This is a genomic window from Tamlana sedimenti, from assembly GCF_038148895.1.
Taxonomy (GTDB): Bacteria; Bacteroidota; Bacteroidia; order Flavobacteriales; family Flavobacteriaceae; genus Tamlana.
The window spans coordinates 13796-59700 of sequence record NZ_JBBVGQ010000008.1 but is presented as its reverse complement, the minus strand read 5'-3'; the positions used below and the strand labels follow the sequence as shown (position 1 = coordinate 59700).

General features: G+C 36.1%; 48 protein-coding genes. 34 read left to right on the top strand and 14 right to left on the bottom strand.

Features of this window, described 5'->3' with window-relative positions; translation table 11 throughout:
* Nucleotides 1-1048, top strand: a 1048-nt coding sequence (locus WJN01_RS15245) for an immunoglobulin-like domain-containing protein (protein ID WP_445198020.1), incomplete at its 5' end; no start/stop codon positions are given.
* A gap of 73 nt (nucleotides 1049-1121) precedes the next feature.
* Here the strand turns inward: WJN01_RS15245 and hisS are convergent.
* The 5 genes from hisS to rpsF all read right to left on the bottom strand — a co-directional run bounded on the left by hisS (nucleotide 1122) and on the right by rpsF (nucleotide 4279).
* Nucleotides 1122-2498: a histidine--tRNA ligase gene (gene hisS, locus WJN01_RS15240; RefSeq protein WP_445198019.1), complete on the bottom strand. Its 1377-nt coding sequence runs from the start codon at nucleotides 2496-2498 to the stop codon at nucleotides 1122-1124.
* A 135-nt stretch (nucleotides 2499-2633) separates the two neighbouring features.
* Nucleotides 2634-3104 (bottom strand): DUF6495 family protein, encoded by a 471-nt coding sequence (locus WJN01_RS15235; protein WP_445198018.1) that lies wholly within the window; start codon nucleotides 3102-3104, stop codon nucleotides 2634-2636.
* A gap of 62 nt (nucleotides 3105-3166) precedes the next feature.
* Nucleotides 3167-3628: a 50S ribosomal protein L9 gene (gene rplI / locus WJN01_RS15230; protein ID WP_445198017.1), complete on the bottom strand. Its 462-nt coding sequence runs from the start codon at nucleotides 3626-3628 to the stop codon at nucleotides 3167-3169.
* A gap of 13 nt (nucleotides 3629-3641) precedes the next feature.
* Complete coding sequence (rpsR, locus tag WJN01_RS15225) at nucleotides 3642-3938, bottom strand: 30S ribosomal protein S18 (protein WP_139695332.1); 297 nt, start codon at nucleotides 3936-3938, stop codon at nucleotides 3642-3644.
* Between the two features lie 2 nt (nucleotides 3939-3940).
* A complete protein-coding gene (rpsF, locus tag WJN01_RS15220; RefSeq protein WP_370480204.1) occupies nucleotides 3941-4279 on the bottom strand; it encodes a 30S ribosomal protein S6 in 339 nt (112 codons plus the stop codon).
* A 209-nt stretch (nucleotides 4280-4488) separates the two neighbouring features.
* Between rpsF and WJN01_RS15215 the strand changes: the two genes are divergently transcribed.
* On the top strand, nucleotides 4489-5184 hold the full coding sequence (locus tag WJN01_RS15215; RefSeq protein ID WP_370480205.1) for a LytR/AlgR family response regulator transcription factor: 696 nt from the start codon (nucleotides 4489-4491) through the stop codon (nucleotides 5182-5184).
* A gap of 17 nt (nucleotides 5185-5201) precedes the next feature.
* Here WJN01_RS15215 and priA read toward each other — a convergent pair whose 3' ends face one another.
* From priA to nadC, 3 genes are all read right to left on the bottom strand, one after another.
* Nucleotides 5202-7655 (bottom strand): replication restart helicase PriA, encoded by a 2454-nt coding sequence (priA, locus tag WJN01_RS15210; protein ID WP_445198016.1) that lies wholly within the window; start codon nucleotides 7653-7655, stop codon nucleotides 5202-5204.
* Between the two features lie 3 nt (nucleotides 7656-7658).
* Complete coding sequence (locus tag WJN01_RS15205; RefSeq protein ID WP_445198015.1) at nucleotides 7659-8600, bottom strand: YihY/virulence factor BrkB family protein; 942 nt, start codon at nucleotides 8598-8600, stop codon at nucleotides 7659-7661.
* Between the two features lie 103 nt (nucleotides 8601-8703).
* Entirely contained in the window at nucleotides 8704-9564 is an 861-nt protein-coding gene (gene nadC, locus WJN01_RS15200) for a carboxylating nicotinate-nucleotide diphosphorylase (RefSeq protein ID WP_445198014.1), read from the bottom strand.
* A 128-nt stretch (nucleotides 9565-9692) separates the two neighbouring features.
* On the opposite strand from nadC, the gene rlmH reads away from it, so the two are divergent.
* Nucleotides 9693-10166 (top strand): 23S rRNA (pseudouridine(1915)-N(3))-methyltransferase RlmH, encoded by a 474-nt coding sequence (gene rlmH, locus WJN01_RS15195; RefSeq protein ID WP_445198013.1) that lies wholly within the window; start codon nucleotides 9693-9695, stop codon nucleotides 10164-10166.
* On the opposite strand, the gene hpf is transcribed toward rlmH, so the two are convergent.
* Complete coding sequence (gene hpf, locus WJN01_RS15190) at nucleotides 10163-10462, bottom strand: ribosome hibernation-promoting factor, HPF/YfiA family (protein ID WP_445198012.1); 300 nt, start codon at nucleotides 10460-10462, stop codon at nucleotides 10163-10165. The genes rlmH and hpf overlap by 4 nt on opposite strands.
* A gap of 175 nt (nucleotides 10463-10637) precedes the next feature.
* Here hpf and WJN01_RS15185 point away from each other — a divergent pair, with 175 nt between their 5' ends.
* The 4 genes from WJN01_RS15185 to WJN01_RS15170 all read left to right on the top strand — a co-directional run bounded on the left by WJN01_RS15185 (nucleotide 10638) and on the right by WJN01_RS15170 (nucleotide 15289).
* Nucleotides 10638-11219 (top strand): non-canonical purine NTP diphosphatase, encoded by a 582-nt coding sequence (locus WJN01_RS15185; protein WP_445198011.1) that lies wholly within the window; start codon nucleotides 10638-10640, stop codon nucleotides 11217-11219.
* A 67-nt stretch (nucleotides 11220-11286) separates the two neighbouring features.
* Nucleotides 11287-13512 carry a RelA/SpoT family protein gene (locus WJN01_RS15180; protein WP_445198025.1) on the top strand — a complete coding sequence of 742 codons (2226 nt, stop codon included), beginning with the start codon at nucleotides 11287-11289 and terminating at the stop codon, nucleotides 13510-13512.
* A 26-nt stretch (nucleotides 13513-13538) separates the two neighbouring features.
* Nucleotides 13539-13997: a Fur family transcriptional regulator gene (locus WJN01_RS15175; RefSeq protein WP_445198010.1), complete on the top strand. Its 459-nt coding sequence runs from the start codon at nucleotides 13539-13541 to the stop codon at nucleotides 13995-13997.
* A gap of 8 nt (nucleotides 13998-14005) precedes the next feature.
* Nucleotides 14006-15289 (top strand): adenylosuccinate synthase, encoded by a 1284-nt coding sequence (locus tag WJN01_RS15170; RefSeq protein ID WP_445198009.1) that lies wholly within the window; start codon nucleotides 14006-14008, stop codon nucleotides 15287-15289.
* Nucleotides 15290-15364: 75 nt separating this feature from the next.
* On the opposite strand, the gene WJN01_RS15165 is transcribed toward WJN01_RS15170, so the two are convergent.
* Together WJN01_RS15165 and WJN01_RS15160 are read right to left on the bottom strand one after the other, a co-directional pair.
* Nucleotides 15365-15973 (bottom strand): thioredoxin family protein, encoded by a 609-nt coding sequence (locus WJN01_RS15165; RefSeq protein WP_445198008.1) that lies wholly within the window; start codon nucleotides 15971-15973, stop codon nucleotides 15365-15367.
* Entirely contained in the window at nucleotides 15970-16530 is a 561-nt protein-coding gene (locus tag WJN01_RS15160; RefSeq protein ID WP_445198007.1) for a TlpA disulfide reductase family protein, read from the bottom strand. The genes WJN01_RS15165 and WJN01_RS15160 overlap by 4 nt, the downstream gene beginning before the upstream one ends.
* Before the next feature lie 131 nt (nucleotides 16531-16661).
* Here WJN01_RS15160 and WJN01_RS15155 point away from each other — a divergent pair, with 131 nt between their 5' ends.
* The 11 genes from WJN01_RS15155 (at nucleotide 16662) to WJN01_RS15105 (ending at nucleotide 24767) form a co-directional block, all read left to right on the top strand.
* Nucleotides 16662-17123: a MarR family winged helix-turn-helix transcriptional regulator gene (locus WJN01_RS15155; RefSeq protein WP_445198006.1), complete on the top strand. Its 462-nt coding sequence runs from the start codon at nucleotides 16662-16664 to the stop codon at nucleotides 17121-17123.
* A 298-nt stretch (nucleotides 17124-17421) separates the two neighbouring features.
* Nucleotides 17422-18828 (top strand): anthranilate synthase component I family protein, encoded by a 1407-nt coding sequence (locus WJN01_RS15150; RefSeq protein ID WP_445198005.1) that lies wholly within the window; start codon nucleotides 17422-17424, stop codon nucleotides 18826-18828.
* A gap of 1 nt (nucleotide 18829) precedes the next feature.
* On the top strand, nucleotides 18830-19396 hold the full coding sequence (locus WJN01_RS15145; RefSeq protein ID WP_445198004.1) for an anthranilate synthase component II: 567 nt from the start codon (nucleotides 18830-18832) through the stop codon (nucleotides 19394-19396).
* A gap of 10 nt (nucleotides 19397-19406) precedes the next feature.
* Nucleotides 19407-20399 (top strand): anthranilate phosphoribosyltransferase, encoded by a 993-nt coding sequence (trpD, locus tag WJN01_RS15140; RefSeq protein ID WP_445198003.1) that lies wholly within the window; start codon nucleotides 19407-19409, stop codon nucleotides 20397-20399.
* The gene (gene trpC, locus WJN01_RS15135) at nucleotides 20399-21184 is read left to right on the top strand and encodes an indole-3-glycerol phosphate synthase TrpC (RefSeq protein WP_445198002.1); all 786 of its coding nucleotides are present in this window, start codon (nucleotides 20399-20401) and stop codon (nucleotides 21182-21184) included. The genes trpD and trpC overlap by 1 nt, the downstream gene beginning before the upstream one ends.
* Complete coding sequence (locus WJN01_RS15130; protein ID WP_445198001.1) at nucleotides 21181-21804, top strand: phosphoribosylanthranilate isomerase; 624 nt, start codon at nucleotides 21181-21183, stop codon at nucleotides 21802-21804. Before trpC ends, WJN01_RS15130 begins: the two co-directional genes overlap by 4 nt.
* A gap of 2 nt (nucleotides 21805-21806) precedes the next feature.
* The gene (gene trpB, locus WJN01_RS15125) at nucleotides 21807-22988 is read left to right on the top strand and encodes a tryptophan synthase subunit beta (protein WP_445198000.1); all 1182 of its coding nucleotides are present in this window, start codon (nucleotides 21807-21809) and stop codon (nucleotides 22986-22988) included.
* A 35-nt stretch (nucleotides 22989-23023) separates the two neighbouring features.
* Entirely contained in the window at nucleotides 23024-23302 is a 279-nt protein-coding gene (locus WJN01_RS15120; protein ID WP_445197999.1) for a GIY-YIG nuclease family protein, read from the top strand.
* 39 nt (nucleotides 23303-23341) lie between these two features.
* Nucleotides 23342-24106 carry a tryptophan synthase subunit alpha gene (gene trpA, locus WJN01_RS15115; protein ID WP_445197998.1) on the top strand — a complete coding sequence of 255 codons (765 nt, stop codon included), beginning with the start codon at nucleotides 23342-23344 and terminating at the stop codon, nucleotides 24104-24106.
* Complete coding sequence (locus WJN01_RS15110) at nucleotides 24103-24318, top strand: hypothetical protein (RefSeq protein ID WP_445197997.1); 216 nt, start codon at nucleotides 24103-24105, stop codon at nucleotides 24316-24318. The genes trpA and WJN01_RS15110 overlap by 4 nt, the downstream gene beginning before the upstream one ends.
* Complete coding sequence (locus WJN01_RS15105; protein ID WP_445197996.1) at nucleotides 24318-24767, top strand: tRNA (cytidine(34)-2'-O)-methyltransferase; 450 nt, start codon at nucleotides 24318-24320, stop codon at nucleotides 24765-24767. Before WJN01_RS15110 ends, WJN01_RS15105 begins: the two co-directional genes overlap by 1 nt.
* A gap of 11 nt (nucleotides 24768-24778) precedes the next feature.
* On the opposite strand, the gene WJN01_RS15100 is transcribed toward WJN01_RS15105, so the two are convergent.
* Nucleotides 24779-25474, bottom strand: a complete 696-nt coding sequence (locus tag WJN01_RS15100) for a uracil-DNA glycosylase family protein (protein WP_445197995.1) — start codon at nucleotides 25472-25474, stop codon at nucleotides 24779-24781.
* A 102-nt stretch (nucleotides 25475-25576) separates the two neighbouring features.
* On the opposite strand from WJN01_RS15100, the gene WJN01_RS15095 reads away from it, so the two are divergent.
* Complete coding sequence (locus tag WJN01_RS15095; RefSeq protein ID WP_445197994.1) at nucleotides 25577-25711, top strand: 30S ribosomal protein THX; 135 nt, start codon at nucleotides 25577-25579, stop codon at nucleotides 25709-25711.
* A 2-nt stretch (nucleotides 25712-25713) separates the two neighbouring features.
* Here WJN01_RS15095 and yaaA read toward each other — a convergent pair whose 3' ends face one another.
* Complete coding sequence (gene yaaA / locus WJN01_RS15090) at nucleotides 25714-26472, bottom strand: peroxide stress protein YaaA (RefSeq protein WP_445197993.1); 759 nt, start codon at nucleotides 26470-26472, stop codon at nucleotides 25714-25716.
* A 151-nt stretch (nucleotides 26473-26623) separates the two neighbouring features.
* Between yaaA and trmD the strand changes: the two genes are divergently transcribed.
* The 10 genes from trmD (at nucleotide 26624) to WJN01_RS15040 (ending at nucleotide 39601) form a co-directional block, all read left to right on the top strand.
* Nucleotides 26624-27301 (top strand): tRNA (guanosine(37)-N1)-methyltransferase TrmD, encoded by a 678-nt coding sequence (gene trmD, locus WJN01_RS15085; protein WP_445197992.1) that lies wholly within the window; start codon nucleotides 26624-26626, stop codon nucleotides 27299-27301.
* A gap of 369 nt (nucleotides 27302-27670) precedes the next feature.
* Nucleotides 27671-28021, top strand: a complete 351-nt coding sequence (gene rplS, locus WJN01_RS15080) for a 50S ribosomal protein L19 (RefSeq protein WP_370480249.1) — start codon at nucleotides 27671-27673, stop codon at nucleotides 28019-28021.
* A gap of 861 nt (nucleotides 28022-28882) precedes the next feature.
* Nucleotides 28883-31093, top strand: a complete 2211-nt coding sequence (locus WJN01_RS15075; RefSeq protein WP_445197991.1) for an NADP-dependent isocitrate dehydrogenase — start codon at nucleotides 28883-28885, stop codon at nucleotides 31091-31093.
* Nucleotides 31094-31166: 73 nt separating this feature from the next.
* Nucleotides 31167-33539, top strand: coding sequence for a TonB-dependent receptor (locus WJN01_RS15070; RefSeq protein ID WP_445197990.1), 2373 nt, complete (start codon nucleotides 31167-31169; stop codon nucleotides 33537-33539).
* A 4-nt stretch (nucleotides 33540-33543) separates the two neighbouring features.
* Nucleotides 33544-34362 (top strand): DUF4249 domain-containing protein, encoded by an 819-nt coding sequence (locus WJN01_RS15065; RefSeq protein WP_445197989.1) that lies wholly within the window; start codon nucleotides 33544-33546, stop codon nucleotides 34360-34362.
* Between the two features lie 105 nt (nucleotides 34363-34467).
* Complete coding sequence (locus WJN01_RS15060; RefSeq protein ID WP_445197988.1) at nucleotides 34468-35712, top strand: efflux RND transporter periplasmic adaptor subunit; 1245 nt, start codon at nucleotides 34468-34470, stop codon at nucleotides 35710-35712.
* Between the two features lies 1 nt (nucleotide 35713).
* Nucleotides 35714-37066 carry an ABC transporter permease gene (locus WJN01_RS15055; RefSeq protein WP_445197987.1) on the top strand — a complete coding sequence of 451 codons (1353 nt, stop codon included), beginning with the start codon at nucleotides 35714-35716 and terminating at the stop codon, nucleotides 37064-37066.
* A gap of 6 nt (nucleotides 37067-37072) precedes the next feature.
* On the top strand, nucleotides 37073-38533 hold the full coding sequence (locus WJN01_RS15050) for a TolC family protein (RefSeq protein ID WP_445197986.1): 1461 nt from the start codon (nucleotides 37073-37075) through the stop codon (nucleotides 38531-38533).
* A 29-nt stretch (nucleotides 38534-38562) separates the two neighbouring features.
* Nucleotides 38563-39381, top strand: a complete 819-nt coding sequence (gene murQ, locus WJN01_RS15045) for an N-acetylmuramic acid 6-phosphate etherase (protein WP_445197985.1) — start codon at nucleotides 38563-38565, stop codon at nucleotides 39379-39381.
* Nucleotides 39371-39601, top strand: a complete 231-nt coding sequence (locus tag WJN01_RS15040; protein WP_445197984.1) for a DUF6095 family protein — start codon at nucleotides 39371-39373, stop codon at nucleotides 39599-39601. Before murQ ends, WJN01_RS15040 begins: the two co-directional genes overlap by 11 nt.
* 3 nt (nucleotides 39602-39604) lie before the next feature.
* On the opposite strand, the gene WJN01_RS15035 is transcribed toward WJN01_RS15040, so the two are convergent.
* On the bottom strand, nucleotides 39605-40105 hold the full coding sequence (locus tag WJN01_RS15035) for a hypothetical protein (protein WP_445197983.1): 501 nt from the start codon (nucleotides 40103-40105) through the stop codon (nucleotides 39605-39607).
* A gap of 294 nt (nucleotides 40106-40399) precedes the next feature.
* Between WJN01_RS15035 and WJN01_RS15030 the strand changes: the two genes are divergently transcribed.
* The 5 genes from WJN01_RS15030 to WJN01_RS15010 form a co-directional block, all read left to right on the top strand.
* Nucleotides 40400-41587, top strand: a complete 1188-nt coding sequence (locus tag WJN01_RS15030) for a hypothetical protein (protein ID WP_445197982.1) — start codon at nucleotides 40400-40402, stop codon at nucleotides 41585-41587.
* 2 nt (nucleotides 41588-41589) lie between these two features.
* Entirely contained in the window at nucleotides 41590-42474 is an 885-nt protein-coding gene (locus WJN01_RS15025) for a hypothetical protein (RefSeq protein WP_445197981.1), read from the top strand.
* Between the two features lie 6 nt (nucleotides 42475-42480).
* Nucleotides 42481-43401 carry a DUF4412 domain-containing protein gene (locus WJN01_RS15020; protein WP_445197980.1) on the top strand — a complete coding sequence of 307 codons (921 nt, stop codon included), beginning with the start codon at nucleotides 42481-42483 and terminating at the stop codon, nucleotides 43399-43401.
* Between the two features lie 44 nt (nucleotides 43402-43445).
* Complete coding sequence (locus WJN01_RS15015) at nucleotides 43446-44180, top strand: hypothetical protein (protein WP_445197979.1); 735 nt, start codon at nucleotides 43446-43448, stop codon at nucleotides 44178-44180.
* A gap of 109 nt (nucleotides 44181-44289) precedes the next feature.
* Nucleotides 44290-45905: hypothetical protein (locus WJN01_RS15010; RefSeq protein WP_445197978.1), on the top strand; the 1616-nt coding region annotated here is incomplete at its 3' end.

Genomic DNA, 45905 nt, shown 5'->3' with positions numbered 1-45905 from the left:
CGTGCAGGTGACCAGAACCGTCAACGTGATTCCCGACACCACTGCACCCGTTATTACTTTGGTTGGAAATGCAACCATTAACCTGAATGTGGGCGATACTTACAACGAACAGGGCGCTACCGCTACCGACAATATCGATGGCGACATTTCGGGCAACATCGTAATCGGCGGGGATGCCGTGAACCCTGCCGTTGCGGGAACCTATGTCGTGACCTATGACGTGAGCGACGCTGCTGGAAATCCGGCCGTGCAAGCAATAAGAATAGTTATAATAACTAGCCTACCAACAGATGTTATTCTTCATGAAGGATATTTTGAAACAGGATGGGATAATTGGGAAGATGGAGGAAGTGATTGCGCAAGAACAGCTACTTCAAATTCTTACGAAGGTAGCTTCTCAATAAGAATAAGAGACAATTCTGGGGTTTCATCATCAATGACCTTGTCCAATATTGATGTTTCTCCTTATGAGCAAGTTGAAATAGATTTTTATTTCTATGCCTTTAACATGAACAACAATGAAGATTTCTGGGTGCGCTTCTTTGATGGTTCCAATTGGAATACCGTTGCCACCTATGTAAGAGGTATAGACTTTAACAACGACACTTTTTATAATGCAACGGTTACTATAACGTCAACGCAATATAATTTTGCCGTAAATTCAGGTTTCAGATTCCAATGTGACGCTTCTGGAAACAATGATCAAGTTTTTATAGACCAAGTCATTATTACAGGAATAGGAATTGGTTCACCTGCTGTTTATCGAGCTCCAACCGAAAAAACAGATACGACTTTAGATATCACAGAAAACTTTGTTGAAAGAAATGAACTTAAAGTATATCCTAATCCAGTAAAGGGTGATATTTTGAACATTAAAACTTTGAGAAACACCAACATGTCTTATAAAATAGTCAATATGCTTGGGCAAGTTGTAAAAACTGGCGATACAGACCAAGAAATTATTGTTGACTATTTGGAAGCCGGTATGTATTACATTGAAGTAAATGATGGCTCTGACAAAATGATGAAAAGATTTATAAAAGAATAGATTTTTAACTGAGTGACTAACTCTTAAAAAGAAAGCCCAGAGACAATCTCTGGGCTTTTAAATTTTAATAGAATTACTTCAATTTTGAAATCAGTTCTTCCAACGACACCTTAAACTGTTCACCAGAAGTTGACAGCATATTTTTAAGGGTATAGGTGTTTGAAGCCATTTCCTCTTCACCCACCAAAACCACAAACGGAATATTACGTTTATTGGCGTGGTTCATTTGTTTTTTCATTTTGGCTGCGTCAGGATATAATTCGGCATTAATACCGCGCAAGCGCAATTGTTTAATGGCTTTTAAGCTAAATAAGGCTTCCTCATCACCAAAGTTAGTAAACAGTACCTCCACATTTTTAGTAATGGTTTCTGGGAACAAGCCTAATTCTTCAAGAACCAAATAAATTCTATCCAAACCAAAGCTAATGCCCACACCACTCATGTTGGGCATACCAAAAATGCCCGTTAAATCGTCGTAACGGCCACCTCCACCAATGGAACCCATTTGTACGGTTTTGGGCGCAGCCACTTCAAAAATAGCACCTGTGTAATAGTTTAGTCCGCGTGCCAAGGTAACATCCAATTGCAATTTGGCCGTGGTTAAACCCAATTCAGTAATGGCGTTATTGATAAAAGCCAGTTCATCAATACCTTTTCTTCCTTCTTCCGAAGTATCCAAAATGCTTTTTAAACTTTCGATTTGTGATTCAAACGAACCAGATAAGGTGAATAGCGGTTGCAATTTTGAAATCCCATCTTCTGAAATACCTTTGCTCAACATTTCTTCTTTTACCTTCTCTTCACCTATTTTGTCAAGTTTGTCCAAAGCTACCGTAAAATCAATCAATTTATCGGAAGCACCAATAACCTCAGCAATACCAGACAATATTTTACGGTTGTTTATTTTTATGGTAACACCATCCAGTTTTAAATCTGAAAAAACAGTGTCGTACAGTTGAATAAACTCCACTTCTTGCCAAAGTGAATCGCTACCTACCACATCGGCATCACATTGATAAAACTCTCTAAAACGACCCTTTTGTGGCCTATCGGCCCGCCAAACAGGTTGTATTTGATAACGCTTAAACGGAAACTCTATTTCGTTTTGGTGCTGTACCACGTAACGCGCAAAGGGCACGGTTAAATCGTAGCGGAGCGCCTTTTCGGAAATTGAAGCGGTCAGTTTATTTGAATCCTTTCCATTATAAGCGCTTTCATCTGCTTTCGACAAATAATCCCCAGAATTCAAAATCTTAAAAATCAAACGATCCCCTTCATCCCCATATTTCCCCATTAAGGTTTCTGAGTTTTCAAAACTTGGAGTTTCAATAGGTTGGAACCCGAAGGTTTCAAAAGCCCCACGAATGGTATTGAAAATATAGTTTCGTTTAGCTACTTGATCCGGATTGAAATCTCGAGTACCTTTTGGGATGCTGGGTTTTTGGGCCATTTGGTGGTGATTGTTTTTAGGTTTTATCCATCGCACTTCGACTTGAGTTTATCTTGAGCGCAGTCGAAAGGCTCAGTTTGACAAAAATAAAAGATTAATTTGAAAAAGATTCCGGCTTGGGCAGGAATGACAAATCTAATTTATCAAGTTATCAAAATACACATACAATTCACCTTTGGTAATAACGGCACCTTGCTCAATCATTTTGAATTTATCTAGGTTTTCGTCCTCGGTATATTCTTTATCTGCCTGCAAAAACTCAACTTGTTCATCCATCAAATTTTCACGCAGCCAATTGTAACCTTCCTTTGTCGTAATATCAACTGCTTCATTTTTCACATTAATGACAATGGCATGCATGCTTTTTTCGTCAAGATGAAACAAATACATATGCTGCGGTGCAAAATGCTCCAAATATTCGGCCTGGTTCAAAACACCTTCCCAAATTAAATCACTGAACACGTCCAACTCGGTTTCGGCCAATTCTGGCTTATTGGCTTTTAGGTTGGTCCACTCGTCGTGCGTGATGGATTGGGTGGCCAAAAAATTAATGAATTCTTGGTGCAGTTCTTCAAACTGTTCTTTTGTGAGTCTTCTGTACTTCATTTTACAAATGTCATAAAAAAAGCCTCAACATTGTTGAGGCTTATTATTTTGTTTAAGCGTTATTAAGCTTGTGCTATAACCTCAAAAGGAAAATCGAAAACCACTTCACGATGTAAACGCACAACAGCATTGTACTGCCCCAAACGTTTGATGTTTCCACCTGTAATGGTAACAAATTTTTTGTCTACGATGTGACCTTCCTTTTCAAAAGCCTCAACCAAATCAGCTTTGGTTACCGAGCCAAATAATTTATCGCCAGCTGAAGCTCCTTCTGTAGCTTTAGCAGTAATTTTAACTTCCAACGCTTTAATAGCCTCTGCTGTTTTATTAGCGTCCTCTATTAATTTCTTGTCTTTAAAAGCTCTTTGTTTCAAGTTTTCTGCCAATACCTTTTTAGCAGAAGGCGTTGCCAATATAGCATGCCCTTGAGGAATTAAAAAGTTTCTACCATAACCGCTCTTAACTGTTACAACATCGTCTTTAAACCCTAAATTCTCAACGTCTTGTTTTAATATAAGTTCCATTGTTATGATTGTTTTATTTTAATAAATCTGCTACATAAGGCATCAAGGCCAAGTGACGCGCTCTTTTTACAGCTACAGACACTTTTCTTTGATACTTTAAAGATGTTCCTGTTAAACGACGTGGTAAAATTTTACCTTGCTCGTTTACAAACTTTAATAAGAAATCTGGATCTTTATAATCAACATATTTAATTCCAGATTTTTTGAAACGACAATATTTCTTTTGCTTATTAGTTTCAATGTTAAGCGGAGTTAAATACCTGATTTCTCCGTCTTTTTTTCCTTTTGATTGTTGTTCTATTGATGACATAATTAAGCTTTTACTTTAAGTTTTTCTCTTCTTCTTTCTGCCCAAGCAATGGCGTGCTTATCAAGAGCTACGGTTAAATAGCGCATAAAACGCTCGTCACGTCTAAACTCCAATTCAAGAGCGTTAATTACATCACCTGCAACGGTGTACTCAAATAAATGGTAAAAACCACTTTTCTTGTTCTGGATTGGATAAGCTAATTTTTTAAGCCCCCAATCTTCTTTCGATACCATCTTAGCGCCGTTAGAAACAAGAAAATCTTCGTATTTCTTTACTGTTTCCTTTATCTGTTCTTCAGATAAAACGGGATTTAAGATGAAAACAGTTTCATAATGATTCATAAAAATCGTTTTAATTGTTAAAAATTGGCTGCAAAAATAAATAAATTCTATATATTACACAACTAAAACACACCCTATTTCAAAGGTAAAAAACATCAAGTTTAAAATGTTAAAATTATGTTAAATTGCGCATTTTAACGATGTTTTTTGGTTTTTAACCGAATTATTCGTACTATTGTCGATATCTTAACCGAAATAATACAAATGTTATGACTTTAAACTGTGTAGTAGTAGACGATTCAGCAATACAACGTCTCTCTATTGTTAAGTTAGTTGAAAATCACCCAAATCTTAACTTAATAGCAGAGTACAGTAGTGCTTTAGAAACTAAAAATGGTTTAAATACGCATCAAGTTGATTTAATCTTTCTAGACATTGAAATGCCAGTGCTAAATGGATTTGAACTTTTAGACGTATTGAACAACAAACCCCAAATTATTTTTGTAACCGGTAAAACCGAATATGCTTTTAAAGCATTCAATTACGACGCTACCGATTATTTGCACAAACCTATTACAAAAGAACGTTTTAACACCTCTGTAGAAAAAGCCCTTGAGCAACACAGGTTGACCCAAGACTTTAACGAAGAAGAAGGTGAACACATTTTTGTAAAGAGTAACCTGAAAAAACGTAAAGTTTATATTAAGGATATTAAGTGGATTGAAGCCTTGGGTGATTATGTAAAGTTAGTTACAGAGGAAAACAGCTTGGTAGTTTTATCTACCATGAAATCTTTTGAAGCTGAACTACCAGAAGGCAAATTTTTAAGAATCCATAAATCGTACATTGTTAATCTGGATAAAATTGACAGATTTAACAGTAAAAATGTTGAAGTCGGTGCCTACGAAATCCCTTTAAGTAGAAACAAAAAAACCCAATTGGTTGACGCTTTAAATAATATTTAAACCACTAACCATCTAAATTAAAAGTTATCGACATTTAGAATTACCCTAACCGACCGAAAATCTTTTATACTCTGGAAGCTATTATTAATTTTAATGATAGCTTCCTTTGTTTTTGACAATGATTGCTGCTTTGGTATTTTCACCAATATGTTTTTATGAAACTGGTTACGGATTCTGGCGATGGGTGGAGATTCTGGTCCTAAAACAAAATCGCCAAATACTTGCCTTAAGGATTTTGCAAACCATATAGCGGCAGTTTCAGTTTTATTATAATCTTTATGTTTTAATATGATTTTAATCTGCTTGTAAACCGGTGGGTACTTAAAATTATAGCGATCGTTCATTTGCTCATTGAACATGTCGATATAATTGTTGGTAGATACCTGCTGCAATATATTATGATGTGGATTGTAAGTTTGTATCAAAACCTTTCCTCGTTCTTCAGTTCTACCGGCCCTACCCGCTACCTGCAGCATGAGCTGAAAACTGCGCTCGTGGGCTCTAAAATCTGGAAAGTTCAACATATTATCAGCATTCATAATACCAACAAGTTTCACATTCCGAAAATCAAGCCCTTTGGTTAGCATTTGCGTACCTACCAAAATATCAATTTCTTGTTGTTCAAGAGCAGTTATTATTTTTTCATAGCCGTATTTGCCACGCGTTGTATCCAAATCCATTCGGCCAACATTATGATTGGGAAAAAGTATCTTGACCTCCTCCTCTATTTGCTCTGTACCAAAACCCTTGGCATCCAAATCTTGACTTCCACAGGCCATACAATCTTGCAGCATAGCCATATTATATCCGCAATAATGGCAGCGCAATTGGTTTCTATATTGATGATAGGTTAAACTCACATCGCAATTTGGGCATTGTGGGGAATGCCCACATGTGTTGCATTCCACAATAGGCGAAAAGCCACGCCTATTTTGAAATAAAATAATTTGATGTTCTTCCTTTAAAGCATCGGTCATTTCTTCAATCAATCTGTCGCTAAAATGGCCTTTCATACGCTTCCTTTTCAGTTTATCTTTTATATCAACCAATTCAATGTCTGGCATCAACACATCATTATATCTATGCTTCAATTCAACAAAGCCGTACTTTTTCTGTTTCGCATTAAAATAGCTTTCCAAACTTGGAGTTGCGGATCCCAACAATACTTTTGCCAGACACAGGTTTGCCAAAACAACCGCAGTATCTCGGGCATGGTAACGTGGCGCTGGGTCAAATTGTTTAAATGATTGCTCGTGCTCCTCGTCAACAATAATTAACCCCAAATCATTAAATGGTAAAAAGATAGACGAACGTGCACCCAAAACTATTTGTGCTTTAGGGGAATTGTTAAGAACATTATTCCAAACCTCAACTCGCTCATTGGAGGAATATTTTGAATGGAATACGGCAACTTTTTCTCCAAAATAATTTTGAAGCCTCGTGATTAATTGCGCCGTTAATGCAATTTCTGGAAGTAAATATAGCACCTGTTTGCCCTGTGCAATAACTTCCTCAATAAGCTTCACATAAACCTCGGTTTTCCCAGAAGAGGTAACTCCATGTAACAGAGTTACATTTTGGTCCTGGAACGAAGATTTAATTTCAGCCAAAGCCGTTTTTTGATAAGTATTCAGTTTTTTTGAATCTTCTGTTTCTTCACCAGAATATTGTACGCGGTCAGTTTGGATATAATACTCCTCTAAAACACCTTTATCAATTAACGACTTAATAATAGCCGAGGATGCACCACTTTCCTCTGCTAATTTGGCAACCTTTACCGGTTTTTTTGTTTTTGCTGAAATGGAAAACAAACTTAGTACCACATCACTTTGTTTTGGAGCTCTGCTTAAATCTTCCAGTAAATTTTGAAGTGACTTTTCTGAAGAAAAATTGGAATGTAATTTTACGTACCGTACCAATTTGGGTTTATACTTTTCGTAAACTTCTTCTTCAACAGAAATGGCTTCCTTTTCAATTAGCCTTTTTATAACGGGCAAAACATTCTTCTTGTCTAAAATGTTTGAAATATCATGGATTTTCAATGAAGATTGGTGGTGAAGTGCCTCATAAACCAAAAATTCATCATCTTTTAAAATTGACTCGTCAATGGTTTTCGTCATATTTCTAACCACCACGGTTTCATTCTCTAAAATAAAAGGATTTGGCAGTGCGGCTCGCATAACATCACCGAGCGTGCACATGTAATAACTAGCTATCCATTCCCAAAGCAGTAACTGGTTTTGGTTGACCATTGGCTCTTCATCCAAAATTTGCTGAATCTCTTTAGCTTCATAGGTCGTTGGTGCATTATTATGGATTTTAAACACAATGCCCGTATAAATTTTAGATTTTCCAAAAGGCACAGCAACCCGCATTCCTGGTTTTAAAAACTCCGATTCTGAAGCGGTAACACTATAAGTGAACAACTTTTGGAGCGGCACAGGAATGATGACATCTATGAAATAAGCCATAAACTAATTCCTTTTTCTTAGTTTATTTAAAGATGCATTCAGCTCATAACCTAACAATAAAATATTTGAATTGAGCCATAGGTAAAATAGCAAAATCAACAATGCTCCAATGGAACCATAAAGCTTGTTATACTGACTGAAATTTTCAATATAAACACCAAACAAATAAGATGTTAACATAATAAGCAAGGTCGTGAAAAGTGCCCCAACGGAAAAGAATTTTGAATGCCTACCTTCTTGCGTGCCAAAATAATATAAGATTGATGTGGCCAAATAAACCATAAGAACAAAGAATATATATTTGGCGACATCTGCCCAAAACACATTTTGAACATCTATTTCATATCCCCTATTTTCCAAAGCATTAAGCAACTCCTGTACTACGTAAAGCTGAAAATATCCTAATACAGCAATGGTCAAAATAAGTAAGAACGCCAATATTAATGCAATGCCCAAGGCGTAGAAGTACTGCCTAAAAATGTTACGGGTAAGTTGTTCGTGGTACGAGGTTTCGAAGCCCGAAAAAACCGCATTAACTCCATTGGCCATCAACAATAATGAAAGCACAAATACTGAAGACAACAAACCTCCGCGTTGCGATTGGTCTATGTTTTCAAAAATATTTTCAAAAAAGAAATCTGAGGTGTTTGGGGGTAAAAATGATTCCAAAAATTGTAAAAATTCAATTTTAAAATCATCAATAGGCACATAAGGGATAATGAATAAAACAAACAACAAAAACGGAAAAATAGCTGTAAAAAAGCTAAACGCAATGGCACTTGCCCTAGTGGTTAAAGCGCCCCTTACAATGCCTGTAATATAGAGTTCCAATAAATCATAAAAGGATAAACCTTCAAGACCGGGTAGTTTTATTTTCTTAAAAAACCGCACCAAGACATTAACTACAGGTATTCTGTCAAGTCTGTCCTCCAAGGGTTTTGTCATTAATAATCTGCTTTTGTAGTTAAAGCAAAGTTATTAAAATTAAGATTGTATTTTACTGTTTGACGAAGCGAATTTAGCGAATAAACTATCCTTTATTAGAAGACTATTTTATGGCCTTTAAACTCAAGTCCATATTATGTACAGAATGGGTCAACGCACCACATGAAATATAATTTACACCACATTCAGCATAATGCCTAATTGTATCTTCGTTAATGTTACCTGAAGATTCTGTTAAACATTTGTCACCAATCAATTTAACGGCTTTTCTGGTGTCTTCGTAATCAAAATTATCCAAAAGGATTCTGTAAACACCGTCATTCCGCAAAATTTCCTCGACTTCAATGAGGTTACGTGCTTCAACCATAATCAATAAATCCTTGCCCGTTTCATCCAAATACTGCTTGGTCATTTCAATAGCTTGTGTAATGCCTCCGGCAAAATCGATATGGTTGTCTTTAAGCATTATCATATCATAAAGCGCAAACCTGTGATTTTCTCCACCACCAATTTTCACGGCCCATTTCTCTAAAACACGGATACCTGGCGTCGTTTTTCTAGTATCTAAAATTTTAGTTTTAGTACCTTTTACCAAATTAACAAACATTCTGGTTTTGGTAGCAATAGCACTCATACGTTGCATGGCGTTAAGCACTGTTCGTTCTGCCATTAAGATAGATCTGGAAGGACCTTCCACATACATAACCACATCACCATAAGTTACTTCGGTACCATCTTCAATGCGAACGTCAATTTTTAGGTTTTTATCCACATAAGCAAAAACCTTTTTTGCAAAATTAACCCCGCCTATAACACCTTTATCCTTTACTAAAAGTTTTGCCCTACCTCTAGCATTTTCTGGAATACAAGCTAGGGAACTGTGGTCGCCATCACCTACATCTTCTCGAATAGCATTTGCAATTATTCCTTTAACCTCGCTATCAAACTGCTCTTGTGTAATCATTACTTGTTAGTTAGTTTTGGGCAAAAATAAGAAATTGATTTACTATATTAAATTTTCCTTTTACGAATTTTTAGGTATTTTGATTTTTTTTTACATAATTCGCAAATAGTAAGCAATAATTTTAACTTATGACTATTAAGCTTATTGCCATTGGCAAAACTGATAACAAGCTACTTACATCATTAATTGAGGATTACCAAAAGCGTTTGGGTTTTTATGTTAAGTTTGATTTTGAAATAATTCCTGATATAAAAAACGCAAAGAATTTAAGTGAGGAGCAACAAAAACAAAAAGAAGGCGACCTCATCTTGTCTAAAATTAATACGACCGACTCCTTAGTACTTTTGGATGAACGAGGAAAACAGTTTGATTCTGTTTCATTTTCAAACTACCTTCAAAAACACATGAACTCTGGAATCAAACAATTGGTTTTTGTTATTGGTGGACCTTATGGTTTTTCGGATGAAGTTTATAAAAAAGCTGATGGGAAACTATCACTTTCTAAAATGACATTTTCCCATCAAATGATTCGTTTATTTTTTATTGAGCAGTTATACAGGGGCTTTACCATTTTAAGGAACGAACCCTACCACCACCGTTAATAGGTTTTAAAAACTTGCTTACGCTTTTTAAGCTGTCGTTCAAGATCGCTAATGGTTTCCCGAACGGCCACTTCAAAGTTATGTTCTTCTGAGGTTGCAAATATTCTTGGGCCTGGCAAACTCAGTTCCATATTGCAGATCTTACCTTTATCATGATGCTTTTCATCCTTCTTAAAATATACTGTTGCACCTATTAAAAACTCATATCTATTAAACAATTTCTCTAATTTTTCCCTTGTAAAAGCTGAAAGCGTTTCGCTAATATCAACATCTACGTATTGAATGTTTACTGTCATAATCGTTCTCTTTTAAAGTTTAATTTCAGTTGTAATATACAAGTTTTTATACAAATCAAAGTAACAAAAATCATAAATTGAATATAAATTTTTCCAATCTTTAATATTTTCAGTTAAGCCATTAAATAGTACTTTTGAATTCTTTGAATTTCAATAAAATCAACTGAATAAACCTATGAAAATCGTTTTTGCCACAAACAACAAAAATAAAATCAGTGAAGTTCAATCAATGATTCCCAAAAACATAAAGTTACTCAGCTTGGAAGACATTGGCTGTTTTGAAGACATCCCCGAAACCCAGAACACCATAGAAGGCAACGCTAAACAAAAAGCAAATTATATTAAGGAACGCTTTGGCTTTGACTGTTTTGCGGACGATACGGGTTTGGAAGTTGATGCCCTTGATGGAGCACCTGGAGTGTACTCAGCTAGATATGCTGGAGAGCAAAAAAACGCAACAGACAATATGGATAAATTGCTTCTGGAATTAAAAGATAAAACCAACAAAAACGCCCAGTTTAAAACCGTTATTGCTTTGAATTTTATTAGCGAACTAAAAACTTTTACTGGAATCTGCAAAGGAGAAATTACCACAGAAAAAAAAGGTAAAAAAGGCTTTGGGTATGACCCTATTTTTAAACCGTTGGGACATGAGCAAACATTTGCCGAAATGGACTTAAGTTTAAAAAATGAAATCGGGCACCGTGGCATGGCCATTGCAAAATTAGTTGCCTTTTTAAATGGTTTTGTACACTAAATTAGCAGACAAAAAAACAAAATTTGATGTTGCCTGTTAATATTCTTTATGTTACTTTTAATTTATGATGACAGAGGAATACATTGAAAAAGAAAATGCTGCCATAACAAAAGCCTACAAAGAGTTATTAAAGGTCAGTTACACGACACTTACCGATGACGATAAAAAACTCATTCGAAAAGCTTTTGAAGTGGCTATGGATGGCCATAAAAACCAGCGTAGAAAATCTGGTGAAGCTTATATTTTCCATCCAATTGCTGTTGCAAAAATTGTTGCCCAAGAAATAGGTTTGGATGGCACTTCAATTGCTGCCGCGCTACTCCATGATGTGGTTGAAGACAGCCCTGACTATGAAATTGATGACATTGAAAAAGAGTTTGGACCAGTAGTGGCAACCATTGTTGATGGGCTAACGAAAATATCTTCATTAAGTAAGGAAAAAGATATGGATGTTTCACTCCAAGCAGAAAACTTCCGTAAAATGTTGCTGACACTGAATGATGACGTTAGGGTAATCATTATTAAAATAGCCGACAGGTTGCACAATATGCAAACCATGGATGCCATGCGAGTTGACAAGCAAATAAAAATCGCTTCAGAAACTCTTTATATTTATGCGCCTCTTGCTCACAGAATCGGACTTTACAACATCAAAACCGAACTCGAGGACTTAGGGCTTAAATACACTGAACCCGATGTTTACAATGACATTCTTGATAAAATAAAGGAGAGTAAGGCCGAACAAGACGACTATATTGAAAAGTTTAGTTCTGTCATAAAAAATTCGTTGGACAAAGAGCATTTAAGCTATACCATAAAAGGGCGGCCAAAATCTATTTTTTCTATTCGAAAAAAAATGATAAATCAAGGTGTTTCCTTTGATGAAGTTTATGACAAATTTGCCATTAGAATTATTTATAAATGTGGTTCAGATCCACATAACGAAAAGTTTTTGGCATGGAAAATCTACTCTATCGTTACCGATCATTTTAGGCCTAATCCTATCCGTTTGCGTGATTGGATTTCTTCGCCAAAATCAACAGGCTATGAAGCCTTACACATTACGGTAATGGGTCCCAAAGGACGTTGGGTTGAAGTTCAGATACGAAGTGAACGCATGAATGAAATAGCTGAAAAAGGTTATGCGGCACACTATAAATACAAACAGGGCAACGAAAAAGAGGATAATCTTGAAAGCTGGATAAACCGATTGCAGGAGGCCCTTGAAAACCCAGAAACCAATGCTGTAGATTTTGTTGAGCAGTTCAAGCTCAATCTGTATTCAAAAGAGATTTTTGTGTTCACTCCTGCAGGTGATTTAAAATCACTGCCAAAAGGCGCTACGGCTTTAGACTTTGCATTCCACATTCATACCGAAATAGGCATGAAAACCCGTGGAGCAAAGGTAAATAATAAATTGGTGCCCTTAAGTCATGAGCTGAAAAGTGGGGACCAAGTAGAAATTTTGACGGCCGAAAATTCAAAACCAAATACAAACTGGTTAGATTATGCTACTACAGCTAGATCCAGAAGTAAAATTAAATCTGCCTTACGTGAAAACAAAAAACAAATTGGCGAGGATGGCAAAGAGATTTTACGCCGCAAATTAAAACAACTAAAAATCAATCTTGATGAGGAATCTGTAAACGAAATGGTGCGATTCTTCAAGCTTAAAACAAGTTTGGATTTATTTTACAGAGTTGGCGTTGGAACCATAGATAATTCAATGCTTAAAAGCTATGCTTCATCCAGAAGCAATGCTTTCATGAGCTTTATCAAAAACAGAATATCCAAGAAAACCCCAATAAAAAAAGAGGAATTGGAAAAAGAGGAAGTCACTTTAAAATATGACTCTCTGGTTTTTGGTAAAGAAGAGGAAAAATTAGACTATAAATTGGCCAATTGTTGCAACCCAATTCCTGGCGACGCCGTTTTTGGTTTTTTAACAGTTAATGAAGGCATAAAAGTCCACAAAAAAAACTGCCCTAATGCCGTTAGTTTACAGTCCAATTACGCCTACCGAATTATGCCTGCCAAATGGATAGATTCAACACAACAAGAGTTTTCAGCCAAAATTGTTCTTACTGGAATTGACCACATTGGCTTGGTAAACGAAATAACCACCATAGTTTCTGAAGATATGCACGTAAACATGAACAGCATAAGTTTTGAAAGCAACCATGGGCTATTTTCGGGAAAAATTAATGTGGTTGTAAAAAACAATACCATAATCAACAGGCTTTTAGAAAAACTAAAAAAAATTAATGGCATAGATAAGGTTACTAGAGTGTAAAAAAAGTGTAAATTTGCGTCGAAATTATGGAGGCTAAACCAGAGAATAAAAATCAAGAAATTGTAAAGAATGTATTTACTACATTTTTGGAAGCCAACGGTCACCGCAAAACGCCCGAACGATACGCCATACTTCAGGAAATCTACAACAATAAGGAGCATTTTGATATAGAATCCCTATATCTTAATATGAAGAACAAAAAATATCGGGTATCTCGCGCAACGCTTTATAACACTATAGAACTTCTTTTAGAATGCGGTTTGGTAAGAAAACATCAATTCGGGCAAAACCAAGCACATTACGAAAAATCATATTTCGATAGGCAGCACGACCATGTTATACTTACCGACACAGGTGAAGTCATTGAGTTTTGCGACCCAAGAATTCAATCTATAAAAAAAACAATAGAAGAAGTTTTTGGTATAGAAATCAATAACCACTCACTCTATTTCTACGGGAATAGAAAATCAACCACAAATAACTAATTTTTACAATGGCAGTAGACTTACTACTAGGATTACAATGGGGAGACGAAGGCAAAGGTAAGATTGTTGACGTACTTACATCAAACTACAACATTATAGCACGTTTTCAAGGCGGGCCAAATGCTGGACACACTTTGGTTTTCAATGGAAAAAAACATGTTTTGCATACTATTCCATCGGGAATTTTTCATGATGATGCCACCAATTTGGTTGGCAACGGCGTAGTAATAGACCCCGTAATTTTTAAAGGCGAACTTGACAAACTTGAAGAGCAAAATATAGATTACAGAAAGTCTCTACTTATTTCACGTAAAGCACATATCATTCTACCAACACATAGATTGCTTGATGCAGCTAGTGAAGCTTCAAAAGGAAAGGCTAAAATTGGTTCAACCTTAAAAGGAATTGGACCAACTTATATGGATAAAACTGGCCGAAATGGTATTCGTGTAGGTGATTTGGAATTAAGCGATTGGAAAGAACGCTACAGAAACCTTGCCGATAAGCACGAGTCTATGATTGCTTACTACAATGTGGATATAGAGTACAATTTAAAAGAGCTTGAAGAAGAATTTTTCAAGGCCATTGACGTATTAAAATCGTTAACCTTTATTGATTCTGAAGAATACATTTACCAAGCGCAAAAAGCTGAAAAATCAATTCTGGCTGAAGGTGCACAAGGCTCTCTATTGGATATTGACTTTGGAACTTATCCTTTTGTAACATCTAGCAACACTACTGCAGCAGGCGCCTGCACAGGCTTAGGTGTTGCTCCAAATCAAATTGGTGATGTTTTTGGCATTTTTAAAGCTTACACTACCCGTGTTGGTTCCGGCCCTTTCCCAACTGAATTATTTGATGAAGATGGTAAAACGATGGGACGTGTGGGTAACGAATTTGGTGCTACAACAGGTAGACCAAGACGTTGCGGTTGGTTGGACTTGGTAGCATTAAAATACGCTTGTCGAGTTAACGGCGTTACCCAATTGATGATGATGAAAGGCGATGTGCTTTCTGGTTTCAAAACTTTAAAAGTTTGCACACAGTATAAATATAAAGGTAAAACAATTTCGCATTTGCCTTATAATATTGAGCCTGAAAACGTGGAGCCAATTTACACCGAATTCAGTGGTTGGAACGAAGATTTAACAGAAATGTCCGATGCTTCAGAATTGCCAAAGGCACTAAATGAATACATTGACTTTTTGGAAAAAGAATTGGAAATTCCTATAACCATTGTATCTGTTGGACCAGATAGAAAACAAACTATTTTTAGACAACAGTTGGTTTAAAAGAATGATTTGATTTAAAATAAAAAAAAGCTCCAAACAACCTATTTGGAGCTTTTTTATTGATATATTTTATATCTAAACCTTTATGGTACAGCCAATGGCTTTTGTTTCTTTTTCAGGAACTTCTTTTCCAGCTAATAAGGCATCTACCGCATCTTCAACATATTTTGTTGAAACTGCCGAAGCATCTTTATAATTGTCATCAATTGCACCTATATACTTTACCACATTACCTTTTTTAGTCTTTTGCAATACAAACAAATGAGGTGTTTTAGTAGCCCCATATTTTGGGTAAACGCTTTGATCGGCATCTATTAAATATGGAAAAGTAAAGCCCTTGCTTTCAGCACGCTCTTTCATGGCATCCAAATTATCGCCTGGCTTGACCTTAACATTATTAGGCATTATGGCTATAACTGGATATCCTTTACTGGCATATTTTTGGTCTAGCGCTATAATTCTGTCTTCATAAGCAACGGCAAACGGACATGTATTGCACGTAAACGTAACAATAAAACCTTTGGCATCTTTATAATCTGATAGAGATACCATTTTACCGTTTACATTTTCAAGTGAAAAATCTTCTGCAATATCTCCTATTTTGTAACCATCACTTGTAATGGTAAAAGCACTCATTACTATTAAAACAAGTACGGCCGAAACTAATTTGATTGACTTTTTCATGGATAGATATTTTTATTTAAAAATTGGTTTAACTCTGTTTTTAACTCTTCAAAATCAAAGGATTGTTCGTAAAATTTACGATGATCATTTCTATATATGATGGTGGCCGGTATTGCGCCAGTCCAACTTTCACTTACTTTAGGAATCCAAGTATTCATGTCTGGGTCATCCAACGCCACAACTTTACTCTTTAAATTCCTTTCCTTTATAAATGGCTTTAGCTTATTTTCATACAAATGCGGAAAATCAAGACTTACAAGGATTACTTCCATTCCATCATCTTTAAATTCAGCATTCAATCTTTCAAAATACGGTAACTCCTTTACGCAAGGTGCACACCAAGTCGCCCAAAAATTTATGACGTAAACTTTATCGTCCTTTTTATTCAAAAATTTTTCAAAACCATTGAAATCATAAACCTCCAAATCAATATTTTTTGAAAAATTGCTCGACAAATCCTTTGTACCTGATTCAACAGAAACGGTTTCACTTTTTTTGTTGTTAAAACAACCTGACATTAATAAGACAGCCGCAATAGAAAATAGTTTAATCTTCATATTCATAAAATTACTTAATCCTCAAGTTTTTAGTTTGTTTTTAACAAATTTTTATGTTAAAACATATTTCATTTGAATAATTCCAACCTGTATGAAATATTTCCGTACATTTGTATATACAACAATGTTGAATGAAGATAGAAAATATATTAAAAACAACTCCTACTCTACCATTATCGAAAAAAGTTGTTGTAAATCTTTTATACACCAATAGTGTAGTAATTGGTATTTTGAATGACGTTCTTAAAACTTATGACATTTCCATTCAGCAATTTAATGTGCTCAGAATATTGCGTGGTCAAAAAGGTGTTCCTGTTACCCTAAGCATCATTCAAGAACGTATGATTGCCAAAATGAGTAATACAACAAGGTTAGTTGACAAACTCATTATAAAAGGTTATGCCACTAAAAAAACGAATGAAAAGAACAAAAGAAAAATTGATATTTCAATAACCCAAGCAGGGCTTAATTTCTTAAATGAAATAGATGCTTTGGTTGATAGTGCAGAACAAGATATTGTTAACATGTTAAGTGAAAATGACAAACTAGAGCTCATCAGATTATTAGAAAAATTAAGATTAATAGCAAACTAACAAGGTTCGAGCAACCAGTAGTGATCAAAAAGAGGCTGTCCAAAAAAAAGACAGCCTCTTTTATTTTAAAAAAATCAACAAACTTTTGGGTAATTATTATTTCATTTATATATTTGGTCCATCAAAAGAAATAAATGAATACAACTTTAAATAATACTTGGTGGTGGTGCTTTCAGAACTAACATTCGTGAAGTAAACCCTAGTATATTTAAAACTAAAAATATAAAAAAGGCTTGTCATTCACGACAGGCCTTTTTCTTTGTTCTGAGACGTTTTCAGAATAATAAAAATTAAATTTATGAAGACCTACAGCCTTTATACGCATAATAAACGAATCTTAACGGATACCATTACACCGGTTACCGTGTACTACAAAATACGCGATAAATACCCAAACAGTATTCTTTTGGAAAGTGGTGACTATCATAGAAACCACAAAAATTTTTCGTATATCTGTTTTAACCCCATTGCCTCAATAAAGGTTGAAAACGAGGTAATTTCACAAACATTTCCGGATGGAAGTTCTACAAGCTTAAACATTACCAAAAACGTAAATGTGGTTAATGAGATTTACAATTTCACCAAACGGTTTAAGGTGAAATCTGAAGAAAACTTCAAGTTCATCAACAATGGTATTTTTGGCTATACAGCCTACGATGCGGTAAGGTATTTTGAAGATATTGAAATTGGTAAAAAAGATAATTCGGTTGTCATTCCAGATGTTTATTATGCGGTTTACAAAAATATTATAGCCATAAATCATTTCAAAAATGAGGCTTATATCTTTGCCCATTGCTATGAAGACCATGAAAACAACATTGATGAGATAGACAAGCTCATTAACGTTCAAAATTTTGCGTCCTACAATTTCAATTCAAAAGGAAAAATAAATTCTAATTTAACCGATGATGAATTTAGGGAACATGTGGAATTGGCTAGAAAACATTGTCATCGTGGCGATGTGTTTCAATTGGTGCTGTCTAGACGATTTTCTCAAGAATTTACAGGAGATGATTTTAATGTTTATCGTGCGTTAAGAAGCATTAATCCTTCTCCCTATTTGTTTTACTTTGATTATGGTGATTTTAAAATTTTTGGAAGTTCACCCGAAGCGCAACTTATTGTAACCAATGGTTTAGCTGAAATTCACCCAATTGCAGGTACGTTCAAACGCACAGGAGATGAGCAAAAAGATGAAGCCTTGGCGGAAAAGTTGAGAAATGACGACAAAGAAAATGCCGAACATGTGATGCTGGTAGATTTAGCACGAAACGATTTGAGCCGACATGGTAGCCAAGTAAAAGTTGAAACTTACAGAGAAGTACAGTTCTTTTCGCATGTCATCCATTTGGTGAGTAAAGTTACGGGACAAAAACACAATACAACCTCAACTATGCAGGTGGTGGCGGACACATTCCCAGCCGGAACCTTAAGTGGTGCGCCAAAACATATGGCGATGCAACTTATTGAAAAATATGAAAAAACAAGTCGAGGATATTATGGTGGAGCCATTGGTTTTATGGATTTTGAAGGTAATTTTAACCATGCCATCATGATTCGAACGTTTTTAAGCAAGGACTATAAATTGAACTGGCAAGCTGGTGCTGGATTGGTTTCAAAATCAAACCAAGAAAACGAATTACAAGAAGTTTACAATAAATTAGGAGCATTAACCAAAGCTATTGCTTTAGCTGAAGATATTTAAGATGAAAAAAGTATTAGTAATAGATAATTACGACAGTTTCACCTATAATTTGGTGCACTATCTGGAAGATTTAAATTGTGATGTTACCGTTGTAAGAAATGATAAATTGGTTTTAGAAGACGTAGAGCCTTTTGATAAAATCGTGCTTTCTCCAGGTCCTGGAATTCCTGATGAAGCCGGATTATTAAAACCAATCATCGCAAAATATGCGCCAACGAAAAGCATTTTAGGTGTTTGTTTGGGGCAACAGGCCATTGGTGAAGTTTTTGGTGGTTCTTTAATTAATTTGGATGAAGTGTATCACGGTGTGGCCACTAAAGTTGAAATATGCGTTAATGACGAGTCCATTTTCGAAGGTTTAAATAAAAGTATTGAAGTTGGTCGATACCATTCTTGGGTGGTAAATTCAAATTTACCTGATAGCTTGGAGGCTACTTCATTTGATGAAAACGGACAAGTAATGTCACTTCGCCATAAAGAATATGACGTTAGAGGTGTGCAATATCATCCAGAATCGGTTTTAACGCCTGACGGAAAAAAAATACTAGAAAACTGGGTAAACCAATAGTGAATAAAGAATGAAAGACGTTTTAAACAGACTCATAAACCACGAAACCCTTTCAACTGAAGAGGCTAAACAAGTTATTGTAAACATATCTAACGATATGTATAACTCTAGTCAAATAGCTTGTTTTCTTTCGGTGTTCATGATGCGAAGTATTACCATTGAAGAGCTTCAAGGATTTAGGGACGCCCTTTTGGAACTTTGCGTTCCCATAAACCTTAGCGATTATAATGCTATTGACATTGTTGGAACGGGCGGCGATGGTAAAAACACCTTCAACATTTCCACCCTATCCTCATTCATTACGGCAGGTGCTGGGGTTAACGTTTCCAAGCATGGTAATTATGGTGTGTCTTCAACCTCTGGTTCATCAAATGTTATGGAAAAACTTGGTGTTAAATTTTCTAACAATGAAGACTTTTTAAAACGTTGTATGGACCAAGCTGGAATTTGCATTTTGCATGCGCCGTTGTTTCATCCTGCCATGAAAAACGTTGCTCCTATTCGTCGCGAATTAGGTGTTAAAACCTTTTTTAACATGTTAGGACCCTTGGTAAATCCATCGTTTCCAAATAACCATGTTTTAGGTGTTTTTAATTTGGAAGTTTTAAGACTCTACAGCTTTTTGCTTCAGAATACAAAGAATAACTATAATATTATTTATGCTTTGGATGGTTATGATGAAATTTCATTGACTGGAAAAGCAAAAATTGTTTCCAATCATTCTGAAAAGCTTTTCTCACCAGAAGACTTAGGACTTTCAAAAGTCAATCAAAATGACATTTTTGGAGGCAATAGCATTGAAGAAGCCGCAAAAACATTTGCAGACATTATAAGAGGCAAAGGCACTGAAGCACAAAATAACGTGGTATGCGCCAATGCAGGTTTAGCCATTTCGACCAGCAACCAAATTTCACACAAAGAAGGTTTTGAAATGGCGAAAGAGTCACTCTTTTCAGGAAAGGCAAAAACAAGTTTAGATAAATTGATTGAGTTAAGTAAGTAATGAACATTCTAGACAAAATAACATTAGATAAAAGAAAAGAAGTAGAGCTTAGGAAAAGTTTAATTCCTGTTTCTCAACTGGAGCATTCTGTTTTGTTTGAAAGACAAACTGTTTCCCTTTCCAACAAATTGCGAAATAGCAAATCAGGAATAATTGCAGAACATAAACGTAGGTCACCTTCAAAATCCGTTATAAATAATGGTTTAAATGTTCAAGATGTGGCTACGGGTTATGAAAAAGCGGGTGTTTGCGGTATGTCGGTTTTAACAGATGGCAAATACTTTGGTGGTTCTTTAGATGATTTACTAACCGCTAGAGCAAGTTGTAATTTGCCTTTGTTGAGAAAAGAATTCATCATTGACGAATACCAAATTCTTGAAGCGAAAGCCCATGGTGCTGATGTCATTTTATTGATTGCTGCTATCTTAACCAGAAAGGAAATCAAACAATTTTCAGAATTTTCAAAAAGTTTGAATTTAGATGTGCTTTTAGAAGTTCATAATGAAGAAGAGTTGCAAAAATCCATCATGCCAAGTTTGGATATGCTCGGGGTGAATAATAGAAACTTAAAAACTTTTGAAGTGAGCCTTGAAACCAGTAAGTCTTTGAGTACTCTAATTCCAAATAATTTTGTAAAAGTTTCCGAAAGTGGCATCAGTAACATCGATGCTATTAAAGAATTACAACCTTTTGGGTATCAAGGGTTTTTGATAGGTGAAAACTTTATGAAAACGGATAACCCCGGAGCAAATGCCAAAGAATTTATAAAGACTTTAGAAAAATGAAACTGAAAGTTTGCGGCATGAAATATCAAGATAATATTGAACAAGTTGCAGCTTTGCAACCAGATTATCTTGGGTTTATATTTTATGAAAAATCTGCAAGACATTTTGAGTTGGAAAATATCCCTGAAATTTCAAAATTCATAAAAAAAGTTGGAGTTTTTGTTAATGCTAGTCTTGACTTTATCCAAGAAAAAATTGAAAAACATAATTTAAATGCCGTTCAACTTCATGGTGAAGAATCGCCTGAATTTTGTGATGCTTTAAAAAACAAAAACATAGAAATTATCAAAGTGTTTTCAATAAAAGACGAATTCAATTTTGAGATACTAAAACCCTATGAAAATGTGGTTGATTATTTCCTTTTTGATACCAAGGGGAAATTACCTGGGGGAAATGGCTATACATTCAATTGGGATGTTTTAATGGATTACCCATCAAATAAACCATTTTTTTTAAGTGGTGGTATCGGGATTGATGAGGTTGAAAAAATCAAAGCATTTAAAAACAGTGAGGCTTCAAAATATTGCTATGCCTTGGATGTAAATAGCAAATTTGAAATTGAACCCGGATTGAAAAATATTGAATTACTTAAAGAGTTTAAAAATAAACTGATTAAATAATCATGAATTATAACGTTGACGAAAAAGGTTATTATGGTGAATTTGGAGGTGCATTTATCCCTGAAATGCTCTATCCAAACGTGGAAGAATTACGCCAAAACTATTTAAAGGTCATGGCAGAACCCGAGTTTAAAAAAGAGTTCAACCAACTTTTAAAGGATTATGTTGGGCGTCCTTCCCCACTCTATTTTGCAAAACGCCTTTCCGAAAAATACAATACCAAAATCTATTTAAAACGTGAAGATTTAAACCATACCGGGGCACATAAAATCAATAATACAATTGGTCAAATACTTATGGCAAAACGTTTGGGCAAAACCCGAATTATTGCCGAAACTGGTGCTGGCCAACATGGTGTTGCTACGGCCACGGTTTGTGCTTTAATGGGATTGGAATGTATTGTGTACATGGGTGAAATTGATATTGCACGTCAAGCGCCGAACGTTGCTAGAATGAAAATGTTGGGAGCTACTGTTGTTCCTGCTTTGTCTGGAAGCCGCACCTTAAAGGACGCAACCAACGAAGCCATTCGCGATTGGATTAACAACCCTGTAAACACCCATTATATTATTGGTTCAGCTATTGGCCCACATCCGTATCCTGATATGGTAACACGTTTTCAATCAGTTATTTCAGAGGAAATTAAATGGCAGTTAAAAGAACATGAAGGAACAGAAAAACCTGATTACGTAGTGGCGTGTATTGGTGGTGGAAGTAACGCCGCTGGTACTTTTTACCATTATTTACATGAACCAGAAGTTGGAATTATCGCTGTTGAAGCTGCTGGTTTGGGCGTTGATTCTGGTGAAAGTGCGGCAACTTCAGTTTTAGGAAAAGAAGGCATTATTCACGGTTGTAAAACCATGTTGATGCAAACCAAAGATGGACAAATTACTGAGCCTTACTCCATTTCAGCTGGTTTAGATTATCCTGGTGTTGGCCCTATGCATGCGCATTTATGTAAAACGGGACGTGCCGAATTTATGGCCATAACAGATGATGAAGCGATGAAAGCTGGATTAGAATTATGTAAATTGGAAGGCATTATTCCTGCCATTGAGAGCTCGCACGCTTTGGCCATTTTTGAGCAAAAGACGTTTAAACAAGACGATGTTATTGTTGTAAGTTTATCAGGTCGTGGCGATAAGGATTTACAAAACTATATTGAATATTTTAAAATTTAACGTCATGCTGAACTTGTTTCAGTATCACATCAAAATTGAAAAAAAGTTTCGTTCACATATTAACCAACAAATATAGGACTACATTCTATGTTGGAGTGACAGCTAATTTGGAGAAAAGGTTAATAGAACATAATGAAGAAAAAGGCTCGATATTTACAAAAAAGTACAATCTTAAAGATTTAATTTACTTCGAAGAATTTACTGATGTCAATCAAGCTATTGCTCGAGAAAAACAATTGAAAAATTGGCATAAAGACTGGAAAATAAATCTAATTAAAGAGAAAAATCCAACATTAAGAACTTTATTAATCTAACTAAATGCGACCCTGAAACAAGTTCAGGGTGACGAGAAAATGAACAGAATTAACAAGAAAATATCTGAAGACAAAAAGCTTCTTTCTATATACTTTACCGCAGGTTACCCAAATTTAAACGATACGGTTTCCATCATTCAAGATTTGGAAAAAAACGGGGTGGATATGATTGAAATTGGTCTACCATTTAGTGACCCATTAGCTGATGGACCTACCATTCAAGATAGTTCAACCAAGGCATTAAAAAATGGTATGACCACTGAAATTCTTTTCAACCAGCTAAAGGATATCAGAAAAACGGTGAATATTCCATTAATCATTATGGGTTACTTCAATCCTATGTTTCAATATGGTGTAGAAGCATTTTGTAAAAAATGTCAGGAAATTGGTATTGATGGATTAATCATTCCGGACTTACCCGTTGACGTTTATCATGAAGAATATCAAGCCATTTTTGAAAAATATGGTCTGATCAATGTGTTTTTAATCACGCCCCAAACAAGTGACGAACGAATCCGATACATTGATTCTATTTCCAACGGATTTATTTATATGGTAAGTAGCGCAAGCACCACTGGGGCAAAATCTGGTTTTGGTGATGAGCAAACCCAATATTTTGAACGTATTGATAAAATGAATCTTAAAAACCCACAAATTATTGGTTTTGGTATTAGCAATAATCAAACGTTTACCCAAGCTACGCAATATGCAAAAGGCGCAATAATAGGAAGTGCTTTTGTGAAGTATGTCACTAATGAAGACATAAATACTATTGATAAATTTGTTAATTCTATTTTAGAATGAAAATTTTCAAGGATTTTAAAATCATCATTTTGCTTTGCCTCACCTTGGGGCTGGCTCCGTTTTTCCCTGAACCGCATATTTGGGGGAAAATAAAATGGATTGCTGGCGGAGCAAAAGGCATGCAACTTATAGATTGGTTTGATGTTCTTTTACATGGTTTTCCATTTGTATTGCTAATCATCGCCATAGTTTTGAAAATATCTAAAAAGTAATGCCCTTAAATATTGTTTTAGTCGAACCTGAAATTCCTAATAACACGGGCAATATTGGTCGTTTGGCTTTGGCTTCCGGTTCTAATTTGCACCTTGTTAAACCTTTTGGTTTTGAAATAGACGATACCCGACTTAAACGAGCCGGATTGGACTATTGGCAACATTTACAGGTGACTTCTTACGAAAATATTGATGAGTTTTTCAAAGTAAACCGTGGCAAAAAAATGGCTTTTTTGTCCAGTCATGGTGAAAAAAAACATTGGGATATCCCTTTTGAGGATGGCATGTTTTTAATCTTTGGAAAGGAATCCGTTGGGCTACCAAAATCATTGATTTATGAACAAAAAGAACACCTCTTTAAAATTCCTCTTTACAGCGACCACGTTAGAAGCTTAAATCTAGCAAATGCTGTAAGCATTGTTGTTTATGAAGGCTTAAAATCTATTTGATTTTTAATTTATCAAAAAAACTCCCGATACTGCATCACCCGAAAATCAAAAGTATTAAAATCAGGATTTTTCGTTTTTAACTGCTGATATAATGGCATACTTCCGATTGCTCGATTTGCCGAGCCTGAGGCAGAAGTTAACGAAACTGTTTTGATTTTTCGTGGCTTGTAGGTTTCGACTACGCTCAACCTCACATCCTGTTTGTCTGGAATGACGAACTCGTGTATTCGTGGTATTTCGTTTGAAACCAATTCCAACTTTATATTATGTTCCTTAATATGTTTTCTAAAAAAATATTCTGGTCCGTTTTTGCTGTTCCCACCAGTAAACAAAAGTGTATCAACCTTTGGAAATTCCTTTAAATAGCCAATAAGGTTTCTAAGTTTAATATTGGTCATCCCCAAATCTGAAGCATCAATTTTGTCACGTTCGCAACTTTCAACAATATCACAAACCCCGATTTTATGCTTAATCAAAAACTTTTTACGCTCTTGCACAGCTTCCTTTGAATTGTCGTATCGTAAATTTAAATTATGAATCTTATCGATATACAACCATAGGGAATTGTAATAGCTTCCATAACAAAAATCAACATCCTTTTCCAAAAGTTCCCCTATTGAAAACCGAGGTGGTGGCAAGGTGCCCACAATAAGTTTTTGGGTGTCGGCTTGTATGAACGGCTTGTATGGATGTTTATGCCTGAACATGCTAAAACCAAATAAAGTTGTTTTGTTTTAACCCACCAAAAATTTGGTCAAAAATATTCATTTTATTAAATTATAAATCAATCAATTTAAAATCTAACCATTATGGGAAAAGGCGATAAAAAAACAAAACGAGGTAAAATTAACCGTGGAACTTTTGGGGTAAGAAGACCACGAATTAAGAAAAAAATACCTGTGGAAACTAAGATTAGCGTTGGGGATAAAGCCAAACCTAAATAAAGTTATCTTATAAAAACCAACTCGGTTTCGGACGACATGGGCTCACTAAAATTATAACCTTCGTAATTGAAACCCTTAACATCGTCAATGGTATTTGCATTCGTATCAACAATGTAACGTGTCATAAAGCCACGGGCCAATTTGGCATAGGTCATTATGGTTTTGTATTCACCGTTTTTGAAGTCTTTAAAAGTAGCGGTTACAACAGGTACTTTTAATGCTTTTACGTCGATGGCCTTAAAATATTCGTTACTGGCCAAATTCAAGAACAACTCGCCGTCTTCCAACTCTTCATTTAATGCTTTAACAATATCTTTTTTCCAGAATTCATAAAGGTTCTTTTTTGTTCCAACGGGCATTTTTGTACCCATCTCCAATCGGTAAGGCTGGATTAAATCGGTTGGTTTTAATAAACCATATAGACCAGAAAGAATACGAACCGTATTTTGTAGCTTTTCAATGCTGTCTGGCGGAATAGTGTATGCATCCAAGCCACGGTAAACATCACCGCTAAAGGCATAAATAGCTTGCCTCGCATTGTCTTTTGTAAATGGCAATTCCCAAGTTTGATTACGCTCATAATTCAATTGCCCCAAAGCATCCGAAATACTCATAAGTTTAGACAAACTTTTGGCAGATTTCTTCTTCAGTAATTTGTTTAGCCTTTCAGACTGATTTAAAAACTGCGGTTGGGTATATGTTTCTATGGGTAATTTACTTTCAAAATCCAATGATTTTGCTGGTGATAGTACTAATTTCATGTAATGCTTTAGTTTTCAATTTTTTCAAATTTACGATTACTATGGCATTTTAATAATCTTATGTTAGAGTAATTTTTAATGCTACGATAAGTTGAATTTATCAAAATGAGATTTATTTATTAAAACTATCTTTGCATCCTAAACAATAGCTATGCGTATTGATATCATAACCGTTTTGCCCGAATTGCTTAAAAGTCCGTTTGAAGCCTCCATTTTAAAACGCGCTATTGAAGCGGGACTGGTTGAAGTCCATTTTCATAATTTACGAGAATACACCACCGATAATTACAAATCGGTTGACGATACCCAATTTGGCGGGGGTGCCGGTATGGTGATGATGGTAGAACCCATTGACAAATGTATTTCGGCGTTAAAAGCAGAACGCCAGTATGACGAAGTGATTTACATGACACCCGATGGCGAAACCTTAAAACAGGGCATGGCCAATCAACTATCGCTTAAAGAAAACATCATTATCTTGTGTGGACATTATAAAGGGGTTGACCAACGTGTGCGCGACCATTTTATAACCAAAGAAATCTCGATTGGCGATTATGTGCTATCCGGAGGGGAGCTTGGCGCCGCCGTACTTTGTGATGCCGTTATAAGATTGATTCCAGGGGTTTTGGGCAATGAAACTTCTGCCCTAACCGATTCATTTCAGGATAATTTATTGGCTCCGCCCATTTACACCAAACCTCGAGAATACAAAGGTTGGAAGGTTCCTGAATTGTTATTTAGCGGTAATTTGCCCAAAATTGAAAAATGGCGCGAAGAACAAGCCTATTTAAGAACCAAAGAAAGACGACCAGATTTGTTGGAAGAATAAACTCTTTCTATCTCTGTTTATATATTTCAACCACGGCTTTGTGTTAAGGATAGCAGCGACATCCTTTTTTGTGCATAACGTATAAGTTTGTAATTGAGGCGCACTATAATTTAACTAGAAGCATGATGAGATACTGAAACAAGTTCAGCACAAGAAAGATATAGCGGATAGCCTGACTTTTTGCTACCTAAATCCGTAAATAGATGCACAAAACAACCAGCAAAAAGGAACACCATAAAAGAGCAAAAAACTTTTAACTTTTTACTTTAAACTTTTAACTTTTTAATTATCTTTGCACCCACTTTCGGGTTAACCTCTGGCGAAAATCGTGAATGTTGTTCTGAATCAAACACTATTAATTTTAAAGATATGGAATCTTTAGTAAAATTTGTACAAGACGAATTTGTAACAAAAAAGGAATTACCTGATTTTTCAGCCGGTGATACTATTACGGTTTATTACGAAATTAAAGAGGGTAACAAAACTCGTACCCAGTTTTTTAGAGGTACAGTAATACAAAGAAGAGGTTCTGGGGCTTCAGAAACTTTTACAATTAGAAAAATGTCTGGGTCTATTGGTGTAGAGCGTATTTTCCCAATAAACTTGCCAGCATTACAAAAAATTGAAGTTAATAAACGTGGTAAAGTGCGCAGAGCAAGAATTTACTACTTTAGAGGTCTTACTGGTAAAAAAGCCAGAATTAAAGAAGCAAGACACTAACAACATTATTACTGCAATCGCAGCGCATAAAAGCCTTGAGAAATCTCAGGGCTTTTTTTATTAACAAAAGTTAATAAAACGAGTTCACAAACTGTTGAAAACTAATTGGTTGAGAAATTTGGCTAATCTGGATTTTAATCGTATCTTAGTAGAAGGAATAATAACAACGTTCGGTTGGTTTCGTCTCAACAACGAATTTATATTATATTCTAAATAAGGTAACGTTCTTATACAAAAAATTGTTTTTTGAGGTTGTCGAGCAGCACGTGTATGCGTGGGAAAGTTAGAAACCATGATATCATTAAAAGTGTTACACGTACAAGCAGGTAATTACTAAAATGGTTGAAAGCTTAAAAAGCAGTATATATGAAAGTATATGTTGTAATGAAAGCAATGCTATTGATAAATTTAACGTGAAAACGAAGAGGGAGTTAATAGTATCAAGAAAAACAATTAACAGAAACACGATGCAATAAGTCAATACATTTTGAAAATTGCAACAATGTTTCGTTGAAATAACAAAACTTGAACCAAAAAATTTGAATGAAAATTTTAAGTTTGTTTAGTAGCACAATACTAATTTGGTCACGCAGAGTTATTTCGAGAAAGCCATGTCAACATAGATTAAATTCTAAATGATATGGCTTTTGTTTTTTTATAACTTTTCTTCCCGTTTATTAATAAATTGCTATTACGAACCTACTTTTTTAAAATTATAACAATTATAATTTGCTCTATCTTTTAAGTTAATCGATTGAGCTTAAATAACTACCTTTTTTTTGTATATTCGCAACGCTAAAAACGAAGCCCGTTTTACTATGTTTTTAGCTTGGTAATAATTCTAAAAATCAAATCACAGGAATGTCTAAAATCATTTATACAAAAACCGATGAAGCCCCGGCACTAGCCACAAGGTCATTACTTCCAATCGTTCAAGCATTTGTTAAATCTTCAGGTATTGATATTGAAACCAAAGACATTTCTTTGGCAGCTAGAATTTTGGCAGTCTTTCCAGATTATTTATCGGAAGACCAAAAGGTTTCGGATGATTTGGCCTTCCTAGGTGAATTGGCAACAAAGCCAGAGGCCAATATTGTTAAATTACCTAATATTAGTGCCTCAATTCCCCAGTTAAAAGGAGCTATAAAGGAATTACAATCTTTGGGCTATAAAATTCCAAATTATCCTAATGAGCCAGCTAACGATGCCGAAAAAGATGCCAAAGCACGTTACGATAAAATTAAAGGTAGCGCTGTAAACCCTGTACTTCGTGAAGGAAATAGTGACCGACGTGCACCAAAAGCCGTAAAAAACTACGCCAAAAACAATCCACACTCTATGGGAGCATGGGCAAAAGATTCAAAAACACACGTGGCCACCATGAGCGAAGGCGATTTTGCGCATAATGAAAAATCAGTTACCGTTCCTGAGGCAACAAGCATTACTATAGAACATGTTGATGATAAAGGCCATACCACTATTTTAAAAGATAGTTTCAAATTGCTTAAGGGTGAAATTATTGATGCAACCGTAATGAGCAAGAGAGCTTTGGTGAGCTTTTTAGACAAGCAAGTTGCCGACTCTCGGGAAAAAGGCGTTCTTTTTTCATTGCATATGAAAGGTACCATGATGAAAGTGAGCGACCCTATCATTTTTGGTTATGCAGTAAAAGCTTATTTTAAGGATGTTTTTGCAAAATACGGTAAGGTTTTAGAGGAGCTTGATGTAAATGTAAACTCCGGTTTGGGCAATCTTTTGGAGCGTATTCAGGAACTACCAGACGCACAACGTAAAGAAATTGAAGCCTACATAGAAGCAACTTACGAAAAAGGTCCCAGTATTGCCATGGTAAATTCCGATAAAGGAATCACCAACTTACACGTACCCAGTGATGTTATAATTGATGCATCCATGCCTGCCATGATTCGTACTTCGGGCAAAATGTGGAATGCAGAAGGCAAATTACAAGATACTAAAGCGGTTATCCCAGATAGCAGCTATGCGGGGGTTTATGCTGCAACTATTGATTTCTGTAAAGAAAATGGAGCTTTTGACCCAACCACAATGGGTACAGTCCCAAATGTTGGACTCATGGCGCAAAAAGCGGAAGAATATGGTTCTCATGATAAAACATTTGAAATCCAATCAAACGGTGTTGTAAAAGTGATAGATGCCTCTGGTAAAGTACTTATGGAACACCACGTTGAGGAAGGCGATATTTGGAGAATGTGCCAAACTAAAGATGCCCCAATTCAAGACTGGGTTAAATTAGCCGTTGCAAGAGCAAGAGCTTCAGAAACACCGGCTGTTTTTTGGTTGGATAAAAACAGGGCACACGATGCACAATTAATTAAAAAGGTAAATACCTATTTAAAAGACCACGATACAACTGGATTGGATTTAAGAATCTTATCACCAATCGATGCCACTATCTTTACATGCAAAAGACTTAAAGAAGGAAAAGACACTATTTCGGTTTCTGGAAACGTTTTGCGTGATTATTTAACCGATTTATTCCCAATTTTAGAGGTTGGAACAAGTGCAAAAATGCTTTCAATTGTACCGTTAATGAATGGCGGTGGGTTATTTGAAACCGGAGCTGGTGGTTCTGCACCAAAACACGTGCAACAATTGTTGGAAGAAAATCATTTGCGTTGGGACTCTTTAGGTGAATTTTTAGCCTTGGCTGTTTCGTTAGAGCATTTTAGTGAAGTGAACAATAACGCAAAAGCTAAAATTTTAGCTGAAACTTTAGATGATGCCACAAGTACATTATTGGAGAACAAAAAAGGTCCTTCAAGAGTGGCTGGAGAATTGGACAACAGAGGAAGCCATTTTTACTTAGCTATGTACTGGGCCGAAGAATTGGCAAAACAAAATAGCGATGAAGCTTTGAAGGCTGAATTTACGCCAATTGCCAAACAACTGGCCGATAATGAAGCTCTTATATTAAAGGAATTGACCGACATTCAAGGCAAGCCAGTAAGCATTGGTGGATATTACGAACCCAATGAAGAAATGGCAAATAAAGTGATGCGACCAAGCAAAACCTTCAATGCTATTATAGCGTAATATTTTGTTAAAGAAAATGTTAAAAGCTCCTTTTCAAGGGGCTTTTTTTTATTTTTATGCAAATTGCGCGTTGATGAGAAAAAACTTCATGTGTTTACTCCTTGCTTTATGTTTCTACAACACCCTAAGCAGCCAAGAAAAATATACCATTAGTGGGACCGTCTCAGAGAAAAAAAGCAATGAAACCTTAATTGGGGTCAATATTATCTTTCCAGAAATCCAATCAGGAACAACAACTAACGAATACGGCTTCTACTCCATTACATTACCTAGAGGTAGTTACAGAGTTATTGTGAGCTATTTGGGGTTTAACTCCATTTCTGAAACCATAACCCTTTCCCAGGATATGACAAGGAATTTCAGTTTAACGAATGCTTTGGAAAATTTGGATGAAGTTATTATTGTGGAAAATATTGAAAAACCCAACATAAAAGCGCCCCAAATGAGCGTTAACAAGCTCACTTCAAATACCATAAAGGATATTCCTGTTGTGTTGGGTGAATCGGACATCATAAAAGCCATTACGTTGCTCCCTGGCGTTACAACTACAGGAGAGGGAGCTTCTGGATTCAATGTGCGTGGTGGTGCAGCCGACCAAAATTTAATCCTTTTAGATGAAGCAACCATTTACAATTCATCCCATCTGTTTGGTTTCTTTTCTGTCTTCAATCCTGATGCCATTAAAGATTTAAGGCTTTTTAAAGGAGGTATTCCAGCTCGCTATGGTGGTCGAGTGTCCTCCGTATTGGATATTTACCAAAAAGAAGGCAACAGCAGGGAGTTTCATGCCAATGGCGGTATCGGATTGGTTTCGAGCCGTTTGCTTGTAGAAGGCCCTTTAGAAAAGGATAAAGGCTCTTTTCTTTTTGGAGGTCGATCAAGCTATGCCCACTTGTTTCTTCCTCTTTTCGACATTAATAATATAGCCTATTTCTACGATTTAAATACCAAATTGAGCTACAAATTAAACGACAGAAACAATATCTATCTTTCAGGTTATTTTGGCCGGGACGTGTTCAGTATTCAAGATAGTTTTGAAAACACCTATGGCAATTCCGTTTTAAACTTTAGGTGGAACCACCTATTTTCAGATAAGATTTTCTCCAATCTTTCATTTATTTATTCTGATTATTACTATAGCCTAAAACTAGATTTTGTTGAGTTTGATTGGGTTTCGGGTATTCAAAACTTCAATTTAAAATACGATTTCAAACATTATATAAGCAATAAATTAAAACTTCAGTACGGTTTAAATAGCATCTACTATAAATTTAATCCAGGGGAAATAAATCCCACTGTGCCCACTTCAGGCATCAACCCGTTTAAATTAACTGATAAATATGCTTTTGAAAATGCGCTTTACTTGGATGTCGAACATAAACTTTCAGAAAAATTGGCTTTGTCCTATGGTTTAAGGTTGAGTAGCTTCCATCGTTTGGGGCAAGATGAACTCAATATTTATGAAAATGACGAAGCCGTAATATTCAATGAAGATTTTCAGATTTATGAGAAAGCAGAACCTATAGGAACCGAATCCTTCAAAAGAAGCGATGTTATAGAAAGCTTTTACAATCTTGAGCCAAGAGCCTCCTTGGCTTACCAGTTGAACACCAATAGTTCCGTAAAATTGAGCTATAATAGGATGAGCCAGTATTTGCATTTGCTGTCCAACACCCAGTCACCTACTCCATTAGATATTTGGACACCCAGCGGAAAATATGTAAAACCACAGCTGTTAGATCAGTATGCAGTAGGGTATTTTAAAAATTTTAGTGATAACATGTATTCCTTAGAAGTGGAAAGCTTCTACAAAAAAATAAAAAACCGAATTGATTATACAGACGGAGCTGATTTAATTGCAAACAATGCCATTGAGCAAGTTATTTTAAACGGAAAGGCTAGAGCCTATGGTTTAGAACTTTTGCTACGCAAAAATGAAGGCAAGCTGAACGGTTGGCTAGCCTACACCCTTTCAAAATCTGAACAACGAACACCTGGAAGAATACCTGGTGAATTGGGCATAAACAATGGCAATTGGTATAAAACTCCTTATGACAAAACACATGACATCTCAGTTACGGGAAGCTACCGCTGGAACAATAAATGGAAAGCAAACGCAAACTTTTTATATCAAACAGGGCAGCCCGCCACATTTCCTGTTGCACAATATCAGTATAACGGACTTAATATTCCGCATTATGAAGGACGGAACGAAAACAGGCTTCCTTCCTATAACAGGCTAGACCTAGCCCTGAATTATACCCCAAAACCAAATAAAACCAAAGGTTGGCAGAGCTATTGGGTGTTTAGCATTTACAATGTTTACAATCGCAAAAACGCTGCATCAATAAATTTTGGTAGAAATAGCGAAACCAATAATAATGAGGCGACAAGGCTTTCCATTTTTGGTATTGTTCCGTCAATTTCTTACAATTTTAAACTTTAGAGCCATGAAAAAAATACTATTCATATTTTGCCTTTCCATGTTTTTCATGAGCTCTTGTGAAGATGTTATTGATGTCGACTTAAAAAACACAGCGCCCAAATTGGTCATTGATGCTTCCATAAACTGGATAAAGGGAACCGATGGTAATACGCAAAAAATTAGATTGAGCTTAACCGCACCATATTTTGACAATGACATACCTCCTGCAACAGGTGCGACGGTTATTGTAACAGATTCAAATAGCAATTCTTATAATTTCGTAGAGGATGGCAATTCTGGAATTTATCAAACAGAGAATTTCATTCCCTTACTAAATGCTACTTACAACCTAAACATTAATTACAAAAATGAGATTTATACTTCTACAACCGTTTTAACTCCTGTCGCCCCAATTGAGTTGGTCGAACAAAAAAACGAAGGTGGTTTTGGAGGTAATGAAACAGAAATAAAAGCGTTTTATACCGATCCAGCCAATGTAAAAAACTTTTATCTATTTGAGTTTGTAGTCCTGAAAAATAACAACATTGCCTTAGAAGTTTATGAAGACAAATTTACCGACGGCAATCAAATTTTTGGTTTCTTTTCTGATGAAAATATTGAAACTGGCGATGAACTAGTCATCAGAAACTCAGGCATCACAGAGCGCGCGTTCAATTATCTTTTTATTTTGTTGCAACAAACCGATGAAAACTCGGGCGATCCATTTGAAACCCAACCTGCAACTTTAAGAGGAAACTGTGTTAATCAAACCGATCCTGATAATTTTCCATTGGGCTTTTTTAGAGCTTCCGAAACAGACGTTTTCACTTATATAATAGAATAAATTTCCTAAAAAATCATATTTAAAATATTGGGATTTATTTAACTAAATAAAATCTTACAGGTCTGTTTTTTTTGTAATTTTAAAAATTCATCAACAAAAACTAGCATGACAAAAAAAAGAATTGCCATAATAATTGCCATCATCGTACTACCAATTATTGCCTACTCTTACTTCAGCTCGTCAAGTGATGAAGACGTTTCGCTAACCACCAAAGTAGTTAAGGGCTCTTTTTTAAATGAGGTTTTTATATCTGGAGAAGCGCAATCTACAAGCTCAAAAAAAATTGATGGTCCTAGTAATGCAAGGCGTTTTGGTTTATATCAAATAAAAATCCAAGATTTAGTTCCGGAAGGGACTGTAGTGAAAAAAGGGGATTATGTTGGTAAATTGGATGTTACTGAACTAAATGGCCGTATTCAAGATGCCCAATTAAACCTGGAACAAGGAGAATCAAGATATATCCAACAACAACTCGATACTACTTTAACGCTGAAACAAGAGCGCAATGCCATTAAAGATCTGCTATTTAAAATTGAAGAAGACAAACTGGAACTTACCCGTTCACAATACGAACCACCAGCCACGATTAGGTCTCTAGAGATCAACATTGAAAAAACCGAACGGGATTTAAAAGAAAAACGAGCAGATTATTCCATAAAAAAAAGACAGGCCAATGCCAAAATGATTGAGGTTGGCACCGAAGTTTCAAAATATAAAAAGCAAATTAACGACCTGTTGGAGCTTCAAAAGGAATTCACTATCCATTCTGATGACGACGGCATGGTAACTTATATCAGGGAGTGGGGTGGAAACAAAAGAAAAGTTGGTTCAACAATTAGCCCATGGGATCCGGCAGTTGCCAGTTTGCCAGACTTATCCAAAATGGAATCTAAAACGTTTTGCAATGAGGTGGATATCAGAAAGCTCAAAAAAGGGCTAACAGCAAAAGTAGGCTTTGATGCTTTTCCTGATATTGAATTGGACGGTATTGTTACCGATGTTGCAAATGTTGGAGAAACGAAAGTGGGATCAGATATTAAGCTATTTCAGGTTTTAATAAAGCTTAATGGCACCAATAAAAACATACGCCCTGGAATGACTACCTCAAATAAAATCCTGACCAAACAGCAAGACGATGTTTTAATGATTCCGTTGGAAGCTGTTTTTTCAAAAGATTCCATCAGCTTCGCTTATGTAAAGTCAGGTTTATCCATAGAAAAAAAGCAAGTAGAACTTGGAGATTCCAACAATGAAGTTATTATAGTCAACAAAGGTTTAGATGAAAATGATATCGTTTACTTAAACAAACCCGTAGATTTGGAAGACAAAAGTATAACGCTATTAAAATAAAATGATAGATAGGATACTTTTTGAGAAACTAAAATCTAGCTTCAGCGAGGCATTTTGGTTTATTAAAACAAATAAAGTTAGAACTTTTCTAACCGCATTGGGTATTATATTTGGTGTTGCCTCTGTAATTGCCATGTTGGCCATAGGTAATGGCGCTGAAAAAGAAATATTGGCTCAATTGGAACTTGTTGGAGTAAACAATATTGTTGTAACACCGATACCCGATGAAGAAAATGAAGATGCCAATGAGGATGACGAAGAAAGTAGTAAAACTGAATCCAAAAGATTTTCAAAGGGGTTGGATGTTCTAGATGCCCAAAGTATAAAAAAGCACATCCCCAGTGTAAAACTGATTAGTCCAGAAATTGTTATGAACACTTACGTCATCAACAATGGAAAGCAAAATCCAGTAAAACTTGTTGGCATTTCCCCAAGTTTTTTTGAAGCTTCCAATGTTACGTTAGATAACGGCTCAGCTTTCTGTGATTACCAAATAAAAAACGCCATGCCTGTTTGCATTGTGGGTAAAAAAGTAGAAAAAAAGCTTTTTACCGGAGAAAGCGCACTGGGCAAACAAATAAAGGTAAAAGACGTTTGGTTGCATATTATTGGTGTTATTGAGGAAAAATTCATTTCAGATAAAGCACAGGAAAACTTAGGTATTAGAGATTTGAATGAAGATGTTTACATCCCATTAAACACTTTTTTGGTAAGGTATAAAGACCGGAAAATCATTACAGATGATGCTAACGCGCGTAACCAAAACCAAAATGGTCCGCAACAGAAAATACCTCGAGGCAACTACCATCAAATTGATAAACTGACAGTTCAGGTTGCCAACTCCAACCAGCTAAAAGCAACTGCCGAAGTATTAAGCAAAATGTTGCGACGTAGACACAACGATGTATTGGATTTTGAAATTACCATCCCTATTCAACTTCTTAAGCAACAGCAAAAAACGAAACAGATTTTCAATATTGTACTGAGCATTATCGCTGGCATTTCGTTGCTCATTGGTGGTATTGGAATTATGAATATCATGCTGGCCTCGGTTTTGGAGCGCACAAAGGAAATCGGCATTATTCGAGCCATTGGCGCTACCGAAGAAGACGTTATCTTACAATTCCTTTCGGAATCTGTACTCATAAGTGTTGGCGGAGGCATTGTTGGTATTGTTTTAGGGATTCTGAGCGCATACATTATTGAAGCTGTTTCTGGTATTGAGACCGTGCTGTCTTTTTCATCAATAACTGTATCGTTTTTTATTGCCGTTTTGGTTGGGTTAACATTCGGTATTTTCCCGGCAAAGGCGGCAGCCAACAAAAGACCAATTCAAGCTCTAAGATCTGAATAGAACAATATGCAACGAATATTTATATTACTCATCATTATTTTTCCTTTGGCAACTTTTTCTCAAGTGAAAAAAATAACGCTTAACGAAGCTATTGGCATCGCTCAAAAAAAATCACCAGATTACAAAATTAACCTTAACCGAAATCAGGCCAGTTATTGGCGTTTTAGAAATTACAAGGCTAGGTTTTTGCCAGAATTACGGTTTAATGCCATTTTACCAGAATACAGAAATGAAGTAGAGCTTATTACCAATGATGAAGGCCAAGATGTATTCAGAACTAAAAATCAATTATTTCTCCAAGGCGGTTTATCATTGTCACAAAGTGTTCCCTACACGGGTGGAACTTTATCAATTAATTCACGTTTAAACCGTATTGAGCTTTTTGGGCTAGACGAAAATATCGGCTATGCCGTTTTCCCCTTTAGTTTAAATTATTTTCAAAATTCTCTGTTTTATAACGAGTTTAAATGGGACAAAAAAATTGAGCCTTTGGTTTTCGAAGAATCAAAAAGAGATTTCGTGGAAAGTATGGAGCAAATATCGGTGAGTACATCCAACCGTTATTTCGATTTGTTAAAAGCTCAAATGCAATTGGAAATCGCCAAAATCAATTTAAAAAATCAAGATACCCTATACCAAATAAGTAAAGGAAGATTTAAAATGGGAAAAATTGCTGAAAATGAGTTGTTGCAGATGGAACTAACCCTATTAAACTCCAAAAACAACCTAACAACAAATACAATTGAAGTAAAACGAACTTCGCAAAATTTAGCGCGCTATTTGGAATTGGAAACTGAAAATTTAGAACTTGCAGTTCCCGAAGAACTGCCGCTTTTCGATGTTGATATAGATAAAGCACTAAGTGAAGCGCAAACAAACAGAAAAGCGGTTATAGAATTTAGAAGAAAACGATTGGAGGCCGAAAAAGAAGTTGCCCAGCAAAAGGGAAACAACAGGGTAAGGTTAGGTGTTTCCGCCAACTTCGGGATTTCACAAAATGGCGAGGATTTTAACAACCTTTTTAACAACTTCAATAAACAACAAAGTGTTCAGGTTACCATTGGCTTACCCATTTTTGATTGGGGTGTGTCCAAATCTAGACGTAAAATGGCAGAGGCTAATTTGAATTTGACCAACAACAGCATCAATCAAGACCAACAAGAATTTGAGCAGGAAATATATCTGCATGTGCTGAATTGGTCCAGCCTAAGAGATTTTTTATATACTTCTGAAAAGGCCAAAGAAGTGGCTACTAAACGATATGACATCTCACAAAAACGCTATATTTTGGGAAAAATTAGCATAACAGATTTGAATATAGCACTGCGGGAAAAAGATGATGCTGTATTAAGATATCTTAATTCATTAGAACGCTTTTGGAGAGATTATTACACCCTTAGACAACTTACACTCTACGATTTTATAAATGACAAAAAAATAGAAGCTGAGGATATTCTTTATGACTAAAACTGCCAATTAATTGCTATTTTTGGCACATGGGTTTTACAAAAACTACCGAGCAAGATTCAAATTACAACCATCTTGAAAAGATGTCGGTTTCAGAATTATTGAAAAACATCAATAATGAAGACAAAACCGTACCACTTGCTGTTGAAAAAGCACTTCCGGAAATAGAAAGACTGGTGGAACAAATTGTTTCAAAATTAAAAATCGGGGGACGTTTATTTTACATGGGAGCTGGCACAAGTGGACGATTGGGTATTTTAGATGCTTCTGAATGTCCACCTACATTTGGAGTTTCCCATGATTTGGTTATTGGGCTAATTGCCGGTGGTGATTCAGCCATAAGAAAAGCCGTTGAATTTGCAGAAGACTCCCTAACCCAAGGTTGGGAAGATTTGCAAAAATATAATATCAACAGTAACGATGTTGTGGTGGGCATTGCCGCATCTGGTACAACACCTTATGTTATTTCAGCTTTAGAGCGGTGTAACGAAAACAATATCATTACCGGATGCATAACCTGTAACCATAACAGTCCACTTTCACAAACCGCCCAATTCCCCATTGAGGTTATTGTAGGCCCCGAATTTGTTACTGGTAGCTCAAGGATGAAAGCTGGTACTGCCCAAAAACTAGTGCTTAATATGATCACCACATCAACCATGATTCAATTGGGGCATATAAAAGGCAACAAAATGGTTGATATGCAGTTGAGCAATAACAAATTGGTTAATCGCGGTACTAGAATGATCATGACCGAACTTAATATATCTCAAAACGAAGCAGAGGCACTGCTTGAAAAATATAAAAATGTGCGATTAGCCATTCAAAATTATAACCATGGAAAATAAAACAGATAAAGTCATTCTTTTTAAAGGCATAAAAACCTTAATTTTTGCAGTACTCAGCCTTTTTATTGGGCCCATCATGTTAAGCTTTGCGTTTAGCCAACCCGAAAATTCATTGTACACACCTATGTTAATTGTTGGCTGTTTAATATGCGCTATGGCTGTTTTTCTAATTTTTAAAGGCATAAGGCTCATTATGAGCAGCATGTTCAAAAACAAATAAGTTCTATCCAACGGTAGTTTGTGTTGGCGTTGTTGGGTTAAAGCCAAATTCAGAATCATTTACTTTAATCCCCAGACTATCAAAAATATAGTTAATGATGGCGTAGTGGTGTATGGTATGGCTATTGGCTTGGGCTAAAAGAGAACCGTAGGTATAGGGGATTTCTGTTTTCCCTAGGCCTAAATCATCAATAACCAAAATAGTATCCGTCAAATTAAACGGCGCATTATTCAACTTGTGTATTATAGATTTTAAATAATCTTGCGCACAAGTGCAGTCTGACTCTACATCCTTATTTCTAATTCTGGCCGTTAAATCAATTTTAGCTTCAGAATTGACCTTGAATATGCAATCATAAAAATCTAAAATATGCCTAATGTGTGTACCAATACTTGAGTGGTAAGGTGGCACTGAAACATCGCACAATTGGGCATTGGATAAAGAGTTAAGAATAACCTGGGATTTTTGAAGTGTTTTTAAAGTAGATTGGATGATTATCTTCATGTAAACTAAAATAGGTAAAATTATTTTATTAAAACCAATCTGCTATTAGTCTTTCTTTATTTGCTTCCTTACATATTTTCCAAAATTGAAAACTAATAACGGTTTAAATTCAATTCGATAAAATTCCATTTTTCAAAAACACTGTTCAGTCCTTAAAAAGCACTTAAGGCAATAATAGCGAACTTTTTTACTGACATGTTACATATATGGCATACTTTGAAACATATGTTCTATGGGTGTATATTATTTCGGGTTAGTTTTATGTGGTAGGGCAAATTCACATAATCTCTCGCAATGAAAACAAAACACTCTTTAACTTTAATTTTATTTTTTCTGCTTTTAGGGCTTTGTCATTCACAATCTTTTAATGACAGGCCAAGCAACGAAACGGACGGTGAGTTCCCTGCCAAATGGGACTTAATAAAGGGCACTGCACAGATAGCAACCTTTCAAGGTGAAAAAGTAATTTATTTGGGCAATAAAGGTATTATCAAACCTTTATTAAATACCAATGACTATTTATCTGATTCCTTTACGGTAGAATTTGAAGCATTTTTTGACGAGGTAGAAAAGTCAATCTCCTATCAATATTACAATATACGATTTTGGGATGGTCATCATGTAGGTGAAGAAAAAACAGATATTGGTAAAGTGGTAACATTTCCATTAACCATTTACAGGTACAGAGCATCAATAAACCAAACCGTTTACGACCCCAAAGCGAGAAAAGAAAAATACGACGAAAGCATTATTGCTTTAGAGGGCAAAGAACCCTTATGGCGCTTAATTTCAATAAGCTATAATAAAGGCTCTTTTAAAGTTTCTATTGACGGCATTCAAGTCTTGAATATGCCTAGAGTAAAATTAACACCTAAAATGGTTTCAATAGAAGGTGCATACAACCAATTTGAAAGAGATTATACTCGTGCCATAAAAAATATCCACATTAAAGGGCTTAAAAGTTCAAATTCGGCAAATGCTGGAACCAAAGTTGTCTTAATAGTTGACCAAGAAAATAATCAAGTACAGAATATACAATTATTTGAATCCATGCAAGACCCTGATCTTGTAGCCAAAAAATACCCCAATAGTAAATTTTATTTGGGCGTACTCTATGGCGCTTACATTCTGCAACCTGTAAAAAATTCCGTAATGTCATTCAATACCATTAAGGAATACCTGCCAGGTGATCAATATTTACCGGGAGACCAATACTTACCTGGAGATCAATATCTACCGGGAGACCAATATCTGCCGGGAGACCAATATCTGCCGGGAGACCAATATCTGCCAGGAGACCAATATCTGCCAGGGGACCAATATCTGCCGGGGGACCAATATCTGCCGGGGGACCAATACTTACCAGGAGACCAGTACATAACAGGAGACAAATTTCGTCTAGGTGAGCAGTTCAATATGAGAGTTGCAAAGACCAAGGTAATAGCTATCGAAGAAAATAAAGTGCTACTAAAAGTAGAATAAGCATGAAACCTAACTTAACATTAATATCACTTCTCTTTTTTATTGGGTTTCAAGCCCATGCCCAACTGCTCGATAAACTAAAGCAACGCGCCAAAGAACGTGGTTTGGAAACGAGGGAAGTTTCGTTTGACAGCACAGATAATGCTGTGAACAGAACCATCTCCAATGAAGAAGAAGAACTCGTTCTCAACTCGGCAAACGACTTTTACAACAAAGACGTTATCATGAAACTTTTTAATGATGGGCAACTGGTACAAACGGCTTATTTTGATTCTGAAACTATTGCCATGCGTACAGAACAAGTTGGCAATGCCTACCCGCTTTATCATGATGACAAAGGTAAATTCTACGCCTATGATAAAGATAAAGGGCATTATTCCACAATGAAACTCTTGCCAACCAGTTCTATGGGTTTTATGACTGCTGGTATAACCACACAAGCATATAAATTGCCCCATGAACCCTATTTTGAAGCATTTAAGGCGTTGGAAGACGTTGGCTCAGGTCTTAATTTTTTAATTCTTGAACTTGCTTTTATCTACAAACCAGCGCATTTTGAAAACAATGAATCCTATTCCGCTCAAAAAACAACATGCAATGGCGCAAATGATTGCATCCGCTTTAACTATAATTTTCCAGATTATCCGGAGAGCTATATCCAGTTTGATGGCCAAGGCAGATTGAACGAATTATATATCAATTCCAATAGCCCAGAACTTAAGGACGAACCCAAAGGTAAGTTTGTATTCACTTATCAGGACTGCAAAGTAAGCATTCCAGAAGCCGAAGAACAATCCATTATACCTGGTCCTTTGGGAAAAATACTCCCGATAGAAAAAGGATTGGAACCATGGAAGTATAATAAAACTGATAATAAAAAAAACTAAGTAATCATGAAAACAAAATATTTTTTATTCATTCTTATTGCCCTGGGTTTAACATTTAATGCTGAAGCTCAATTTCTTAAAAAATTAAAAAAGAAAGCGGAACAGGCAGCGGAACGAACTGTTTTAAGAAAAACGGACGAAGTGGTCAGTCAAAAAACAGAAAAAACAATTGATGATGTTACAGAAGGAAACCAAGACGAGGAAAATAAAGAAAATACTTCCAGCACCACCAATCAAACAAGCAACACGTCATCAAGTAGTAACACATCAAGAACCCAATCACCAAATATGAACCCTTTGATGGGTTCCGGTAAAAATGCTGCAAAAAATTTACCAGATACTTATGCCTTTGATTGGGAGTTTAAAACCATTATGAGAACTTCAGAAAATGAAGAGATGAACATGGATTATCTCATCAAACCGGATGCCAGCTACTTTGGTATGCAAATGTCCAGTAAGGAGTACCAACAAATGGAATTTATGTGCATTGTGGTCGATTCTGAAACAGAAACCTCTGCAACATTTATGAACGCAAATGGTCAAAAAATGGCGATGATCAGCAAACATCCTAACGACCTCATGAAAAATGAAAAAGAGAATAAATTCAGCTATAAAGAAATTGGCACCAAAAAAATATTAGGCTATGAATGCTACGGTATTGAAATTGAAGATGCCGATTATATTGGTACCATTTATTTTACTCTAGATGCCCCCATAAACTTCAGGGCCTTATTTGAAAACTCAAAAAGCACACCTAAAGGTTTTGATCCTGCATTGCTTCAAGTATTAAAGGAAGAAGCGCTTATAATGGAAATGGATTTTAAGCATAAAAAGAAGAAAAAACAAAATTTTACCATGACAGCTCAGAGTCTGGAAAAAAAGAAAACTGTAATAAACACCAAAGAGTATCAATCTATGGGATTTTAAGCTATAATAAACTTAACCCATTAATTGATTAACACAAGACATGTATGAATAAAATACCCTTATATATCACATTGTTCCTAATTAATTCGGCTATAGCACAGCAAACCATAAAAGGTAAAATAGACAATTACCAAAGTGGTGAGGCAGAGTTTATTTTACCAGTTCGAGAACCAAAAGCCATTGGCACTATTAAAGCTAATGGTAAGTTCACTATAGAGTTGGAAGACGATATGGCTTCAGAAGTTACAGAATCACAAAACAAAGCCAATGCCGAAAGCCAGGAGCTTAGAATTAAGAACAATTCTGTTCATGAAGCTTTTTATTGTGACTCCGAAGAGGTTAAAACAACCAATGGTGACTTGGAATTGGAATCTGTAACCATGCAAGGAAATTTCTTTATCGGCATTATAAAAGACAAAAAACCGATTGGCAAATTAAGGCTAGCTAGTTCCAAAGCTTTTAGCGAAAGCTTCTTTTCATATGGAAAAAAAGATTTTGTAACTGGCTACTATATAGATTTTTATTATGTGCCCGAAGTTGCATCAGTAAAAGGTATTTGTAAGACCAAAACCTATACGCTGGATATGAAAAATACTTTTGACATAGTCCATAATTATGATATCGATTTAAAAAAAGGATGGAATATTGTTAAAATTGAAGTTGAAGAAGTGTACACAGATCAAGAGGGTCATGTAAGGCCGCTAAAGTTCAAAATGCAAACCGTAGATAAGATTCCTAAAGAAACAAAATTTATTTTCTCAGAAGGCAAAACGCTTTAAATAGGAAATCAAGTATCGCAATTAAAAATTAAACAAGCCCCTTCCCTACCATTTTGATCCCTTTTGTTTGGCTCATAAAAATGAATAACTAACGTAATTAATCAACGTCATGATACCAGCCAACCAGCAAATGAAACAATATGCTACTTTATTTTTCTTAGTACTATGTTCGTTTCTAGGATATTCACAAGCACCCACAACGCCTTCTACAAATTTTTCGGTTGTAGAAACCGATGGTAATAGAATTAGGGTAAGTTTCACCCCAGGAGATGGAGCCAAACGCATTATAGTTGCTAAGGCATTATCTCCTGTAACTGCTATACCAACTGACGGTGCAGATTACACCGCCGGTGCATTTGGGCTGGGAAATGAATTGGCGCAAGGTGAATTTGTAGTTTATGATGGTACAGGTTATTCATATTTATACATAGAAGGTTTAATACCTGAAACAACCTATTATTTTAAAATTTTTGAATACAACGGAACAGACTTCACTACCGAATACCTTACTAGTAGTTTTCTTGAAGCCAGTAGCCAAACGTTATCTCCACCTACAATTCAAGCAAGCAATATACAGTTTAGCAATATACTGGGCAGTAGCATGACCGTGAGCTGGACAAGGGGGAACGGTCAAGGCTGTATTCTTATAGCCAAAGAAGGAAGTGCTGTTGACATAGAGCCAGAGGATTTAATAAACTATAGTAGCAGTAGCAACTTCGGCACAGGATCCACTCAAATTGGAACTGGAAACTATGCCCTTTATGAAGGAGCAGGCACCAGTGACGCCGTTTACAACCTCAAAGCAAACACAACCTACCATTTTGCACTCTTTGAATATAATGGAAGTAGTGGTAGGGTCTACCTCACCTCTACTTCTACCGTATCTGTACCGGGTGCCACCGCAAGCCAGAGCACTACCGCATACCCAACTCTTAATACCACATTCATGAACTTCAGCAACGTGGACGGAGACAGGTTCTACCGAAACATATCTTCTTCATGGTTCGGAAACGGTCTGAACAGGCTCATCATCGCCAGGGCAGGCAGCCCTGTGACCGCGGTGCCCGTGGACGGAACGTCATATGCGGCAAGCACAACCTTTGGAAACGGTGACGAGATCGCCCCGGGAGAGTTCGTCATGCACAGCGGGACCAACGGCGGAAACTGGGTATATGGGCTAGAGCCAGAAACAACATACTACTTCAAGGTCTTCGAATACAACGGAAGTGGCACAGAGACCTTTTACCTAGTCGGCAACGACACCAACGGAAACCCACCTTATGAGGCCAGCCAGGCAACACTATCACCACCCACCATACAGGCCAGCGACATACAGTTTAGCAACATCATCGGTACGAGCATGACCGTGAGCTGGACAAGGGGTAACGGACAGGGAAGCATCCTAATCGCCAGAGAGGGCAGCGCTGTGGACGCAGAGCCACAGAACGGTATAAACTACAGCAGCAGCAGTAATTTCGGAACGGCATCCACCCAAATTGGAACGGGCAATTATGCACTTTACGAAGGAGCGGGAACAAGTGACATTGTGTACAACCTAAAGCCCAACACCACCTACCATTTTGCACTGTTTGAGTATAACGGTGAGAACGAAAGGCTCTACCTCACCTCTACCTCCACGGTGTCCACACCGGGTGCCACCGCAAGCCAGAGCACTACCGCATACCCAACTCTTAATACCACATTCATGAACTTCAGCAACGTGGA

Bases quoted from the DNA above. Each gene is read 5' to 3' on its own strand.
- hisS (WP_445198019.1), bottom strand. From the start codon at position 2,498: ATGGCCCAAAAACCCAGCATCCCAAAAGGTACTCGAGATTTCAATCCG.
- WJN01_RS15235 (WP_445198018.1), bottom strand. From the start codon at position 3,104: ATGAAGTACAGAAGACTCACAAAAGAACAGTTTGAAGAACTGCACCAA.
- rplI (WP_445198017.1), bottom strand. From the start codon at position 3,628: ATGGAACTTATATTAAAACAAGACGTTGAGAATTTAGGGTTTAAAGAC.
- rpsR (WP_139695332.1), bottom strand. From the start codon at position 3,938: ATGTCATCAATAGAACAACAATCAAAAGGAAAAAAAGACGGAGAAATC.
- rpsF (WP_370480204.1), bottom strand. From the start codon at position 4,279: ATGAATCATTATGAAACTGTTTTCATCTTAAATCCCGTTTTATCTGAA.
- WJN01_RS15215 (WP_370480205.1), top strand. From the start codon at position 4,489: ATGACTTTAAACTGTGTAGTAGTAGACGATTCAGCAATACAACGTCTC.
- priA (WP_445198016.1), bottom strand. From the start codon at position 7,655: ATGGCTTATTTCATAGATGTCATCATTCCTGTGCCGCTCCAAAAGTTG.
- WJN01_RS15205 (WP_445198015.1), bottom strand. From the start codon at position 8,600: ATGACAAAACCCTTGGAGGACAGACTTGACAGAATACCTGTAGTTAAT.
- nadC (WP_445198014.1), bottom strand. From the start codon at position 9,564: ATGATTACACAAGAGCAGTTTGATAGCGAGGTTAAAGGAATAATTGCA.
- rlmH (WP_445198013.1), top strand. From the start codon at position 9,693: ATGACTATTAAGCTTATTGCCATTGGCAAAACTGATAACAAGCTACTT.
- hpf (WP_445198012.1), bottom strand. From the start codon at position 10,462: ATGACAGTAAACATTCAATACGTAGATGTTGATATTAGCGAAACGCTT.
- WJN01_RS15185 (WP_445198011.1), top strand. From the start codon at position 10,638: ATGAAAATCGTTTTTGCCACAAACAACAAAAATAAAATCAGTGAAGTT.
- WJN01_RS15180 (WP_445198025.1), top strand. From the start codon at position 11,287: ATGACAGAGGAATACATTGAAAAAGAAAATGCTGCCATAACAAAAGCC.
- WJN01_RS15175 (WP_445198010.1), top strand. From the start codon at position 13,539: ATGGAGGCTAAACCAGAGAATAAAAATCAAGAAATTGTAAAGAATGTA.
- WJN01_RS15170 (WP_445198009.1), top strand. From the start codon at position 14,006: ATGGCAGTAGACTTACTACTAGGATTACAATGGGGAGACGAAGGCAAA.
- WJN01_RS15165 (WP_445198008.1), bottom strand. From the start codon at position 15,973: ATGAAAAAGTCAATCAAATTAGTTTCGGCCGTACTTGTTTTAATAGTA.
- WJN01_RS15160 (WP_445198007.1), bottom strand. From the start codon at position 16,530: ATGAAGATTAAACTATTTTCTATTGCGGCTGTCTTATTAATGTCAGGT.
- WJN01_RS15155 (WP_445198006.1), top strand. From the start codon at position 16,662: ATGAAGATAGAAAATATATTAAAAACAACTCCTACTCTACCATTATCG.
- WJN01_RS15150 (WP_445198005.1), top strand. From the start codon at position 17,422: ATGAAGACCTACAGCCTTTATACGCATAATAAACGAATCTTAACGGAT.
- WJN01_RS15145 (WP_445198004.1), top strand. From the start codon at position 18,830: ATGAAAAAAGTATTAGTAATAGATAATTACGACAGTTTCACCTATAAT.
- trpD (WP_445198003.1), top strand. From the start codon at position 19,407: ATGAAAGACGTTTTAAACAGACTCATAAACCACGAAACCCTTTCAACT.
- trpC (WP_445198002.1), top strand. From the start codon at position 20,399: ATGAACATTCTAGACAAAATAACATTAGATAAAAGAAAAGAAGTAGAG.
- WJN01_RS15130 (WP_445198001.1), top strand. From the start codon at position 21,181: ATGAAACTGAAAGTTTGCGGCATGAAATATCAAGATAATATTGAACAA.
- trpB (WP_445198000.1), top strand. From the start codon at position 21,807: ATGAATTATAACGTTGACGAAAAAGGTTATTATGGTGAATTTGGAGGT.
- trpA (WP_445197998.1), top strand. From the start codon at position 23,342: ATGAACAGAATTAACAAGAAAATATCTGAAGACAAAAAGCTTCTTTCT.
- WJN01_RS15110 (WP_445197997.1), top strand. From the start codon at position 24,103: ATGAAAATTTTCAAGGATTTTAAAATCATCATTTTGCTTTGCCTCACC.
- WJN01_RS15105 (WP_445197996.1), top strand. From the start codon at position 24,318: ATGCCCTTAAATATTGTTTTAGTCGAACCTGAAATTCCTAATAACACG.
- WJN01_RS15100 (WP_445197995.1), bottom strand. From the start codon at position 25,474: ATGTTCAGGCATAAACATCCATACAAGCCGTTCATACAAGCCGACACC.
- WJN01_RS15095 (WP_445197994.1), top strand. From the start codon at position 25,577: ATGGGAAAAGGCGATAAAAAAACAAAACGAGGTAAAATTAACCGTGGA.
- yaaA (WP_445197993.1), bottom strand. From the start codon at position 26,472: ATGAAATTAGTACTATCACCAGCAAAATCATTGGATTTTGAAAGTAAA.
- trmD (WP_445197992.1), top strand. From the start codon at position 26,624: ATGCGTATTGATATCATAACCGTTTTGCCCGAATTGCTTAAAAGTCCG.
- rplS (WP_370480249.1), top strand. From the start codon at position 27,671: ATGGAATCTTTAGTAAAATTTGTACAAGACGAATTTGTAACAAAAAAG.
- WJN01_RS15075 (WP_445197991.1), top strand. From the start codon at position 28,883: ATGTCTAAAATCATTTATACAAAAACCGATGAAGCCCCGGCACTAGCC.
- WJN01_RS15070 (WP_445197990.1), top strand. From the start codon at position 31,167: ATGAGAAAAAACTTCATGTGTTTACTCCTTGCTTTATGTTTCTACAAC.
- WJN01_RS15065 (WP_445197989.1), top strand. From the start codon at position 33,544: ATGAAAAAAATACTATTCATATTTTGCCTTTCCATGTTTTTCATGAGC.
- WJN01_RS15060 (WP_445197988.1), top strand. From the start codon at position 34,468: ATGACAAAAAAAAGAATTGCCATAATAATTGCCATCATCGTACTACCA.
- WJN01_RS15055 (WP_445197987.1), top strand. From the start codon at position 35,714: ATGATAGATAGGATACTTTTTGAGAAACTAAAATCTAGCTTCAGCGAG.
- WJN01_RS15050 (WP_445197986.1), top strand. From the start codon at position 37,073: ATGCAACGAATATTTATATTACTCATCATTATTTTTCCTTTGGCAACT.
- murQ (WP_445197985.1), top strand. From the start codon at position 38,563: ATGGGTTTTACAAAAACTACCGAGCAAGATTCAAATTACAACCATCTT.
- WJN01_RS15040 (WP_445197984.1), top strand. From the start codon at position 39,371: ATGGAAAATAAAACAGATAAAGTCATTCTTTTTAAAGGCATAAAAACC.
- WJN01_RS15035 (WP_445197983.1), bottom strand. From the start codon at position 40,105: ATGAAGATAATCATCCAATCTACTTTAAAAACACTTCAAAAATCCCAG.
- WJN01_RS15030 (WP_445197982.1), top strand. From the start codon at position 40,400: ATGAAAACAAAACACTCTTTAACTTTAATTTTATTTTTTCTGCTTTTA.
- WJN01_RS15025 (WP_445197981.1), top strand. From the start codon at position 41,590: ATGAAACCTAACTTAACATTAATATCACTTCTCTTTTTTATTGGGTTT.
- WJN01_RS15020 (WP_445197980.1), top strand. From the start codon at position 42,481: ATGAAAACAAAATATTTTTTATTCATTCTTATTGCCCTGGGTTTAACA.
- WJN01_RS15015 (WP_445197979.1), top strand. From the start codon at position 43,446: ATGAATAAAATACCCTTATATATCACATTGTTCCTAATTAATTCGGCT.